This window comes from Hymenobacter artigasi, from assembly GCF_012275535.1.
GTDB lineage: Bacteria > Bacteroidota > Bacteroidia > Cytophagales > Hymenobacteraceae > Hymenobacter > Hymenobacter artigasi.
The window spans coordinates 57672-115342 of record NZ_JAAVTK010000010.1; the positions used below are offsets into that span (position 1 = coordinate 57672).

At 61.8% G+C, this 57671-nt stretch carries 46 protein-coding genes and 3 tRNA genes (2 of these 49 cut by a window edge); 18 read left to right on the forward strand and 31 right to left on the reverse strand.

Features of this window, described 5'->3' with window-relative positions:
- A protein-coding gene (locus HBN54_RS15895; protein ID WP_168674210.1) for a hypothetical protein crosses the window boundary here: on the forward strand, nucleotides 1-701 show its 3' portion. It extends 214 nt beyond the left edge of the window; 701 of the gene's 915 nt are visible here — the last part of the coding sequence; its start codon lies beyond the left edge, outside the window; the stop codon is at nucleotides 699-701.
- Here the strand turns inward: HBN54_RS15895 and HBN54_RS15900 are convergent.
- Nucleotides 691-2001 carry a glycosyltransferase family 4 protein gene (locus tag HBN54_RS15900; protein ID WP_317170235.1) on the reverse strand — a complete coding sequence of 437 codons (1311 nt, stop codon included), beginning with the start codon at nucleotides 1999-2001 and terminating at the stop codon, nucleotides 691-693. The two genes, HBN54_RS15895 and HBN54_RS15900, sit on opposite strands and share 11 nt — an antisense overlap.
- Before the next feature lie 156 nt (nucleotides 2002-2157).
- Here HBN54_RS15900 and ffh point away from each other — a divergent pair, with 156 nt between their 5' ends.
- The 4 genes from ffh (at nucleotide 2158) to HBN54_RS15920 (ending at nucleotide 7651) form a co-directional block, all read left to right on the forward strand.
- Complete coding sequence (gene ffh / locus HBN54_RS15905; protein WP_168674211.1) at nucleotides 2158-3525, forward strand: signal recognition particle protein; 1368 nt, start codon at nucleotides 2158-2160, stop codon at nucleotides 3523-3525.
- A 328-nt stretch (nucleotides 3526-3853) separates the two neighbouring features.
- Nucleotides 3854-5764 carry a CHRD domain-containing protein gene (locus HBN54_RS15910; protein ID WP_168674212.1) on the forward strand — a complete coding sequence of 637 codons (1911 nt, stop codon included), beginning with the start codon at nucleotides 3854-3856 and terminating at the stop codon, nucleotides 5762-5764.
- 312 nt (nucleotides 5765-6076) lie between these two features.
- Nucleotides 6077-6802 (forward strand): cytochrome b/b6 domain-containing protein, encoded by a 726-nt coding sequence (locus HBN54_RS15915; RefSeq protein ID WP_168674213.1) that lies wholly within the window; start codon nucleotides 6077-6079, stop codon nucleotides 6800-6802.
- A gap of 15 nt (nucleotides 6803-6817) precedes the next feature.
- Nucleotides 6818-7651, forward strand: coding sequence for a molybdopterin-dependent oxidoreductase (locus HBN54_RS15920; protein WP_235955557.1), 834 nt, complete (start codon nucleotides 6818-6820; stop codon nucleotides 7649-7651).
- Nucleotides 7652-7724: 73 nt separating this feature from the next.
- On the opposite strand, the gene HBN54_RS15925 is transcribed toward HBN54_RS15920, so the two are convergent.
- Nucleotides 7725-8027 (reverse strand): hypothetical protein, encoded by a 303-nt coding sequence (locus HBN54_RS15925; RefSeq protein WP_168674214.1) that lies wholly within the window; start codon nucleotides 8025-8027, stop codon nucleotides 7725-7727.
- 91 nt (nucleotides 8028-8118) lie between these two features.
- Nucleotides 8119-8295 carry a DUF2256 domain-containing protein gene (locus HBN54_RS15930; RefSeq protein WP_168674215.1) on the reverse strand — a complete coding sequence of 59 codons (177 nt, stop codon included), beginning with the start codon at nucleotides 8293-8295 and terminating at the stop codon, nucleotides 8119-8121.
- Nucleotides 8296-8449: 154 nt separating this feature from the next.
- Here HBN54_RS15930 and HBN54_RS15935 point away from each other — a divergent pair, with 154 nt between their 5' ends.
- Both HBN54_RS15935 and HBN54_RS15940 read left to right on the forward strand, forming a co-directional pair.
- On the forward strand, nucleotides 8450-9187 hold the full coding sequence (locus HBN54_RS15935) for a class I SAM-dependent methyltransferase (RefSeq protein WP_168674216.1): 738 nt from the start codon (nucleotides 8450-8452) through the stop codon (nucleotides 9185-9187).
- A 76-nt stretch (nucleotides 9188-9263) separates the two neighbouring features.
- Complete coding sequence (locus HBN54_RS15940) at nucleotides 9264-9692, forward strand: acyl-CoA thioesterase (protein WP_235955558.1); 429 nt, start codon at nucleotides 9264-9266, stop codon at nucleotides 9690-9692.
- Between the two features lie 65 nt (nucleotides 9693-9757).
- On the opposite strand, the gene HBN54_RS15945 is transcribed toward HBN54_RS15940, so the two are convergent.
- Complete coding sequence (locus HBN54_RS15945; RefSeq protein ID WP_168674217.1) at nucleotides 9758-10330, reverse strand: DinB family protein; 573 nt, start codon at nucleotides 10328-10330, stop codon at nucleotides 9758-9760.
- 157 nt (nucleotides 10331-10487) lie between these two features.
- Between HBN54_RS15945 and HBN54_RS15950 the strand changes: the two genes are divergently transcribed.
- Nucleotides 10488-11891: a hypothetical protein gene (locus HBN54_RS15950; RefSeq protein WP_168674218.1), complete on the forward strand. Its 1404-nt coding sequence runs from the start codon at nucleotides 10488-10490 to the stop codon at nucleotides 11889-11891.
- Nucleotides 11892-11961: 70 nt separating this feature from the next.
- Here the strand turns inward: HBN54_RS15950 and HBN54_RS15955 are convergent, their stop codons facing one another.
- Together HBN54_RS15955 and HBN54_RS15960 are read right to left on the reverse strand one after the other, a co-directional pair.
- Nucleotides 11962-12975, reverse strand: coding sequence for a pyruvate dehydrogenase complex E1 component subunit beta (locus tag HBN54_RS15955; RefSeq protein WP_262888286.1), 1014 nt, complete (start codon nucleotides 12973-12975; stop codon nucleotides 11962-11964).
- A gap of 143 nt (nucleotides 12976-13118) precedes the next feature.
- Complete coding sequence (locus HBN54_RS15960; protein ID WP_168674220.1) at nucleotides 13119-14927, reverse strand: tetratricopeptide repeat protein; 1809 nt, start codon at nucleotides 14925-14927, stop codon at nucleotides 13119-13121.
- Nucleotides 14928-15089: 162 nt separating this feature from the next.
- Here HBN54_RS15960 and HBN54_RS15965 point away from each other — a divergent pair, with 162 nt between their 5' ends.
- A complete protein-coding gene (locus tag HBN54_RS15965; protein ID WP_168674221.1) occupies nucleotides 15090-15308 on the forward strand; it encodes a PspC domain-containing protein in 219 nt (72 codons plus the stop codon).
- A 64-nt stretch (nucleotides 15309-15372) separates the two neighbouring features.
- Here HBN54_RS15965 and HBN54_RS15970 read toward each other — a convergent pair whose 3' ends face one another.
- The 11 genes from HBN54_RS15970 to HBN54_RS16020 form a co-directional block, all read right to left on the reverse strand.
- On the reverse strand, nucleotides 15373-16425 hold the full coding sequence (locus tag HBN54_RS15970) for a glycosyltransferase family 2 protein (RefSeq protein WP_210428083.1): 1053 nt from the start codon (nucleotides 16423-16425) through the stop codon (nucleotides 15373-15375).
- Nucleotides 16415-16753, reverse strand: coding sequence for a YbaB/EbfC family nucleoid-associated protein (locus tag HBN54_RS15975; RefSeq protein WP_168674222.1), 339 nt, complete (start codon nucleotides 16751-16753; stop codon nucleotides 16415-16417). Before HBN54_RS15975 ends, HBN54_RS15970 begins: the two co-directional genes overlap by 11 nt.
- A 120-nt stretch (nucleotides 16754-16873) precedes the next feature.
- Nucleotides 16874-18868, reverse strand: a complete 1995-nt coding sequence (locus HBN54_RS15980) for a T9SS type B sorting domain-containing protein (RefSeq protein WP_168674223.1) — start codon at nucleotides 18866-18868, stop codon at nucleotides 16874-16876.
- Nucleotides 18869-18944: 76 nt separating this feature from the next.
- Nucleotides 18945-20438 (reverse strand): histidine ammonia-lyase, encoded by a 1494-nt coding sequence (gene hutH, locus HBN54_RS15985; RefSeq protein WP_168674224.1) that lies wholly within the window; start codon nucleotides 20436-20438, stop codon nucleotides 18945-18947.
- A 237-nt stretch (nucleotides 20439-20675) separates the two neighbouring features.
- Nucleotides 20676-22094: a histidine--tRNA ligase gene (gene hisS / locus HBN54_RS15990; RefSeq protein ID WP_168674225.1), complete on the reverse strand. Its 1419-nt coding sequence runs from the start codon at nucleotides 22092-22094 to the stop codon at nucleotides 20676-20678.
- Between the two features lie 85 nt (nucleotides 22095-22179).
- On the reverse strand, nucleotides 22180-22644 hold the full coding sequence (locus HBN54_RS15995; RefSeq protein WP_168674226.1) for a transposase: 465 nt from the start codon (nucleotides 22642-22644) through the stop codon (nucleotides 22180-22182).
- Between the two features lie 261 nt (nucleotides 22645-22905).
- On the reverse strand, nucleotides 22906-25443 hold the full coding sequence (locus tag HBN54_RS16000) for a TonB-dependent receptor domain-containing protein (protein ID WP_168674227.1): 2538 nt from the start codon (nucleotides 25441-25443) through the stop codon (nucleotides 22906-22908).
- A 579-nt stretch (nucleotides 25444-26022) separates the two neighbouring features.
- On the reverse strand, nucleotides 26023-27471 hold the full coding sequence (locus tag HBN54_RS16005) for a toxin-antitoxin system YwqK family antitoxin (RefSeq protein ID WP_168674228.1): 1449 nt from the start codon (nucleotides 27469-27471) through the stop codon (nucleotides 26023-26025).
- Between the two features lie 221 nt (nucleotides 27472-27692).
- Nucleotides 27693-28880 carry an acetyl-CoA C-acyltransferase gene (locus tag HBN54_RS16010; protein ID WP_210428084.1) on the reverse strand — a complete coding sequence of 396 codons (1188 nt, stop codon included), beginning with the start codon at nucleotides 28878-28880 and terminating at the stop codon, nucleotides 27693-27695.
- A gap of 154 nt (nucleotides 28881-29034) precedes the next feature.
- The gene (locus HBN54_RS16015; protein ID WP_168674229.1) at nucleotides 29035-30042 is read right to left on the reverse strand and encodes a hypothetical protein; all 1008 of its coding nucleotides are present in this window, start codon (nucleotides 30040-30042) and stop codon (nucleotides 29035-29037) included.
- Nucleotides 30039-31019 carry a VWA domain-containing protein gene (locus HBN54_RS16020; protein WP_168674230.1) on the reverse strand — a complete coding sequence of 327 codons (981 nt, stop codon included), beginning with the start codon at nucleotides 31017-31019 and terminating at the stop codon, nucleotides 30039-30041. Before HBN54_RS16020 ends, HBN54_RS16015 begins: the two co-directional genes overlap by 4 nt.
- Before the next feature lie 230 nt (nucleotides 31020-31249).
- Between HBN54_RS16020 and HBN54_RS16025 the strand changes: the two genes are divergently transcribed.
- The 6 genes from HBN54_RS16025 to ppk1 all read left to right on the forward strand — a co-directional run bounded on the left by HBN54_RS16025 (nucleotide 31250) and on the right by ppk1 (nucleotide 38642).
- Nucleotides 31250-31337, forward strand: a tRNA-Ser gene (locus tag HBN54_RS16025).
- An 80-nt stretch (nucleotides 31338-31417) separates the two neighbouring features.
- Nucleotides 31418-31491: transfer RNA gene (locus HBN54_RS16030), tRNA-Pro, on the forward strand.
- Between the two features lie 19 nt (nucleotides 31492-31510).
- Nucleotides 31511-31584 (forward strand) — tRNA-Arg (locus tag HBN54_RS16035).
- Nucleotides 31585-31877: 293 nt separating this feature from the next.
- Complete coding sequence (locus tag HBN54_RS16040) at nucleotides 31878-33395, forward strand: T9SS type A sorting domain-containing protein (protein WP_168674231.1); 1518 nt, start codon at nucleotides 31878-31880, stop codon at nucleotides 33393-33395.
- Between the two features lie 237 nt (nucleotides 33396-33632).
- The gene (gene gyrB, locus HBN54_RS16045) at nucleotides 33633-35627 is read left to right on the forward strand and encodes a DNA topoisomerase (ATP-hydrolyzing) subunit B (RefSeq protein ID WP_168674232.1); all 1995 of its coding nucleotides are present in this window, start codon (nucleotides 33633-33635) and stop codon (nucleotides 35625-35627) included.
- 645 nt (nucleotides 35628-36272) lie between these two features.
- The gene (ppk1, locus tag HBN54_RS16050) at nucleotides 36273-38642 is read left to right on the forward strand and encodes a polyphosphate kinase 1 (protein ID WP_235955559.1); all 2370 of its coding nucleotides are present in this window, start codon (nucleotides 36273-36275) and stop codon (nucleotides 38640-38642) included.
- 118 nt (nucleotides 38643-38760) lie between these two features.
- On the opposite strand, the gene HBN54_RS16055 is transcribed toward ppk1, so the two are convergent.
- The 3 genes from HBN54_RS16055 to HBN54_RS16065 form a co-directional block, all read right to left on the reverse strand.
- The gene (locus HBN54_RS16055; protein ID WP_168674233.1) at nucleotides 38761-39750 is read right to left on the reverse strand and encodes a Ppx/GppA phosphatase family protein; all 990 of its coding nucleotides are present in this window, start codon (nucleotides 39748-39750) and stop codon (nucleotides 38761-38763) included.
- A gap of 158 nt (nucleotides 39751-39908) precedes the next feature.
- Nucleotides 39909-41135 carry a BamA/TamA family outer membrane protein gene (locus tag HBN54_RS16060; RefSeq protein ID WP_168674234.1) on the reverse strand — a complete coding sequence of 409 codons (1227 nt, stop codon included), beginning with the start codon at nucleotides 41133-41135 and terminating at the stop codon, nucleotides 39909-39911.
- Between the two features lie 170 nt (nucleotides 41136-41305).
- A complete protein-coding gene (locus HBN54_RS16065) occupies nucleotides 41306-45076 on the reverse strand; it encodes a BamA/TamA family outer membrane protein (RefSeq protein WP_168674235.1) in 3771 nt (1256 codons plus the stop codon).
- 112 nt (nucleotides 45077-45188) lie between these two features.
- Here HBN54_RS16065 and HBN54_RS16070 point away from each other — a divergent pair, with 112 nt between their 5' ends.
- Entirely contained in the window at nucleotides 45189-46688 is a 1500-nt protein-coding gene (locus HBN54_RS16070; protein ID WP_168674236.1) for an FAD-dependent monooxygenase, read from the forward strand.
- A gap of 40 nt (nucleotides 46689-46728) precedes the next feature.
- On the opposite strand, the gene HBN54_RS16075 is transcribed toward HBN54_RS16070, so the two are convergent.
- The 7 genes from HBN54_RS16075 to HBN54_RS16105 form a co-directional block, all read right to left on the reverse strand.
- On the reverse strand, nucleotides 46729-47286 hold the full coding sequence (locus HBN54_RS16075) for a metal-dependent hydrolase (protein ID WP_168674237.1): 558 nt from the start codon (nucleotides 47284-47286) through the stop codon (nucleotides 46729-46731).
- A 172-nt stretch (nucleotides 47287-47458) separates the two neighbouring features.
- Complete coding sequence (locus HBN54_RS16080) at nucleotides 47459-47704, reverse strand: hypothetical protein (RefSeq protein ID WP_168674238.1); 246 nt, start codon at nucleotides 47702-47704, stop codon at nucleotides 47459-47461.
- A gap of 70 nt (nucleotides 47705-47774) precedes the next feature.
- The gene (locus tag HBN54_RS16085; protein ID WP_168674239.1) at nucleotides 47775-48458 is read right to left on the reverse strand and encodes an SIR2 family NAD-dependent protein deacylase; all 684 of its coding nucleotides are present in this window, start codon (nucleotides 48456-48458) and stop codon (nucleotides 47775-47777) included.
- A gap of 264 nt (nucleotides 48459-48722) precedes the next feature.
- A complete protein-coding gene (locus HBN54_RS16090) occupies nucleotides 48723-49256 on the reverse strand; it encodes a hypothetical protein (protein ID WP_168674240.1) in 534 nt (177 codons plus the stop codon).
- A gap of 192 nt (nucleotides 49257-49448) precedes the next feature.
- A complete protein-coding gene (locus HBN54_RS16095; protein WP_168674241.1) occupies nucleotides 49449-50159 on the reverse strand; it encodes a pirin family protein in 711 nt (236 codons plus the stop codon).
- The gene (locus HBN54_RS16100; protein WP_168674242.1) at nucleotides 50156-50740 is read right to left on the reverse strand and encodes a nitroreductase family protein; all 585 of its coding nucleotides are present in this window, start codon (nucleotides 50738-50740) and stop codon (nucleotides 50156-50158) included. The genes HBN54_RS16095 and HBN54_RS16100 overlap by 4 nt, the downstream gene beginning before the upstream one ends.
- A gap of 170 nt (nucleotides 50741-50910) precedes the next feature.
- Entirely contained in the window at nucleotides 50911-51627 is a 717-nt protein-coding gene (locus HBN54_RS16105) for a pirin family protein (RefSeq protein ID WP_168674243.1), read from the reverse strand.
- A 165-nt stretch (nucleotides 51628-51792) separates the two neighbouring features.
- On the opposite strand from HBN54_RS16105, the gene HBN54_RS16110 reads away from it, so the two are divergent.
- Nucleotides 51793-52455, forward strand: a complete 663-nt coding sequence (locus HBN54_RS16110) for an HAD family hydrolase (protein WP_168674244.1) — start codon at nucleotides 51793-51795, stop codon at nucleotides 52453-52455.
- A 3-nt stretch (nucleotides 52456-52458) separates the two neighbouring features.
- On the opposite strand, the gene HBN54_RS16115 is transcribed toward HBN54_RS16110, so the two are convergent.
- The 4 genes from HBN54_RS16115 to topA are packed head-to-tail and all read right to left on the reverse strand — an operon-like array spanning nucleotide 52459 to nucleotide 56506.
- A complete protein-coding gene (locus HBN54_RS16115) occupies nucleotides 52459-53313 on the reverse strand; it encodes a DUF4846 domain-containing protein (protein WP_168674245.1) in 855 nt (284 codons plus the stop codon).
- Nucleotides 53314-53335: 22 nt separating this feature from the next.
- Nucleotides 53336-53713, reverse strand: a complete 378-nt coding sequence (locus tag HBN54_RS16120) for a type II toxin-antitoxin system VapC family toxin (RefSeq protein ID WP_168674246.1) — start codon at nucleotides 53711-53713, stop codon at nucleotides 53336-53338.
- On the reverse strand, nucleotides 53710-53982 hold the full coding sequence (locus tag HBN54_RS16125; RefSeq protein ID WP_168674247.1) for a hypothetical protein: 273 nt from the start codon (nucleotides 53980-53982) through the stop codon (nucleotides 53710-53712). The genes HBN54_RS16120 and HBN54_RS16125 overlap by 4 nt, the downstream gene beginning before the upstream one ends.
- Before the next feature lie 13 nt (nucleotides 53983-53995).
- Nucleotides 53996-56506, reverse strand: coding sequence for a type I DNA topoisomerase (topA, locus tag HBN54_RS16130; protein ID WP_168674248.1), 2511 nt, complete (start codon nucleotides 56504-56506; stop codon nucleotides 53996-53998).
- 281 nt (nucleotides 56507-56787) lie between these two features.
- On the opposite strand from topA, the gene HBN54_RS16135 reads away from it, so the two are divergent.
- A protein-coding gene (locus HBN54_RS16135; RefSeq protein ID WP_235955560.1) for a methyl-accepting chemotaxis protein crosses the window boundary here: on the forward strand, nucleotides 56788-57671 show its 5' end (the start). It continues 3511 nt past the right edge of the window; only the first 884 of its 4395 coding nucleotides appear in the window; the start codon lies at nucleotides 56788-56790; its stop codon lies off the right edge, out of view.

Here is a 57671-nt window from a genome sequence, read left to right on the forward strand (position 1 = left end):
TGGGAGGGCAGTTCGATGGTCCGCTGCTGAACTATGCGTTCACGCTCACGCACTCGCCCTACGGTCCGGCTTATTTAGCCAGCATCCGCCGCAAGCTGCGGCCCGAAGTGCGCAACGGCTTGTTTATCATTGCCGTCGACCCGTGGTCGCTGTCGCTCACTGGGGCAGAAGGCACCTTTCCGGAGGACCAGTCCTTCATCGGCCAGCTGCACCAGGTCAGCCAGAATCCCAACCTGCCCTATCTCACCCGCTACCAGACCAAGCCGCTCTACCGCCTGCCCCTCGATTTCGCCACCGCCACCGAACGCCTGCACCCCGACGGCTGGCTTGAAGTAAATATTGGCACCGACAGCGCCCAGGTGCGCGCCCGCACCGCCCGCAAGCTGCTGGACTACCGCCGGCTGGCCGCCAGCCAGCATTTATCCGAAGGCCGCCTGCTGGCCCTGCGCCAAACAATTGCGTTTCTCAAGCCGCACGGCCGCGTGGTGCTGGTGCGCCTGCCCGTGGGGCGGTCATTATTGGAGCTAGAAGATGCTTATCAGCCCGGTTTCGACCAGCAAATGCGCCAGCTTGCTGCGGCCTTTTCCCTGCCTTACCTCGACTATAGCGCCCAGCCCTACGCCACCACCGACGGCAACCACCTGCAACGGGCGGCCAGCGCGGCATTCAGCCAAAAGCTGGCCGCCGACCTTATTCGTTGACCAATTTTGCCAGCTGCCCCGCCAGCGCCCGGCGTGAGTAGCGGGTGTGGCTCACGGCCGGCAGGTCCAGGCTGGGGTTGATGCGCCACCGGGCCACCAGGGCTTCCAGCGTAGCGTGCATCAGGGCGGTGTTTTCGTAGGGCAGGGCCTGGCCCGCGCCGCATTCTTGCAGCAGATTGTCGGCATCGGAGCCCGCCGGGCCTACGCAGAGGATGGGCTTATTGGCCGCGAGGTATTCGAACACCTTGCCCGGCAGGATGCCGAAATTGCGTGGCACGTCGGGAATAGCCATGAGCAGGGCCGAGGCTTCGAGCAGGTATTCGACCGACTTGTCGTGCGGCACAAAGGCGATAAATTCGGTTATCGGCAGCAGGCCGGCCCGCTCTATCTGGCCGCGCAGCTCATTCGAAACCTGGCCCACGAAGCGCAGGCGCAGGGGCACGTCGGGGTGGGCGGCGGCGCAGGCGGCCACGGCGTCCAGCAGGCGGTTGATGTGGTAAAGCTCCGTGATGGTGCCGGTGTGCGTGATGCGCAGGCAGTCGCGGGGAGGCTGCGAGGACTGGCGAAAGTCCGACTCGTCGTAGCCGTTGGGCAATACGTGGAATTTGGCGGCCGGCAGCTCCGGCAGCTTGGCCAGAAACAGCCGCTTGGTTTCGGGCGAAGTCACCAGCACGGCATCGGCCTGGCTTAGCACGCGGCGCTCGTAGCGCGCATCGAGCCAGGCAGCCAGCGGCGTGTGGTGTAGGTCTTTGTAATAATAAATGTCCGTCCAGGGGTCGCGCAGGTCGGCCAGCCAGCGCAGGCCGTGGCGGCGCTGCAGCTCCCGGCCGATGAGCTGCGTGGAATGCGGCGGCGACGACGTGAGCACGGCGTCGAACTGCTCGCCGGCGGCCAGCAGATTTTCCACGGCGGCCAGCGCGTGGCGGTTCCAGCCCCGGCGCGGGTCCGGCACAAACAGGTTGCCGCGCACGAAGCGCAGCGCCTGCTGCACCAGCCCGGGCTTGCCTTCGTTGGCGAAGCCGCCGTAGGGTACGGCGCGGCCCGTCAGCCGCTTATAGCTCTCAAACGGCTCGGTGGTGCCCGTGCGGATAACGCGCACGCCGGGCGGCACTTCGGCCAGCAGGCTTTCGTCGCGCACGGGGTAGCTGGCCTGGGCCGGGTCTACCGTAATTACGGTGGCCTGCACGTTGAAATGCCCCAGGTGCTTCACAAATTTGAGGCAGCGCTGCACGCCGGCCCCACCCGACGGCGGCCAGTAATAGGTGATAACGAGCAGGCGCAGTGGGTGGGGGAGTGACACGGTGACCGGAAACATAAAGCGGGCCGCGAAGGTACGCCCGCTGCCGGTTTTCGGCCTTTTGTGGTTACTTTTGGGGTTCAATAAAGCAGGTTGCGGAATCAGGCTCTGGCTACGAAGTCCGACCAATCCGCTCCTAATCCGACTAATCCGTGATTCATGTTCGATAATCTCTCCAACAAGCTCGACAAGGCCATTAAAACCCTGAAGGGCCAGGGCAGCATCTCCGAAATCAACGTCGCGGCCACCATTAAGGAAATTCGCCGGGCGCTGGTCGATGCCGATGTTAACTACAAGGTTGCCAAGGACGTAACCGACAAGATTAAGGAGGCCGCTATGGGCCGCGACGTACTCACGGCCGTGTCGCCGGGCCAGCTCATGGTCAAAATCGTGTACGACGAGCTCACCGAGCTCATGGGCGGCGAGAAGAAGGACATCACCATCAAGGGCGACCCGGCCGTGATTCTGCTCTCGGGCCTGCAGGGCTCGGGCAAAACCACCTTCGCCGGCAAGCTGGCCAGCTACGTTAAGAAGCAGGGCCGCAACACGTTGCTGGTGGCCTGCGACGTGTACCGGCCGGCCGCTATCGAGCAGCTCAAGGTGCTCGGCGAGCAGATTGGCGTGGAAGTGTACTCGGAAATCGAGAACAAGAACCCCGTTGAAATCTCGCGCAACGCCGTTGAGTACGCCCGCAAAAACGGCAAAAAAGTAGTCATCATCGACACCGCCGGCCGCCTGGCCGTGGACGAGCAGATGATGCGCGAGATTGAGCAGGTGAAGGCCGCCATCAACCCCAGCGAAACGCTGTTTGTGGTGGACTCCATGACCGGCCAGGACGCCGTGAACACCGCCAAAACCTTCAACGACCGCCTGAATTTCGACGGCGTGGTGCTCACAAAGCTCGACGGCGACTCGCGCGGTGGCGCGGCCCTTAGCATCCGGGCCGTGGTGGAGAAACCCATCAAGTTCATCTCGACGGGCGAGAAGATGGACGCGCTGGACTTGTTCTACCCCGACCGCATGGCCCAGCGCATACTGGGCATGGGCGACGTTATTTCGCTCGTAGAGCGGGCCCAGATGCAGTTCGACGAGGACGAGGCCAAGCGCATCAACGCCAAAATCCGGAAGAACCAGTTCAACTTCGACGACTTCCTCTCGCAGCTGGAGCAAATCAAGAAGATGGGCAACATCAAGGACTTGATGGGCATGATTCCGGGCATGAGCAAGGCCATGAAAGATGTGGAAATCGACGACGATGCTTTCAAGCCGGTTGAGGCCATCATCAAGAGCATGACCAAGCAGGAGCGGGCCAACCCCGACCTCATCAACGGCTCGCGCAAGAAGCGGCTGGCCAAAGGCTCCGGAACTGATATTCAGCAGGTAAACGCCTTGATGAAGCAGTTTGAGGACATGCGCAAAATGATGCGCACCATGAACAAGATGAGCCAGACGAAAGGCGGCATGGCCCAAATGGCTAAGATGATGGGTGGCATGGGCAAAGGCGGCCCCGGCGGCATGATGCGCTAAGCCCACGCCCGCGGAAACCCGCCGCATCGATTAACTACCAAAAAGCCCTGGCGATTCGTCAGGGCTTTTTTCGTGCGTTCGCAGGCTGGTAAAACGCATTTGAAAGCGAGCCCGGGAGTTGCGTAGCCCGGTAGTACTACATTGGCCGTTAGTGGATTATTGCCAAAAAAATATTGAAACATTATAGCGAAGTCTGAGCTTACCCCGTAACACGGGAAAAACCACTTACATCAGGTAATGCTGCGGCTATCTGCTCCAATTTTTGGGAATGGCCGGGCAGCCGTCTCCCTTCATCCTTCACCAACCCAATCTCTTTACCATTACGCTCATGTTTACAAAATTACTTCGTTCGCTGGCTGCCGCTGCTTTGCTGGCTGCCCCGTTGGTGGCATCGGCCGACCACTTACGCCCCCACCTGTTGCTTACGGCCCGGCTTAGCGGGGCTCAGGAAGTGCCCGCCGTGGCTACCAGCGCGCAGGGTGTGGCGGCCATTACCGTGAATTCTACGCGGGATACCATTTTTATTCAAGCCGCTTTCAACGGGCTGAGTGGTCCCATCACGGGGGTGCATTTTCATGATGCTCCGGCGGGTGTGAGTGCCCCGGTGAGTGTGAACCTGCTAAGCAAGCTGCGCGGCAACCGGCTTTCGGGCTTTCTGGCTGGGGCCGACGTTACGCCCCTGCGCATTGCGCGGCTCGTGCGCGGGCTGGTGTACCTGAACGTGCATACCACGGCCAACCCCGGCGGGGAGATTCGCGGCCAGGTCACGGTAGAATCGGATGATGCGCTGGCGGGCGTGCTGAGCGGTGCCCAGGAAGTGCCGGCGGTGGCGACCACGGCCTCCGGCCTGGGCGTGTTCACGCTGAGCCAGGACCAGGAGCGCCTGAAGTTTCGGGTGGTGGTGAACGGGCTGAGCGGGGCCATTACCGGCGCGCACTTTCACATTGCCGGCCCTGGGGCCAACGCCCCGGTAGCCTTGAGCCTCTTGCCCTTTCTCACCGGTAATGTACTGGAAGGCGAAATTTCGTCGCAGGGCACCAATCCGCAGCTCACGCCCACGCTGCTGGCCGCGCTGGTGCAGGGCGGGGTATACATCAACTTCCACACGGCTGCTAACCCCGGGGGCGAAATCCGGGCGCAGGTGCTGCCCGAGCGGCGCGTGCTGCCCCTGGATGCCCGCTTCGACGGGGCGCAAATGGTGCCCGCCGTCATAACTTCTGCCTCGGCCGTATCGGTGGGCCGGCTCGTGGGCACGCTCGACACCGTGCGGGTGCAGGTGGCCTACACCGGCCTGAGCGGCCCGCCCTTGGAGCTGCGCTTTTACGCCGCCAATGCGGGCGTTGCCAACACGCCCGCCAACCTGGCGGGCACCGTGCCCGTGATACCCGGGGCCGGGGGCAACCTGGTGGGCAACGTCATCACCTTCGAGATTACGGCCCCGACCCTGACGCCCGCCCTGGCCAACCTGCTGCTGAACACCGGCATAAACACCGTGCTGACCACGGCCGCCAACCCGAACGGTGAAATTCGCGGGCAGGTTATCCGGCTGGCGCGCGAAGGCTACAGCATTGTACTGAACGGTGCCCAGGAACGGCCCAACCCGGTGGTTAGCAACGGATATGGTGTGGGGTTTGTGAGCATCGACCGGGACCAGACCAATGCGCGTTTCGCCGCCGTGTGGGGCGGCCTGAGCGGCCCGGCCACCATGGGCCACTTCCACACCGGCACGGCTTCGCAGTCGGGCGCGGTGATATTCAACCTGGCATCTTACTTCGACAATGCCACTACCCCTACCTCGCTGGCCGGCTACTGGAAAAGCGACAACGCCGCGCCCTTCACTACGGCCCGGTCATTGGACTTCCGCAACGAGAATATCTACATGAATCTGCACACGGCTGCCAACCCCGGGGGCGAAATCCGGGGGCAGGTGTACCGGGGCGCGCGCAACCTGCAGGTAGTGCTGGCCACCCAGCCCGCCGCCGTGCTATCCGAAACGTTTAGCGCCGCGCCCAGCCCCTTCAGTTCCGCGCTCACGCTCTCCTTCGACGCCCGCTTTAGTGCTGCCGGCCAGCTGCGCATAACCGACCTGCTAGGCCGCACCGTTGCTACTCAGGCGGTGGCCGTGCGCGCCGGGGCCAATTCCCTGCCCATTGCCTTGCCCACTGCTGCCCCCGGCATGTACCTGCTCACGCTGGAAGTTGGCGAAACCCGCCTGACTACCAGAATTGCCAAGGAGTAGGGACCGGCAAAATGCCGCTTGCTGGATAATTTTAAGGTTGCATTAGCTATAAAGCATTTGCACTGAAACACTTTAGAAAAAAATAAGAGCTGCGGAATCTTTTGGTGCAATTCTTGTTGGCATCTCTGTGAAAGAATAGTTTTTTAAGGTGTTTTGGTATGGATAGGCTGGCCTCAATGGGGCCAGCCTATTTTTTTGCCTCAGCAGCCATATTTGCTGTAAGGATGTCCCGGCCCGCGCGTCAGGCCGGGTAAGATGCAGGCCCGGAGCCCGGTGTACCTTGCAGCGGTTACCGTTACGAATTGTGGTTTTATGAAGCAGCTTGTTGAAAAGCACCCGTTGGCCATTCGGTGGTTTCATTGGGTCAACTTCCCCGTTCTCAGCCTCATGATTTGGAGCGGGATGTGGATATACTGGGCCAACGACGTGTACCGCCTGGGCTGGGGTAAAACCACGCTGGTCAAGTTCTTTCCGCAGTCTTTCTACGAAGCCTTCCACGTCGACCACAAGCTGGCGCAAGGCATGAGCTGGCACTTTGTGCTGATGTGGGTGTTTTTCCTCAATGGCCTGCTGTATGTGGGCTACACCATTTTTTCGGGCGAGTGGCGCTACCTGCTGCCCACCCGGCACTCCTTCAAAGAAGCCGTGCTGGTGACGTTGCACGACTTCGGCCTATATAAAAAGCCGCTACCGGTGCGCAAATTCAACGGCGCGCAGCAGATTGCCTATACCTCGGTCGTTATCATGGGGCTGGGCTCGGTGCTCACGGGGCTGGCCATTTACAAGCCCACGCAATTTGGCTGGCTGACCACGCTGCTGGGCGGGTATGAGTTTGCGCGCATCATTCACTTTGCGCTTACCATCGGCTACGTGCTGTTTTTCTTGGTACACATTGCCCAGGTGGTGCGGGCCGGCTGGAATAATTTCCGGGCCATGGTGGCTGGGTTTGAGATTGTGGAGATTGAACCCGCCACGCACAAGCTGGAAGCCGGCCCCACGTCGCTGCCCGCCGCCGATGCTTCCCTTTCGCCTCAATAATTGCCGCTTTTCGGTATGACTGACCCTTCCCCCGCGTCCGCGCCGCTCGACGGCCCCGGCGCTTCGCCCCAAACTGAAGCCGCGATGCTGGCCGAGGCCCGCCGCCGCTCGCGCCGTTCCTTTATCGGGCTGGGGCTGGCCGGCCTCGCGGGCATTGGCGGCTGGCGCTGGCTGGTGTCGCAGCCCACCGATGAAGGCATTCCGTACCCGCTGCGCAATGCGCTTGATGCCAACAGCCGCCTCAGCCACGCTTATTTCAAGCAAACGCGCCTGGCCCCCGAGTTTGCCCGCAGCCGCGCCAAAACGCCCCGCGTAAACGGTCGGGTAGGCCTCGCCGGTGACGTGGACCCCGCCACCTGGCGAATGCGTGTGCAGGCCTACGGCTCCGGCAAAACCCAGGAGTTTTCCCTGGCCGATATCCAGGCCCTGCCCAAAGTGGAGATGACCACCGAGCTCAAATGCATCGAAGGCTGGAGCATCGTGGTGCATTGGGCGGGTGCCCGGCTGTCCGATTTTCTGGCCCGCTACCCGCTGGCCACCCGCAGCGGCCAGCCCGCCGACCCGCTGAACCCGCCCGCCGACCTGGCGCCCTACGTGGGCATGCGCACGCCTGATGAGCTATACTATGTGGGCCTCGACATGGCCAGCGCCCTGCACCCGCAAACGCTGCTGTGCTACGAAATGAACGGGGAGCCGCTCACGGCCGCCCACGGCGCGCCGCTTCGCCTCGTTACGCCCCTCAAATACGGCATTAAGCACCTCAAGCGCATCGGCACCATCGCCTTCGCCGATACCCGCCCCAAAGACTACTGGGCCGAGCTGGGCTACGACTGGGACGCCGGGCATTAGGTTTGGGTGTGGGGGTAGGAGGGTATGAGGTAAACAACTTAACCCTCACACCCCCACACCCCCATACCCTCTCCTAATGTACCACGCGCAACTCGTAGCGCTCGGGCTGGCCATTGAGGGCGGGCACATGCCATGCGCCTACGCGGCTGGGGCCGTAGCCCAGGTTCACTTTCACCCATTCATCGCGGGTGGGGAGCAAGGCAATGATTTCCTGCTCCAGGCGGGACAAATCGTTGGGCGAGGGTTGGGACTGCTGGGCACCGCTGGTTTGTTCGTGAGCGACGCGGCGCAGCTCTTTTTCCATTTCCAGGTAGGTATTGACCTTTTCTTCGAGCGGAATAAGATTGGGGTTGAGGTAGTCGAGGTTGGAGGCCATAGAAAAGCGGCTGGAAATCCAGCAGATTGGTAAAGGATAAGGAGCTTCTCAACGCAGCCCCGGCCCCAAAAGATACGGCCGCGCCGGGCGGCTACGCCGGAGTGGAGCTGGTAGTGCCGGCGGCGGGCCGGTTGCGCTGGCACTTTTCGCCGCAGTATTTCACGTCGTCCCAGTTGGCGCGCCACTTTTTGCGGTACTCGAATGGCCGGCCGCAGGTGACGCAGATTTTGGTGGGTAGCTGGCCTTTACGCAGTTTGGCGGGAAGCATAATGAGGGGTTGAGCAGGGGAGTAGCATGCAAACGTCTGGCCCCGGCGCGAAGTTTTGGGTAATTTTGGACATTGGCGGGTTATTGAAGCGTTGTTGCCGCCAACTCCGGCCGTAGCGCCCCTCGATGGTCCAAAATGCGCTTTTAATTTCTCTATGACCACAACCACCGCCCCCGACGTGCTGGGCCAGGCCCTGCTGGACTACCACCACGGCACCGCCGCCGCCACCGTTACCGTGCATTGCAGCGCCGCCGATGATGAGCCGCTGCCGGCCGCCTACTTCTTCCGCACCCTGCTCCAGATGCCGGAGCTGGAGCGCATGGCCCTCGACGAAAGCCGGGGCCGCGTGCTCGACCTCGGGGCCGGGGCCGGCTGCCACAGCCTGGAGCTGCAAAGCCGGGGCTTCCAGCACGTGAGGGCCGTGGACGTATCGGCCGGCTCGGTGCAGGTGATGACTGAGCGCGGCGTGCGTACCGTGGCCCGCCACGACTTATTTGCCCCGCTACCGCCCACCGAGCTGCCCTACGACACCATTCTGCTGCTCATGAACGGCCTCGGCCTGACTGGCACCCTCGACGGCCTCGATAAATTCCTGGCCCACGCCCGCACGCTGCTGGCCCCCGATGGCCAGATTCTGGCCACGTCCTCCGATGTGCGCTACCTCTACGAGGACGAGGACGGGGCACTGCTCATCAACCTCAACGGCCCGTACTACGGCGAAGTCGAATACACGCTCAGCTACAAGAACCGCACCGGCGAGCCCTTCCCCTGGCTGTTCGTGGATGCCGCCCTGCTCAACGACGCCGCCCAAACGGCCGGCTACACCGCCGAATTCCTCAGCGAGGATGAGAACGACCAGTACCTGGTGCGCCTCATGCCTGTTGGTAATTAATAACTATGAATTAAGAATTCATCAGCAACCTTTTCAAGCCTATTTCACTAACCTAATTCTTACTTCTTAATTGATTTTGACCAACGCCATCACCTACCGCACCCGCTGGGCCGATATGGACCCGAACGGCCACATGCGCCATTCCGCCTACGCCGACTATGCCGCCGACCAGCGCCTCGTTTTATTGGCCGAGTGGGGCTACGATATCAAGGAATTTGCGCGCCTGCGCCTGGGTCCCATCCTGTTCCGCGAAGAAACAACTTTCCTCAAGGAAATACACATTGGCGAAGAAATTCGGGTGGATAGCCGCTTGCGCAATGTGAACGACGACGGTACCCGCTGGAGCATCACCCACACCATTTACAAGGCCGATGGCCGCGTGGCTGCCACCGTAGCCGTCGACGGGGCCTGGCTCGACCTCGACCGCCGCAAGCTTACCACCCCGCCCGCCGAACTCGCCACGGCTTTCCGCGAGCTGCCTGCCTATGAGGTGCCGGTGAAGTAGAAAGGTGTAAAGAAGCAGCCCCCGAATTTCTCGATTCGGGGGCTGCTTCTTTTGGGTGGCTGGTGCTAGGCCTGGGCGTCGGCCCGCACCCCGGCAGTGGGTCGCAGGGCCTTGGTGATGCGGTCCAGCTGCTGCTGATGGTGCAACAGGTGGTCGACCAAGTGCTCTATTACCTGATAGATGGTGATGCGGCCCGAGCGCGGATGTGGGAACACGGCCCGGTTCTGCTGCCGGCTCGGAAACTCGTTGAGCAGCCGCTCCATCTGGCGGCGGGAGGCTTCCCAAGACTTGCGCATCTCGGGCAGCGTGGGCAGCTCGCCGGCATCGGTGAGGGTAGCCACGCCGCGCGGCGCTTTGAACTTGAGGCCCGGCAGACGTAGCATCAGGCGCACAAACTGCACTCGCAGCTTTGTAAAAAAGCCAACCTTCGGCAAAAGCTCCTCCGCCTGGAGCTTTTTCTGGACGTATTTGAGGATGTTCTCCTCAACAAAAAGCAGGTGATGCACGACCTGCACCGCCGACCATTTGCCCGGCGCGGGAGCCTTGTTCTGGTCCGGCCCCAGCGCCTCGGCCGACGCCAAAAGTCGCTCAGTAGACCGTTCGAGCTGTTCAAATTTGAGGTGAAGGCGGTGATTCATGCGGGTGGGGAGGATGAAAAATAGCCTTACGGCAGAGCGGGCGCAAAAGGTACGGCAACATTTTGATTGGCTTCGCGGCCCGATTCGGGCCGGGTGACCGAGCATAGCCGTCGGCGCGCCGCATAAGCTGCGGCCGGTGCCTAGTTTTGCGGCACTCATGCCCACTCGTTCCACATTCTTTTCGGCTCCTTGGCCTGCCCACTGGCGGGTGCTCGCCGTGCTGGCCCTCTACGCCGCCTACCTGCCCCTGAGCGGCTACACCGTGAGCCAGTTCCGCTTCGACGCGGCCGAATACTGGGAATTCTCCTTGAAATTCACGCAAAACGGAGGGTTTTCCCTGCTGGCTTTCGATGCGCCGATGCGGGGCTACCTGGGGCCGTTGCTGGTGCTGCCGGCGCGGCTGCTATGCCATTTCACGGGCTGGTCGATGCTCACCGGGGCGCAGGTGCTGGGGGCGGGCTGGGCGGCCGTGCTATTCGGTGTGGCCCTGCCGCAGCTATGGGCCCAAGCTACGGGCCGGGCCCTGAGCGGCGGCCGCTGGCTGGTGCTGCTCAGCCTGTCTTTTATCTTCTGGCGCGACTATTTCAGCTTCACCCTCAGCGATGTGCCGGCGCTGGCGCTGCTGCTGCTGAGCCTGGCGGCGCTGGCGCGGCGCGGCTGGGGCTGGGCCGCAGTAGCCGGGCTGCTGCTGGCGGCGGCCATCAATATCCGGCCCATTTACCTGGCCAGCGTGCCGGGGGTGCTGTGGCTGTTGTGGAAGAATACGCAGCCGGCTTCCGGTTCGTCTATTTGGCGAAGTGGCGCGGCGCTGGCGGTCGGTTTGGCACTGGTGTGGCTGCCGCAGTTTTTAATTAATCTGCGGCATTTCCAGCAGCCCACGCCGCTGGTGCTGGCCGGGCAACCCGGTACCGCGCCGCTCTACCTGAAGCAGCTCACCTGGGGCACGGCGTTCCAGCGCTACGAATCGAGCTTGATTCCGGAAATCCCCCGCTCGCTGGTTTATGCAGATTCCGTTGGGCAGCGTGCCCTGGCCGGCGTGCCCGGCCGTCGGTTCGGTAGCTATGGCCAGTATGCGCAGTTTGCGCTGCATCAGCCCATTAGCACCAGTGGGCTCTACCTGCGCCACCTGTTCAACGGCCTGGATATTCGTTTCCCCACGCCCTATCCCCGGCAGCTGCAGCCCCCGGGCCAAGCTGCGCTGCGGCTGCTGAACTATGCGCTGCTCGGTTTGGGCATTTGGCTGGCCATATCCGCCGGGCTGAGAAACCGGCGTTTGGCCTGGTCACCCATGGCAGTAGGCGCATTGATAGCATTGCTGCTGCCGTGCCTGCTGGTGTTGCCCACGCTCATGGAAAGCCGGTTTTTGCTGCCTCTGCATCTGCTGGTGCTTACGGTGGTAGCGGGAACTTGGCAGCCGGGGGCGTGGTGGCGCGAGCTGGGCCCGCCTGTGCGCCGGGTAGCCTTGGTGACGGTGGCGGCCGGCTGGCTGTGGGGGTGCTGGCATGTATCAGAAGCCACAGCGGGGCAACTGCGCCCGCCGAGCGAGGCTCCGCAGGATTAGCGAAGTAGCTAATAAAAAAAGGCCCCGTCAGCTTTCGCTGACGGGGCCTTTCAATTTCCATATTTCAACCCTACACTTTGGCGTAGGTCACTTCCTTCACTGCTTTCACCACGCGGGCCACGTTGGGCAGCGAGGCTTCGATGAGCGTAGGAGCGTAGGGCAGGGGCACGTCGGCGCAGGTGATGCGGATGACGGGGGCATCGAGGTAATCGAAGGCGCGGCGCTGCACGATGTAGGCCAACTCGCCCGAGATGCTGGCCAGCGGCCAGGCCTCTTCGATAACCACCATGCGGTTGGTTTTCTTCACCGACGCAACCAGGGTGTCGTAGTCAATCGGGCGCACCGAACGCAGGTCAATTACTTCGGCTTCAATGCCTTCCTTGGCCAACTCATCGGCGGCCGTGTAGGCGATTTTCATCATCTTGCCGAAGCTCACCAGCGTGACGTGCTTGCCGGGGCGCACGATGTTGGCTTTGCCGATTTCGAGCAGGTACTCTTCCTCGGGTACTTCGCCCTTGTCGCCGTACATCAACTCCGACTCCATGAAAATCACCGGGTCGGGGTCGCGGATGGCCGATTTCAGCAGGCCTTTGGCGTCGTAGGGGTTCGAAGGAATGACTACTTTCAGGCCGGGCGTATTGGCAAACCAGTTCTCGAAGTTCTGCGAGTGCTGGCTGCTAAGCATGCCGGCGTTGCCCGTCGGGCCCCGGAACACGATGGGGCAGGAGTATTGCCCACCCGACATCGAATAGAGCTTGGCAGCCGAGTTAATTACCTGGTCGATAGCCACCAACGAGAAGTTGAAGGTCATGAACTCGATGATGGGAATCAGCCCGTTGGCCGCCGCGCCCACGCCGATGCCGGCGAAACCCAGCTCAGCAATCGGGGTATCAATCACGCGCTCGGGGCCGAACTCGTCGAGCATGCCCTGGCTTACTTTGTAGGCGCCGTTGTACTCGGCCACTTCTTCGCCCATGAGGAACACCCGCGGGTCGCGGCGCATTTCCTCGGACAGGGCCTCGCGCAAGGCCTCACGGAATTGAATTTGACGCATGGTTTTCTTTAGGGTAAAGCCGGTTTTCAGCCGTTGGGCAAAGCTACGACAAGCACGGGCGTTGGGCAAATTATAGGGTATGAGGGTTTGGGGGTATGAGGGTAGGAGTTATTACATCCTATACATACACACCCTCTAAACCTCCTACCCCCATACCCTCTTACCCTCATACCCTATTTCAGCGCCTCCCGAAACACCTTGCCTTGGGCATAATCCTGAAACTCCAGGTCTTCCACGGCGCGCTGGGCGTAGGTGCGGTCCAGTGCCACGGCCTGCTTGAGGAGGGTGCCCACGGCGGCTTCGTTTTTCTGGCGGGCAGCCACCACAGCCAAGCCGTAAATGGGCGCGGCGGCCGTGGGGCGCAGGGCTTGGGCTGCCTGGTACTGCTCCTGGGCCAGCTCGTAGTGCTCGCGGCCCACTTCGATTAGTGCGCGGTTGAGGGCGTTCTGATAGCTCGGGCCGGCGTATTGCAGGCTGCGCAGGGCCTCATCGGGCTGGCCAACTTCGATTTCCAGGGCGGCGCGGTCGGAGAAAATTTTGCGCAGCAGTGGGCGCGGGCCGCCCAGCTTGATGGCGTAATCGTAGTTCTGGAGGGCTTCGAGGCGGTCGCCGGCGCGGTGGTAGGCGGTGGCGGCGTGGTAGAAGAACTCGGCCGTGGGGTTGCGGTGGGCGGCCAGCGTGAAGTTGACGGCCGCGCGGCGGTAATAGGCCTTCTGGATTTTATCGGTGGGCTCTTTTTCGGCGCGCATCAGCAGCACCACGCCCAGGTTGTGGAAGGCCTCCCAGCTGTTTGTATTGGCGGCTGATACTTCGTAGATGCGCTGCTTCTCAGCTAGTAGCGGCGTGAGCGTGGCCGAATAACGCAGTTCCTCGGGCGTTAGCGCATCAGTTTCAACTTGCTTCTCTACAATCTTTTTCGAGAGCAGGTACACTTCCGAATCGTAGCGCTTGGGGGCGGTGTAGGTCACGGCCACCGTGCCGAAACGCAGCACCGGGTAGATGTACTGCTCGATGTAATCGAAGTAAGTGAGCTGGTGCAGGGCCTTTTCCTTCTGCTCGAACGTGCCTTTGGTGTCGTTGATGATGGTGACGACGGAGTCAATCTGGTCGGCTTTCAGGGCCGAGGTCGTGACTTTTTGCAGGAGGGTGTCCCACTTGCGCACGTAGGCCAGCGTGTCGTATCGAATCTCCTCGTTCTTATTGAGATACGAGAAATTCTTCACCCGCTGCTTGTAGTAGTAGAGCAGCATCCGGACGCGCTTGCTGGCCAGCAGGCGGTTGTGGGCATCAGTAGAATCGGGCGAGTGGCCGGCGATAATGAGCACCTGCCGGGTGTGCTGGTTGGCATCAATGAGGTCTTCGAGGGCGGCCACGTTGGTGCCCAGGTAGCCCCGGATAAACCACTTGTCCTCATCGAAAAAGAAGGGCAGCACGCGGGTGCCGCTCATGGTATTGTTGGCGCGCTCGGGCAGCAGGGCCAGGGTGGTGTCTTCGCGCACCACAAGGCGGGCGGGGTCGGCGATGCCGCGGGCCACCCGCACATCGGCGGGGGCACGGAGGATTTTGCCGTTTTTCTTCAACTCACGCACCTGGGCGTGGGCCAGCAGCTCGCCGGGGTTGCGGCCGGGCGTGTTGGGTAAGGTAAACTTTTGGGTGGCCAGGAGCTGGCCCTTGTGGTCGTCGTCGTACACATAGTTGCCCGAGGTGAAGGTGATGCGGCCGAGGGTGTCTTCGCGCAGGCCGTGCTCGTAGCGGTAGCGCAGCAGCAGCTCGTAGGCCACGCCTTTGTGCAGGTGGTTGGCGGGCACGCGGGCTTCTACAGAGAAGGGCACGGCCTCGCCCGAGGCCGTGAGCACGGCGGGGCGGGCCACCACGGTGCGCCCGGCTTCGGCCTGCTTCAGCACCCGGGGCAGGGTGCAGGCCGAGAAAAATACGGTGGCTGCCAGCAGCCCGTGGGCCACTGGCCGCAAATAATTACGCATTAAAACACCTGAGGTGGGAAAACAAAAACCGCCCTTACAAACGTAGAAGTCCTGAAATTAGTCGGCTTTGGAGGCGCAAAATTACACCCGTCCTGTTGCCCTTGCCCTCCCAATGCCTTATCTTAGCCCAGAGAAACTGTTTTTCGCTAGCCGCTACCGCCCATGAAACGCTTCACCGACTACCTCGAAACGCAGTCTTTCGGCCTTTGCTCGGCCCTGGCCGGGAAATGGGGCTTCAGCACCCGCAGCGTCCGGCTCTCGTTTGTGTATGCCTCGTTTTTCACGTTTGGCTCGCCCATCGTGCTTTATTTCGCCGGGGCGTTCTGGATGAATGTGCGGCGCGCCATGCGCCAGCAGCGCAGCACGGTTTGGGATTTGTAATTACTGGATTGAAATAAAATGATGCTGCCCCAGCTTAACTCGTTTAGGCTGGGGCAGCATCATTTTATTTCAGCCCTAACTCGCTGAACCGCCGTTTGCCCTTGGCAAAATATGCCCACACCAGACTGCCATTGTACACGCCGGCCCTGTCGCGCACCCGCAGGTGCGGCCGGGCCGCCAGTCGCTTCTTTCGCCAGTATCTAAAGCTGCCATAGAAGCTGAAGTGCGCCCGTAGTACGGCCCAGAAATCCCCCACTTGCCCGCTCGCAATAAACCGTAGGCCGGCTACGCCATCCAGCACGAGGCGCTGGAACATGGGGCCATACAGCTCGCCCGGCGCGGCATTTTTGTAGAGCAGCGCCAGGCCGTTGCGGAAGTTTAAATACGTTTTGCGGGGATTGGTTTTGTGCAGCGTGCCGCCCCCAACGTGCTGCACGGCGCTGCCGCCGTGGTACCAGACTTCGTGGCCGGCATTCTGGAGCCGCCAGCAGAAGTCGATTTCCTCCATGTGCGCGAAAAAGGCTGGTTCCAGGCCGCCCAGGGCTTGCCAAGCCGACCGGCGTACCATGAGGCAGGCCCCGGTGGCCCAGGCCACGGGGCGCGGGTCGTCGTACTGGCCCAGGTCCTTTTCGAGGGTATCGAAGAGGCGGCCCCGGCAGAAGGGGTAGGCCAGGCGGTCGAGGTAGCCGCCACCGGCGCCCGCGTACTCAAACAGCGTAGGGTCGGCGTGGGCCAGAATTTTGGGCTGCACGGCGGCGATGCGCGGGTTGGCTTCGAGCAAGCTGCGCAGGGGGCGCAGCCAGCCCAGGGTGACTTCCACATCGGAGTTCAACAGCACCAGAAAGTCGCTGTCGACCTGCGCCAACGCCTGGTTGTAGCCTTCGCAAAAACCCCAGTTGCGGTCGAGCAGCAGCAGCTCCACGGTTGGGAAATCGCGGGCCAGCAGCTCAATAGAGTCATCGGTAGAGGCGTTATCGGCCACTATCACGCGGGCCCCGTCGGCATGGGCGAGCACGCCGGGAAGGAAACGGGCGAGAAAGCCCGCCCCGTTCCAGTTCAGGATGACGATGGCCACGTCGGCGCAGGCGCCGGCCGGGGCCGCAGTATTAGGCCCCAAAACCGCTCAAATCGAGGCCGGGCACGTTGGGCATCAGGCCACTGGTTTTGCGCTGGAGTTCCTGGCGGGCCAGCTCAGCGGCTTCGTCGAGGGCCTTGTTCACGGCGGCCACCACGAGGTCGGCCAGCATGTCGCGGTCCTGCGGGGTAAGGAGCGATTCGTCGATTTCGAGCTTGAGGATTTTGCGGTGGCCGTTGGCAGTGGCGCGCACGAGGCCGCCGCCGGCTTCGCCCGTGGCCGTGATGTGCTGGATTTCCTGTTGGGCCTGCTGCATCTTGTCCTGCAGCTCTTTCACTTTGCCCATCATGCCGGTGATGTCGAATGCCATATTGCTAGTTGTCAGTTATTGTTTGTCCGTTGCTAGTGAACAGCGGTTGGGCCGAAAAGGATGCCTTATCCCATTATTATCGGCTAAAATTACCCGCAAAAGTGGTGGCCGGATGGCGGATTATTTTAGGATGGTGACTGCCCCCGTGGCCGAAAAAGGCTTGCCGTCTTCGTTGTTCTGCTGGAAACGCCACACGTAGGCCCCCAGCACCGGGGCGTGGCCCTTGATGGTGCCATCCCAGGTTTCGCTGCGCCGGGTGCCCCGGAATACTTCCTGGCCGTTGCGGTCTACTACTATGAAGGTATAGTCATTCAGGTACTTGCCCTTCACTTCAAGCACATCGTTCAGGCCGTCGCCGTTGGGCGTGAAGGCGGTGGGAATGGTGAGCGTGAGCTGCCGCGTGATGCTGGCCAGGTTGGAATAGCTGAAGGTGCCGACCGGCAGCCCCGCGCCGCCAATTTGCAGGCGGTAGCGTACCACCTGCCGGTCGGTGGGCGGGGTGAGGTCGGTGTAGCTGGTGCCCGTCACGGCCAGGGTGCTCAGCACGGAGCCATCGGCAGCGAGGCGCTGGAGGGTGTAGGTGGCCGGCAGGATAGGGTCGGGGCCGGTGAAGGCCGTCCAGGTGAGGGCGGCGGTGCTGCCGTCGGGGTCGGCGGCGCTGGCCGAGAGGATGGCCGGGCAGGTGGCCGGGCTGGCGGGCGAGGTATTGCCGCATACATCCACCAAGGCAACGGTGTAGCAGGGCGGGTTGGCTTTGAGCTGGGCCAACTCGGTGGAATCGCGGGGTGCCCGCAGCGAGGGGACAGTACCGAAATCGGTGGGCGCGCCGCTGCCGGCCGTGCGGCTGTAGCGGAGCGACCCCCCGGCGGGCAGGGCCGGCGTGGTCAGCACGGGCGTCAGTACCACCACATTATTGAGGTTGAAGCTGGCCACCAGCCGGGGCTGCGCCGGCGGCAGGGCCGAAACGGTGGTGATGGCAACCGAATTGGAAACTGCTATTCCGCCGCCCGGCTGGGTGGCCGTTACTACGTAGGTGTACCTGCTGCCGCAGAGCACATCGGTATCCTCCAGCCCCCCGCTGATGGGCACCACGGTAGTAATGGCGGTGCCGTTGCGGGTGACGGTGTAGCTGGTGCCCGGGCTGCCGGCGTCGGTTAGCAGCAGCTGGTTGCGGTTGCGGGCCGATGCGCCGGTCAGGCTCAGGGTGCCGATGGCGGGCGAGGTGGCGGGGCTGGTGCCGCAGTAGTCGTTGCGAGCAATGCGGTAGCGGCCTGCCGCCGCGCCGGGCACGCTCAGGCTGGTGCTGCCCGGCGGCACGGGCACGCTCGGCACATTCTGGAAGCCGCTGCCGGTATCGACCTGCAAGGCGTAGAGGTAGCCGACGGGCAAATTGCCCACGGCCAGCGTGGCCGCGCCGCCGGGCAGCGGGCTGCTGAGGGTGAGACTGGTGAGGGCCGGAACCACGGCCGTTGCCAGCGTAAGGGGCTGCACTGAGGGCCGGCTTTCGCACAATCCGTTGGTCGTGTATTTGCCGGTGAGGGTGATGGAAGTGGCCCCGGCCGGCACGGAAATTACGCCCGGTCCACGGATAATCGGGCTTGGCCCAATAGGGCCGGTGGGCGTCTGAAAAGTGTAGCTGTAAGTATCGTAAGCCGCGTCGGTGATGGTGACCAGCGCCTGGCCGGTGGGGCAGGGCGCAACCGTGAAGGCGGGAGGGGGGGTATCGTAGACGCGGTAAACGCGGAAGTAATAAATCGGATTGCCAATTACGTTATTCAGCTCCGATACCGTAACCATGCCCACATCGGCCAGCGTGGGGGTGTAGCTGTAGGGCAGGTAGTTGGGCGGGAAGCAGCGGGGGGTAGAGGTGGTAAACGTGGTGCCCACGCCCGGCAGCACCCCATAGCTCAGCACCCTGGAGTCGGCGGTGGGGTCGGTGTGCACAAACCGCACCGGCTGGCCCACGCAGAAGGCCGTGACCGGGGAGCCATTGATGTCGATAGCGGAAAAAGCGGTGGGGTCGTTGGGTACTGTGGCACACGAGGGCTGGCCCCGGACCGCCTGGGCGGTCAGCAACAAGAAAAGCAGCAGAAAACAGCGGTTCACCAGCTTCATAGGGCAGCACTCGTAAGGTAGGGCGGCAGCACCCTTCTCCCATAAAGAAACGCCGATAGTGGCATTTCCAGTACCCTTACTGCCAGTCAAACTTACGGACGAAGGCGGCGGCTTTATGTAAATCCGGGTACAGGACCCGGTCGCGCACCACAAATTTCACTTCCTGCCCGAAGGCGTCCACCACGCGCTCCAGGGCCTCGGAGCTGCGGCCGGGGCGGCGGAAGGCCAGCGCCTGCACGGCCGTCATCAATTCAATGCCGAGTACCTGCTCCACGTTTTCGATGACGCGGCGGGCCTTGGTGGCGGCGTTGGCCCCCATGCTCACATGGTCTTCCTGGCCGTTGCTGCTCACAATGCTGTCCACCGAAGCGGGGGTGCAGAGTTGCTTATTCTGGCTCACAATACCAGCAGCGGTGTACTGCGGAATCATCAGGCCGGAGTTCAGGCCGGGCTCGGCCACGAGGTATTGCGGCAGGCCGCGCTGGCCCGAAATCAGCTGGTAAGTCCTTCGTTCCGAGATGCTGCCCAGTTCGGCCACGGCCAGGGCCAGGTGGTCGAGGGCCAGGGCCAGCGGCTGGCCGTGAAAGTTGCCGCCGCTGATAATCAGGTCTTCGTCGGGGAAGATGTTGGGGTTGTCGGTCACGGAGTTGCACTCGGTTTCGACCACCTGCGCCACGTAGGCCAGCGCGTCGCGGCTCGCGCCGTGCACCTGCGGCTGGCAGCGGAAGGAGTAGGGGTCCTGCACGGCCCGGCGGGGCTGGGTTTGCAGCTCGGAGCCAGTTAGCAGCTCGCGCAGCCGCCTGGCCACCAGCACCTGCCCCGCGTGGGGCCGGATGCGGTGTAGGTGCTCATTGAACGGGGCGGAACAGCCGCCAAACGCTTCGGTCGAAAGCGCCCCGATAACATCGGCGGCCGCCGCCAGACGCTGGGCGCGCAGCACGCCATCCACGGCGTAGGCCAGCATAAACTGGGTTCCATTGAGCAGGGCCAGGCCTTCCTTGGCTTGCAATTTCAGTGGCTCCCAGCTGAAAAGGCTCATGGCGTCTTCGGCGCTGAGGCGGTAGCCCTGGTAGTTGACTTCGCCCAGGCCCAGCAGGGGCAGGCAAAGGTGGGCCAGCGGGGCCAAATCGCCGGAGGCACCCAGGCTGCCCTGCTCGTACACCACGGGCAGCATCTCGCGGTTGTACATGGCCACGAGGCGCTCGGCGGTGGCCATTTGCACGCCGCTGTGGCCGTAGCTCAGGCTCTGGGCCTTGAGAAAAAGCATGAGGCGCACGAGGTTCTGCGGCACTTCGGCCCCGGTGCCGCAGGCGTGCGACATCATCAGGTTAACCTGCAATTGGGCGCGCTCCTGCGGGGCGATGCTCACGTTATAGAGGGAGCCGAAGCCGGTGTTGATACCGTAAATCGGCTGGTCGTCGTGGGCCAGGCGTTGGTGCAGGTAGTCGTGGCAGGCGGCGATTTGCTGGCGAGCATCGTCGCCGAGGGCTACGGGGCGACCGTCGGCGATGAGCTTGGCCAGCGCGGCCAGGGTGAGGGGCTGCGCGGGCGAAATGGTGTGGGTGGGCATTTAGGGTGGGTGGTGAAGTTGGGGGCCGCAAAGAACGAAAAAAACTCCCCTCCTTTTTTAAGGAGGGGAGTTTTCGCGCAGCGATAACAGGGGTGGTGCCCCTCGTTGAACGATGGCGAAACGATGCGGGCGTTCGTCGCTGGGCCATCGTTCAACGACTTCACCACCCCAATTTTCGCTGACGCGAAAATGTCCCCTCCTTAAAAAAGGGAGTTTATCGTTCAGTGCAAGCTCCGGCTATTCCACCGTCAGGGCCGCTACCACTTCGCCCAAGGGCAGCAGCTTTTCTTCGCCGCTCTGCATGATTTTTACCTTCACCACGCCGGCCGCTATTTCCTCGGGGCCCATGATGATGACCAGCGGAATGCCCTTGGCATCGGCGTATTTGAACTGCACGCCCAGCTTCTTGGCATCGGGGTATAGTTCGCTGGGAATGCCAGTAGCGCGCAATTGCGCCAGCAGGGGCAGCGCGGCCCGGCCACTGGCCACGTCGAAATGCGTGATGAGGCAGCGGGTGGGTGTTTCGGCTGTGGCCGTGAACAGGTCCAGCGCTTCCAGGCAGTCGTAGAGCCGGTCCACACCAAACGAGAAGCCCACGCCCGACACGCCCGGCAGGCCAAAGCTGCCGGTGAGGTTGTCGTAGCGGCCGCCGCCGCTCACGCTGCCCATCTGCACGTTGTTGATTTTGACTTCGAAAATGCAGCCCGTGTAGTAGGAGAGGCCCCGCGCCAGAGTGGGGTCAAATTCGAGCCGGTCGAACTGCTTGAAGCCGGATGCCACCAGCAGGTCGCGTACTTCGGCCAGCTCCGTGAGGCCCCGGTAGTTGGCGGCAATGTCTTCGTCGGCGGCGTTGGGGCGGGCGCCATCGGGCTCCACGCCGGCCGTCACGAAGCCGGCCAGCAGGCGCTGCAGTTTTTCCTCGTAGGTGCCTTCCACCGTGAGCAGGGCAAACAGCGTTTCGATGGTAGGCTCCGAAAAGCCGCGCTCCAGCAATTCTTTAGTCACGCCGTCGCGCCCGATTTTATCGAGCTTATCAATCGCCACGAACAAATCCGTTTCGCGGCCCTCGCCGCCCAGCGCCTGGTAAATATTGCGCAGCACGCCCCGGTGGTTGATTTTGATGGTGAAGTCGTGCAGGCCGAGGCCGCCCAGCACCTGGGCAATCATGAGCACAATTTCGGCTTCGCAGAGCAGCGAATCGGTGCCCACCACGTCGGCGTCGCACTGATAAAACTCGCGGTAGCGGCCCCGCTGGGGGCGGTCGGCGCGCCACACGGGCTGCATCTGGTAGCGCTTGAAGGGGAAGGTGAGGGTGCCCCGGTTCATGGCCACGTAGCGGGCGAAGGGCACGGTGAGGTCGTAGCGCAGGCCCTTTTCGGCCACTTTTGGCAGCAGCGCTTTCGAGCCGGTGGCGAGGTCCTCGGCCGTTACGTCCTTGGCGAAATCGCCGGAGTTCAGGACTTTAAACAGGAGCTGGTCGCCCTCGTCGCCATACTTACCTGTGAGCACGGAGAGGTTCTCCAGCGTTGGCGTTTCCAGCGGCGCGAAGCCAAACGACTCGAACGTGCGGCGGATTACGTTGAAAATGTGGCGGCGGCGCGCCACCTGCGCGGGGCCAAAGTCGCGGGTGCCCTTGGGAATACTCGGTTTTTGCATAACGGGGCAAAGGTAGGGGCTGCGCGAACGTGCGTGGTAATCCCGAACGGTGTAGGGGCGGGGCTTGTCCCCGCCCGTCGTTGAACTACCACCGGCTAGGATTATCGAGGATGTATTTGCGGTAACCTTCCAGTTCTGCCGCATTGCGGATTATGCGGTCGTAGTAGTTTCTTTGCCAGCACGAGGGTGGGGCGGGCTGGTCAATAGCCAGAAGTTGGTGCCGCCACTTGGTATAGCAGCCCGATTTGAAGTCGCTGATTACTTCGCCTAGCACCACCGCGTGGTTGCGGGTCAGCACCAGAATCAAATGCAGGTGATTGGGCATAACAACGCTGGTGTCGACGCGAACGGTAGGAAAGCGAACGGTTATGTTCGTGAGTTCGTCGGCAACAATACGGCCCAATATGGTCGGTTGGAGTGTCTCGCCGGAAACCAGGCTGCCAAACAAGTGGGTTTTGTTTCGGGCGCAAATGGTCAGGGCATAATAGCCGGCCATACTGTAATCATAACCCTCATAACGAATGCTGCGGCGCTCAGAGTCAGGTTTCATTTGGTACGGGCAACTCAAAGTAGGGGCGGGGCCTGTCCCCGCCCGTCATTGAACGGTGAAGTAAGCACGCCAGAGCCGTTTTTATGTAGTTGCAGAAATATTTTGTCGTGGCAACGATTCCGTTCAACGACGGGCAGGGGCAGGCCCCGCCCCTACAGTTCAGAAAACCACAAAACCCCGCCGCCGGACCAAACCGACGACGGGGCATTTCGCAGAAAGAAGAAGGTGAGAAAAGCGGGGTGGCAAACAAAGAAATTAAACTCAGCCGCCGAAGCCGCCACCGCCCTGGGGCGCGGCCTCGATGCGGCCCGGCTTGGCCTTACTGGCACCGATATACCAGGTGAAGCCCAGCCAGCCCACACGACTTTCGTCCTTGCTGTAGCGGTAGCTGCTCAGCGCATCGGTGGCAATTTCGTTGCGGTACTGCTGGGTGTTCAGCAGGTCGGCGATGCGCAGGGTGAGGGCGGCACGGTCGGAAAACAGGCGCTGGCGCAGGGCTATGTCAACCTGCCCCGAGGCTAGCTGCCGGCCCTGGGCCGTGAGCTGGGCCGAGCGCACATTGCCGCTCAGCTGCAAATCGAGGGTGGGGCGAATGGTGAAGTTGTTGGTGAGGCGGGCCGTGGCGATGAACGCCGTGCGGTTGTTGGCAACCCCATTACCGGCTATCTGGGCGCGGTAGAGGCTGGTGCTGGCATTCAGGCGCCACCATTTGGCCAGGGGCTGGTTGAGGCTGAACTCGGCCCCGAGGTTGGTGGTGGTGCCCAGGTTGTCGTAGGTCTCGGCGGTGATGAGGCCCGCGCCGGCTCCGGCCAAACGAGTTGCCAGCGTATCAACAAAGCGCAGGCGCTGAATGGAATTGGTGGTGATGCGGGCAAACGCGGTGCTCGTGATGGTGGCCTGCCCGATGGTGAGCTGGTGGCCCATTTCAATGTTGTTGCTGAACTCGGCCTGCAAGCGCGGGTTGCCGAGGCGGTAGCTGCGCGGGTCCTGGTAAATGGCTAGCGGCAGCTGCTGCATAAAGTTGGGGCGGTTGAGGCGGCGGGCGTAGCTCAGCTGCAAGCGGTTCTGGCCAGCTTCCTTGCCAAATTCCCGGCTGATGAGGGCCGATGGGAAGAAGCTCAAGTAGTTCTGGCTGAGGCTGCCGCGCTGGGCAATGCCCTCGCCGCCTACCACGCTGCCGCTCAGATAGGTGTACTCGGAGCGCAGGCCGGCTTGGGCCTTCCACTTGTCGCCGAAGCTGTGCTGTGCGGTCACGTAGGCGGCGGGCACTATCTGGTTGGAGGTGTAGGTGAGCGAGCGGGCGGGGTCGTTCTGGAAGTCGTCGGGGCGGGCTTCGCTGGTGGCATAGCCGAAGGAATTACTGCCTTTATTGCCCTGGCGCTCTACTTTGGCCCCCATTTCTAGGCGGCCTTTGCCGTCGGCCAGCGGGTGCACGTAGTCCACCTGGCCGTACTGTACATTGGCCAGCAGGGCCAGCAGCTGCCGGGTGCCGGGCTGCGGCACGCCCACCGAGCCGGCCTCGGCGTATTGCCGCTGCACCACCGGCACGTTGGCATCAACTATCACGCTGCCGAAGTTGGCCGTGAGTTCGCGGCCCTTGTGGGCGTCCCAGGTGCGGCGGTAGTTGCCGTCGGTTTCCAGTACTTTCACTTTCACATCAAGGTCCTGGCGGCCAATGGTTTTCTGCACCGGGCCGTTGTTGGTTTGCTGGGTCAGGTCCTGGCTTTCGCCTTCCAGGTTGCGCTCCAGGTTGGGGCTCACATTCAGGCTCAGTGATTGATTTTTGGGCAGTTCCAGCTCCACGCCCACGCGCATTTCGTGGTTGCGGTGGGTTTCGCTGCCCACGCCCTGCTGCGTGGTGCGGATGGTTTCGCCGGGGCCGAGCAGGGCGGTTTGCTCGCTGTGGCCGTGGCTGCGGTAGGTCACGTCGCGGCCGTCGTAGCTGGCCGTCCAGGTGGCTTTGCCCACTTTGCGGCTCAGGCTCAGGTTGCCGCTGTACTTGTCGGCGGTGCCCAGGTTAAAGGCGGCCGTGCCGTTGGTGCCGTTGCGGGTTTCTTTCTTGGTAATGAGGTTGATAACCCCACCACCACCGGCCGCGTCGTACTTAGCTGAGGGGTTGGTAATCACCTCAATCTGGGCAATGCGCGAGGCCGGAATCTGGTCGAGGCGGGGGCCGCCGGTGCCGCCGTTGCTCACGCCGGCCGGCTTGCCATCAATGAGAATGGTCACGTTCGAGGTGCCACGCATGCTCACCGTGCCGTTCACGTCCACGCTCACCGAGGGCACGTTCTGGAGCACGTTGGCCGCCGTGCCGCCCACGCTGCCCAGGTCCTTTTCTACGTTGATAACGCGCTTGCCCAGCTCCTCTACCACGGCAGCTTTCTCGCCTGTCACCACTACTTCGCTCAACTTGGTAGCAGTGGCCGCGCTCATTTTCAGGCCGGTAAGTTCCAGCGTCGGCGCGGCGGCCGTGAGCGTGAAGCGGCGGCGCAACACGCCGTAGTTCAAGTCCTGCACCCGCAGCAGGTAGGTGCCCAGCGGCAGCGAAGCGGCTTTAAAAGTGCCCTGCTCCGTGGTCTGGGCCACGGCTACGAAGGTGGAATCAGCCGAGCGCAGCAGCAGCACATCGGAGAAGGGCACGGCCTGGCCGGTGCCGGCTTCTACCAGGCTACCGCTCACGCGGCCGGGGCCGGCGGTTTGGGCCAGCGCGGCCCCCAGGGGCAGCAGTAATAACGTGGCCGTGCCCAGCAGCAGGCGGCTAAAAGCGAACGAAGCGAGTGGAGTGAAAAGGGTTTTCATGGTGCAGCGAAAAGTTGGGGTCGGGCGAGGGGCGGCTCAGGTCCGGCAGCGGCCGCGGTTCCGCTGGGGGTTGAGGGGTCCGGGGCCCGAATCCCCGGTGAGTGAGAATCACCGCCAGGTAGCAGGTCGTCTTTGGTACACGCTGACGGCAGCTACTGGGCGTTGTATGGAACAAATGTAAAGCAGGTACTTTGTAACGCAAGGTACTGGTGAAATAAATTTCTGTTAAGCAAAGCTTTTGAAATTGTTACCAACTGAAATTCAAACTGTAAGCGTCAGAAAAATAATTCTGGTGTACGGGCCACCGCAGCCGTGGCGGAGGAATAGGGTTCGGATTGGTAGATGCCGGTTCGCTTCCAGCGGTTGCCCGGGTTGCTTGAAAGCAACTCAAAATCTGGATACAGGAATCAAATTGAGCCCCAACGGGGCGACATGCCGGTAGCAAATCTGAAAAGTGGAAAACAACAAAGCCCCAGCGGGGCGGTACTCGTTGCAACGAGTACCGCCCCGCTGGGGCTTTAAAAAATATAGGCGTATTTACTACCGATACGCCGCCTCGTTGGGGCTAAACATCTTGCGCTACTTCCGCTTCAGCGGCGGGCGGGGCTTGGCTTTGGGCTGCCGGATGGGGTCGGTCACCAGCTGGCCGTTGCGGTAGGTCACGGTGCGGTCCACGGAGGTGCCGTCTTCCTTGAAATACGTCCACACGCCGCTTTGGCGGCTGTTGCGGTACAGCCCACTCACGGCCAGGGTGCCATCTTCCCGGTATTCTTTAAACGGGCCCTGAATCTGGCTGCGTACGTAGGTGGTTTCCTTGCGCAGCTTGCCCGAAGGGAAGTATTCCTGCCCCACGCCGCCCAGGAAGCCGTTTAGATACGGCTGGCGGGTCTGCACCTGGCCATTCTCGAAGTAGGTAATCCGGTCGCCTACCAGGCGGCCGCTGGGGCCGTAGGTTTCGGCTTTGCGCACGGCCTTGCCATCAGGGTAATAGTCGCGCCAAGTACCGGCGGGGCGGTTGTTCTTGTACTGTTCCTCGGCCTGCACCACCTTACCGGCCGCATCCTGATAGCGCACTACTTTACGGTCCCGGCCAGCGTTGCTGTAGTCGGTTTCCTCGTGCGGGTTGCCGCTCACGAAGTACTCCACGCCTTTGCCCGTGGGGGTGCCGTTGCGATAGGTGAGCTTGCTTTTCACCTGGCCGCTCTCGAAGTAGCTGGTAGCGGGGCCGTCGAGGGCGGTGGTGCCGGTGGGGGGCATCACGCGCTTGGTCAGGTCGTCGCCGAGCTGGTTTTTGACCGGGCGCTGGGCCAGTGGGGCGGGAGCGTAGGTGCTCTCCGTCTGCAGCTTGCCGCTCTGGTAATAGCTGCGGTAGCGGCCCCGGCCGTTTTTGTCGGCCAGCACCTCCACCTCAATCTGATTGTTTGGGTAGCGCGTGATGTAGGGCCCCGATAGCAGCCCGCGCGTAAACACGCCCTCGCTCTGCACCACGCCGTTGGGGTAATAGAATTTCACCGCGCCGTTGGGCTGGCCGCTGTCGTAGTTCACTTCGGCTTGCACCTTGCCGTCGGGGTACACGGCCCGCAGCGCCCCATTGGGCTGGCCCTTCACTAGCGTGGTTTTCAGCCGGATGGAGCCATCGGGGTGAAAGTAGGTCAGCTCGCCGTTGGGCTCGTCGTCCACAAAGAAACCTGTCTGGGCCGGCTTGCCATCGTCATAATACGTGGTAAATGGCCCCTGTCGAACGCCGTCGCGGTACGTTGCCTCCAGCCGCCGCGTGCCGCTGGGATGGAATTCCACGTAGGCCGAGTCGCGTTTGCCCTGCCGGAAACTGGTCTGCTGCTCCAGCTTCCCGGTGCGGTAAAAGCGCTTGTACGAGCCCTGCGGCACGGTATCGGCCGCCACCAGGGCCGTGTACACCTCGCGCTTGTACACTTTCGTCGAGTCAAAGTAGGTAATAAGCCGGCGCAGCCGCTGGCCGTGGGAGGGAAATGCTACGAGCAGCAGAAAAAAAGGCAACAGGTATTTCATAAATCACTGATTTTCGCTGATTAACCGTGATTTCACTGATTAACCGCAGGGTGTTAACGGCGAAGCGCGGGCATTTCGTTTGCTCTTTTATCGCGCGGTGCCGTTTTGTCCTAACAAAGAAAGAGCCACTCCAATCTGGAGTGGCTCTTTCTGGAATCAATTGACCGTTTCCCCGCGCCTGTCACCAATCAAAAAAAACAGCGCAATCACGGTTAATCAGTCTAAACCAGTGATTCGACCACAATGGCGCTGGCACCGCCGCCGCCGTTACAGATGCCCGTCACGCCGATTTTGCCGCCCTCGTTCTTGAGCACGTTCATCAGCGTGGTCACAATGCGCGCGCCCGAGGCCCCCAGCGGGTGGCCCAGGCTTACGGCCCCGCCGTACTTGTTCACCTTGCCACCGTCCAGCTTCAGCAGCTGGTTGTTAGCCAGGCTTACTACGGAGAAAGCCTCGTTGATTTCGTAGAAATCCACATCGGCAGCCGTTTTACCGGCGTTTTTCAGCGCCTTCGGGATGGCCAGCGAGGGCGAAGTCGTGAACCACTCCGGCGCCTGCTCGGCATCGGCGAAGCCCAGAATCCGGCCAATAGGCGTGAGGCCCAGCTCGTCGGCTTTCTCGCGGCTCATCAGCAGCACGGCGGCCGCGCCGTCGTTCAGCGTCGAAGCGTTGGCAGCCGTCACGGTGCCGCCTTCTTTGATAAAGGCGGGCTTCAGGCCGGGGACTTTCGCAAAATCAACTTTCAGGTACTCCTCGTCGTCCTCAATCACCGTGGTTTTACCGCGGCTCTCGATGGTAACGGGCACAATTTCATCCTTCTTTTTGCCAGCCTTGGCGGCGGCGGCGCTGCGGGTGTAGCTCTCAATGGCGAAAGCGTCCTGCTGCTCGCGGGTGATGCCCATTTCCTTGGCCGTGTTTTCGGCCGCGTTGCCCATGGCGTAGTCGTTGTACGGGTCCCACAGGCCGTCGCGCACGAGGCCGTCAATCATCTGGCCGTGGCCATATTTCGCGCCGAAACGGGCCTTGTCGAGGTAGTAGGGCACGTTGCTCATGCTCTCCATGCCACCGGCCAGCACCACGTCCGACTGCCCTAGCATGATGCTCTGGGCGGCCATCATAATGGCCTTCGAGCCCGAAGCGCATACCTTGTTCACGGTCGTGCACTCCACGGTATCGGGCAGGCCGGCTTTCTTGGCGGCCTGGCGGGCCGGAGCCTGGCCCAGGTTGGCCGAAATCACGTTGCCCATAATCACCTGGTTCACTTCCGAGCCGGCCACACCGGCCTTGTCGAGCGCGCCCTTCAGGGCAATAGCCCCCAGCTCCGTGGCCGACAGCGACGACAAAACGCCGCCAAACGAGCCAATCGGCGTGCGAACCGCCGAGATGATGACAACTTCTTTAATCTGCATAATCAGGAAAATGAAAGGGTTGGGGGTGGGATGTTGAATCTGGCCGCAAAAGTACGTATTTCAAACGCCCCGACCAGTGGCTTGCCTAACAGCTGTTAGCCGCCGCGAGTTGCGAGAGCAATTGACTTCCCTGATAATGGATGCTTTAAAAGGCTCACCACGTCGGCTTACTGGGGTCTGGCTTCTGCGCGGCCGGGCGCGTGAGCTGCTGCAAATACTGCTGCTCCTGCGCCCGCAGCGTTTCCAGCAGCTGGCGGGCCTGCGCCGGGCTCAGGCTCATGGCCTGCAACCGTTCGCGCTGGGTTTGCAGGCTGAGGTTGGCAGCCGTGGCAGCGTCAGCACCGGGGCGGTTGCTGCGGCTCCCGGCTGCTGGCCCGGTCGTGGCGCTGGTGCGGTCCAGCCCCCGCTGGGGGCCAGGCCTTGCGCCGCTGGCCACGGGCTGCGCCGGGCCGGCACCGGGGGCGCGGCCGCCGTTGGCCGCGTTGCCGGGGCTTTCGGCGGGGCGTTGGTTGTCCGGCTGGCCGGCTGCGTTGGGCCGGCTGGCCTGAGGCGCAGTCGGGGAGGGCGGGGCCGGCTTATTGTCATCAACTTCGCCTTTACGGTCGGTGCCGGCTTTCTCAGCCGGCTTGTTTTTCTCCGTCGAATCTTTTTCGGGCGAGTCCTTGGGCTTGGCAGGAGCCGGTGCTTTGGGCGGGGCCGAAATCTGCGGACTATTGGGCCGGTGCGTCAGGTAGTCGCTCACCGTTTCGTAATCGAACCGTGCCCCGGCATTGGCAGGGTCCAGCAGCAGCGCCTGCCGCAACAGGCTCAGGGCCTGCGCCAGCTCGCCCCGTTGGGCCGCCAGCACGGCCAGCTGCTGCCGCGCAATGCTGCCCAGGCGGGCCGGCGTGCCCACCAGTAAACGCCCATAGGTAGCCTGCGCGGCCCCCGGCTGGCTGGCCAGCACTTGGGCGTGCGCTAAGTTGAGCACCAGGCGCGGGTCCGGGCTTTTCTGGCGTTGGGCCGCCATGGCCGCCGCAAACTTCTGCGCCGCACGCGCCGCATTGCCATGGGTGTAGGCGGCCGTGGCGTCGGCCACGGCCACGTTCCGGTCGCGCACGCCCGTCAGCAGGTGCCACGCCGGGCCGCCCAGCACGAGTAATAGTAGCACCGCGTATTTCATGGCCGGATAATGGTGACGGTGAGCAGCACGTCCAGCGCCAGCAGCAACAGCGCCGCTGCCAGCGGATACCGGTAGCGGTTATCGGCCACGGCCACCGTGCGCACCTGTTCGGCCGTGCCCTGCATGGCCTGCAACGAACGCAGCAGCGGCCCAAATCCGTTCTGCTGGTTGGTCAGTTCGGCATATTGCCCGCCGGTTTGGGCCGCCAGCTGCAGCAGCGGGCCTTCGCGCAGGCGGGTTTGCACGGCCCGCCCCCGGCCATCTACCACGAAGCTGCCATTGCCTTTCGGGATTTTGCCCCCCGCCGCCGTGCCCACGCCTACCGTGTATACCCGGGCCCCGGTACGTCCCAAGGCCCGCAGCGTCGGCTCCAGGTTCTCGCCAAAGTCTTCGCCGTCGCTCACCACTACCAGGGCCGTGGCGCGGGGTGGGGCAGGGCTGCCGGCGCTGGGGGCCACCGTCAGGCGGCTCAACAGCAGCTCCAGCGGTGCTTGTAGCGTGGTGGGGCCGGCGGGCAGCAGGCTAGTGCGCAGCGTCGCAATAAAGGTTTGCACAGCCGCCTGGTCATACGTGAGGGGGCACTGCACCACCGCCTCCGCCCCAAACACCACCAGCCCCAGCCGGTCAGCCGGGAACTGCGCCACCAAGTCCTGCAGCTCGGCCTGGGCGCGCAGCAGGCGGGTAGGGGCCACATCGGTGGCATCCATCGAGCGCGACACATCCACCAGCAGCCACACGTCTTTGCCGGCGGTGCGCACCGGGCGCTGGCTCACGCCCAGCGACGGCCCCAGGCCGGCCGCCAGCAGCAGCCCACCCGCTGCCAGGCGCAGCACGGCCTTCCAGCCGCGCTGGCGCGGCCGGCTGCCCAGCAGGTGCGCCAGCCGGCCACCCCGCCGCCAGTGCCAGCCCAGCAGGCCCAGCACCAGGGCCAGGACCAGCATTGCCGCTACAAAATCAGGATAAGCCCAGGTTAGCACGTTTGGTCAAAATGAGCATCAATATTACTACGCCCGGCCGGGCCGCTCATTTTTCTGCAATCAGCAGCTAGTCCAAATCAGGAGTCCAACGGCCTGATTTAGTTGGGGAAGGGGCCCGCGCCGCGCCCAGCACTTTTCGCTGCGCACAGATTTTTTTTAATAAAAGCATGGCTCTTTCAGTTCTGCCCGTATATTTGCACCCGCTTCAGACGGAAGCGAAAACAACAGCCGGAGAAGTGGGTGAGTGGCTGAAACCAGTAGTTTGCTAAACTGCCGTAGCTCTAAAGGTTACCGGGGGTTCGAATCCCCCCTTCTCCACTATAATGTTGGGTTGCGAAAGCAGCTCGTTGGGGCTCCACCCAATAAGTCGTTTTTTTAACTCAACATTATTTTTTTTTCGGGGTGTAGCGTAGCCCGGTATCGCGCCTGGTTTGGGACCAGGAGGTCGTAGGTTCGAATCCTGCCACCCCGACATTTTTTTGCCCCGTTTCGACCCCGTAGCTCAGCTGGATAGAGCAACTACCTTCTAAGTAGTCGGTCTTTGGTTCGAATCCAAACGGGGCCACTGTACAAGGCCTTCCCCATCCCGGGGAGGGCCTTTTGCATTTCCGGTCCATCGCCTCAGTCCGAAAGCTGACCAGGGCAACGACGCCCCGCAAGTGAATCCGGAAGGACCCTGCCAACGCCAGTTTTCCCTAAGCTCATCCGTTATTTATGCGGTGAAATCGGCAACGTTTCTTATCTTGGACCCCGAAAACAAACACTTCATTTGATGTGTGACTGCCTACGCGTAGTTACTTGTTTGCCTCAACCACCCGTTTTTACACTCTTTACCCCCTCAATTTTCACCCCGTTTCCATGAAAAAATCATTACTCTTTTTGGGCCTGCTCGGATTTGCCGGTCATGCCAATGCGCAAGCCCCCTGGACGCTTGTCAATGCTCCCACCAGCAACATCCTGACGCAGTCCAATATCGTTGACCTCAGCACGCTCTCGGCAACCGTGGTGTGGGGCGTAACCTCTGATAGAGTGGCCACCGGTGCTCCGGCTTCCATTCCAAGAAATTTTATCCGCAGCAACAATACCGCGGGTGACCAGTTCGACTGGGGCGATATTTCGGTGACCAGTGGCCCGACTAAAAGTGCCACCGTCGGTAATGTTTCCGGGATTAGTGCCACTACTGCAGTTGCCTGCGCCTATCCGGGCTCCACTTTTGATGGTGCTACCACTTACGGTGGCGAGATTGTGAAGACCACCAATGGTGGACAGACCTGGGTTAAGAAAACCACGGCCTCGCAGTTTACGGGAGCCAACACCTTCTGCAACTGGGTGCACATGTTCAACGCTACCACGGGCGTGTCGCTGGGTGACCCGGCGGCTGCCACCGGCAATACGTTTGAAATTCTGCGCACCACCGACGGCGGTGAAAACTGGGTTCGGGTGACGGCAAACGTACCGGCCCCGCTGGCGAACGAATACGGCAACGCAGGCGCCTTCTTCGCTTCAAATTCAGCTCCTGGCACCCTGTGGACCGGGCTGGCCTCGTCGAACCAAGCCGCGCAGGTACGCATTTTCAAAACCACTGACTTCGGCCAAACCTGGACGGCTTCGGGGCTGATTCCGAATATTGTAGGAGCGGTGTCGCAACTGGCGTTCAAGAGCAACAACCTCGATGGTATTGCTTATGGCTTCACTGTTGTTGGCTCGGGAGCGGCAGCCACTATCACAGCTCTCAACGTGGCCCGTACTTCTGACGGCGGCGCTACCTGGACGGCCATTACGCCGGCCAACAATGCCACTGGCAGCTTCTTCCGCAACGCCATTGATGCCGTGGGTAATACCTACTACAGCACTGGTGCGCGTTTCCCCCTGCCTACCACTAATCAGGTTCCGGAAGACTTTGGTACTTCCATCAGCACCGATGGCGTGAACTGGACGAACCTCAACGTTTCGGGTACTACGCTGGCGGCTCCTGGCTATTTCTTCAGCATGGACCTGATTCCCGGCGCTACTGCTAACAACGTAGTAGGCTACGGCGGCCTCTACACTGACCCCAACGGCGCAGGCGGCGTGTACAAATACTCGCGCACCGTGACGGCTACCCGCAATGCGGCCCTGCAGAGCGCGCTGAACGTGTACCCCAACCCCAGCACTTCCGGCGTGTTTAACGTGGACCTGGGTTCGGAGCTGAAAACGGGCGCACAGCTCACCGTTTCCGATGCCCTGGGCCGCCTGGTGAAGTCGCAGACCCTAAACGCGGCCGCCATCGGCGCGCGCAAAATCAGCCTCGACCTGAGCGGCGAGAAAACCGGCGTGTACACCCTGCAAATCCGCACGGACGCTGGCCTGGCTACCCAGAAGGTTGTGATTGACTAACTGACAGATTGCTTTCGAAAAAGGGCCTTTCTCCGCGGAGAAAGGCCCTTTTTTTGTGCCCGCACAGCGGCTGTGTCGGAGCCGGCCACAAACCCGTTTTTTGCGGTTGGAAAAATGAAAAAATCCGAGGATAAATGGCGCAAAAAATACTCAAAATGGGATTAAATATGTACTTTTGAGTGTTCAGTACCTAGCCGCCCGTGGGGCGGTTTTATGACCTGATTTAATCCCGCCCTCATGAGCGAAACAACAGCAAAGATTCCCCAGTCGGATTATTCGGCCGACAGCATTCAAGTACTCGAAGGATTGGAGGCCGTGCGTAAGCGGCCCAGCATGTACATCGGCGACACCGGGCTGAAAGGCCTGCACCACCTGGTGTGGGAAGTGGTCGATAACTCGATTGACGAAGCCCTCGCCGGGCATTGCGACCTGATTAACGTGACCATCAACGAGGACAACTCGGTGACCGTGCGCGACAACGGCCGCGGCATTCCCGTGGACTGGCATGCCAAGGAAGGCAAGTCGGCCCTGGAAGTGGTGCTCACCGTGCTGCACGCCGGCGGCAAGTTCGACAAAGGCTCCTACAAGGTGTCGGGCGGTTTGCACGGCGTGGGTGTGAGCTGCGTGAACGCGCTCAGCACCGACCTGAAGGTGACCGTGCGCCGCAACGGCCACATGTACGAGCAGGAGTACAAAATTGGCTTCCCGCAGTACCCCGTGAAGGAAATCGGCGATACCGACGAGCACGGCACGGAAGTGCAGTTCCTGCCGGACGCCAGCATCTTCACCGAAACCGAATACCGCTACGACACGGTGGCTTCGCGCCTGCGCGACCTCTCGTACCTCAACAAAGGCATCCGCATCACGCTCACCGACCGCCGCGAGAAGCTGGAGGGCGGCGAGTTTCGCGGCGAAGAGTTTTACTCGACCGGCGGCCTGCGCGACTTCGTGCAGTACCTCGACGGCGAGCAGCGCCCTTCGCTGCTTTCGGAGCCCATTTACGTGGAGAGCGAGAAGGGCGGCACGCCCGTGGAAGTGGCCCTGCAGTACAATACCTCGTACCAGGAAAACGTCTATTCCTACGTCAACAACATCAACACCATCGAAGGCGGCACGCACGTAGCGGGCTTCCGCTCGGCGGTTACGCGGGTGCTGAAATCGTATGGCGACAAGAACAAGCTGTTTGAAAAAGCCAAGGTGGACATCACCGGCGACGACTTCCGCGAAGGCCTCACGGCCGTTATCTCGGTGAAGGTGATGGAGCCCCAGTTCGAGGGCCAGACCAAAACCAAGCTCGGCAATTCCGAAGTAAGCGGCGCGGTAAACTCCGTGGTGGGCGAAATCCTGATGCAGTATCTGGAGGAAAACCCCAACCAGGCCAACCGCATTATGGAGAAGGTGATTCTGGCCGCCAAGGCCCGTATCGCCGCCCGCAAGGCCAAGGACATGGTGCAGCGCAAGGGCGTGCTGTCGTCGAACAGCCTGCCGGGCAAGCTGGCCGACTGCTCGGAGTCGGACCCCGAAATCTGTGAGCTGTACCTCGTCGAAGGCGACTCGGCCGGCGGCACGGCCAAGCAGGGCCGCAACCGGGCGTTTCAGGCCATTCTGCCGCTGCGCGGTAAAATCCTGAACGTGGAGAAGGCCCAGGAGCACCGCATTCTGGAGAACGAGGAAATCAAGAACATGATTACGGCGTTGGGCGTGAGCTTCAACGAGCGCAAGTCGCTGGCGTTCACGACCGATGATGACGGTACCGAATCGGGGCCGCTGAATTTTAGCAAGCTGCGCTACCACAAGGTCATCATCATGACCGACGCTGATATCGACGGCTCGCACATTCGCACGCTGATTCTGACCTTCTTTTTCCGCTACATGCGCGAGCTGGTGGACCGGGGCTACATCTACATCGCCCAGCCGCCGCTCTACCTCGTGAAGCGCGGCAAGGAGGAACGCTACTGCTGGAACGAAGAGGAGCGCATCGCCGCCCAGGCCGACCTCGGCCGTGGCAAGCCTGAAACGGTGAACGTGCAGCGCTACAAAGGTCTCGGCGAAATGAACGCCGAGCAGCTCTGGACCACCACCATGCAGCCCATGACCCGCACCCTGAAGCAGGTAACGGTAGAGTCGGCCGCCGACGCTGACCACCTTTTCTCCATGCTGATGGGCGACGAAGTGGCCCCGCGCCGCGATTTCATCGAGCGCAACGCCAAGTACGCCAAGCTGGACGTCTAAGACCACGGATTGGCGCGGATTGTAACGGATTTCACGGATTTTGTGAATGTGAGGAAGGGCAGCCATTGGGGCTGCCCTTCTTTTTTCGCCGTGTTCTTCTTTCTTGAGGCAGTGGTAGGCTCTTGCTGGCTTGGTTCAGATGCTTACTGCTGTTGAGCACTAAGTTGAAGCTGGCGCGCGTCTGCGACGCGCTGCCAACTGGCGGCGAGCCTGTGGCTCGGGGGGGGGGGGGAGGCGCTTTTGCTCGTTCTCCCGCGCATTGCTCAACCCCGAGCCACAGGCTCGGCACCAATCGGCAGCGCGTCGCAGACGCGCGCCAGCATCCTGCTGCGTAACAGCAGATACTTACATCCACAGCTAGCGTATGCTGGAAACGGGAGGCGTGGCACTTAATGCCGTGGGTACACCGTTTGAGAACGTGGCAGATGCGCGCAGGTTCGTGACCTGCGTCCTGCTATGGGAGCCGTGGACCAGGCAAATGGCGAAGTTATTGCGGCTAGTTGGTCTGCATTGTTCGTGCTGGAAGCTAAGGCCCTGATTGACCCGCGATTGTTGGTTGAGATTAAGTCCACCGCTATTATTTCCGCGTAAAGTGTTATTCGTGGGGCATATTTCACGTATTTTGTCCTGCCATCTTTATCTATTATGAAGCTCTTCAAGTCCTCCGACCTTATCCGCAAAAGCAAGTACATCAGCCGCGACCTGAGCTGGCTGCGGTTCAACTACCGGGTGCTCGACCAGGTGCAGGACGCCAGTCGGGGCCTGTTCGACAAGCTTAAGTTTCTGGCCATCACCAGTTCCAACCTCGACGAGTTTTTCATGATTCGGGTGGGCTCGCTGTATAACTACCTCGACTACGGCAAGGAGCGCATCGACTACTCGGGCCTGCGTGAGCTGCCGTTCCGGCGCAAGCTGCTCGATTTCGCGCACCGCTTCGTGAATGACCAGAGCCTGACCTACCTGAATGAATTGCGGCCGAACTTCGAGAAGAACGGCTTCAACATTCTGAAGATGAGCGACCTGACAGAGCTGGAAGTGAAAAAGGCCGACGGCTACTTCAAGAATACGGTGTTTCCGCTGCTCACGCCGATGGTGTACGACTCGTACCACGGCTTCCCGCTGATGATGAACCAGATGCTCATCTTCGGGGTCGTTACGCGCATCGGCAACGGCCTGGCCCTGGGGCTTGATGGCGAAGCGGAAAAAGGGCAGGAGCGCCTCACCTTCGTACAGATTCCGCAGAACCTGACCCGGTTTTTTGAGCTCACGCGCAAGGACAAGGTGATTTTTGTGCCGATTGAGGAAGTGGTGCGCGAGTTCCTCCCGCGCCTGTTCCGCAACGTGGACATCGTGTCGGCCGACCTGTTCCGCATTACCCGCAACGGTGATTTCACGCTGGAAGAGTCGGATGATATTGACAACGACTTTATTAAGGAAATTCAGGTGGGCCTGAAAACCCGCAAGCGCGGCCGTGTGGTGCGTGTGGAAGTGGAGCCCAACGCCTCGGGCACGCTGATGAACGTGCTGCGCGAACGGTGGAATATTGACAATGGCAACGTATTCGTAATCAACTCGCTGATTGACCTAAAGGGCCTGTGGCAGATTGTACGCCACCCCAATTTCCGGGGCCGGGCCGCCAAAATGCAGGCCTCGGTGCCACCGCTGAGCCTGCCCGAGGGGGCCGACGAAAACCTGTTCGAATACCTCAAGCACCACGACGTGCTGCTGCACCACCCCTACAACAGCATTGAGCCCATGGTGCGGCTGCTGGAGCAGGCGGCAGTGGACCCGCACGTACTGGGCATCAAGCAAACCATCTATCGCCTGGCCGACGATTCCCGCGTATCGGCTGCGCTGCTGAAGGCGGCCGAGAATGGCAAGCACGTTTCGGTGCTGTTCGAAGTGAAAGCCCGGTTTGATGAGGAGAAGAACATTCGGGAAGGGGCACGGCTGGAAAAGGCCGGCTGCTTCGTGATTTATGGAGTGAGCAAGTATAAGACGCACACCAAGCTGCTCATGATTATCCGCAAGGAGGGTGAGAAGGTGACGCGCTACGTGCACATTGGCTCGGGCAACTACAACGAGCAGACCTCGCGCCTCTATACCGATGTTAGCCTGCTGACGACCAATGATGTGTACGGGCACGACGTGTCGGAATTCTTTAACGTAATCACCGGCCACTCGCAGCCCGATGATTACGAGTACCTCATCACGGCACCCAAGGACATGCGTCAGCAGCTCATCCACCTCATTCGTGAGGAGGTGAAGCACGCCAAGAAGGGGCACGAGAGTGGCATCGTTATGAAGATGAACTCCTTGGAAGACAAGGAAATTATCGACGAGTTCTATAAGGCGGCGAAGGCGGGCGTGCCCATCCGCTTCATTGTGCGCGGTATTTGCTGCCTGCGGCCAGGGCGGCCGGGCCTGAGCGAGAACATTGAGGTACGCAGCATTGTGGGCGAGTACCTGGAGCACACGCGCCTGTTCTATTTCCACAACGGCGGCGATGCCAAAGTATACGCCGGCTCGGCCGATATCATGGTCCGCTCATTCGACCGGCGCATTGAGGCACTGTTTCTGATTGTGAATCCGCAGCTGAAGCGGGAGGCCATTAATATTCTGATGATGAATATGATGGATAATCAGAATAGCTACGTGATGCGGGAAGACGGCGCGTACATCCGCCAGCGTCCAGCGCCCGGCGAGCCGGTGGTGAACGTGCACAAGGATTTTTTCAAGCGCGACGAAGCTCAGTTGGCCACCGCATCGCCGGAAGGGCTGCTGGCCCTGCTGGGGGTGCAGGCCCAGCGCCGCGCCGATGTGGCGGCCGCCTTGCAGGCTTCAGAAGAGGCGGCGGCGCTGACGGTGCTGGAGTCGATTGAAGAGGTCAACACGCGGGACGACTCCTTTGGCGAGGGCGGCGAGAACGACTGCGAGCAGGACGAAGCGTGCGAGGACGATGCAACGCCCGTAGGGCATATCGACGAGGCCGCTGTGGACGCGGTGAAAGCGTAGCGAAAGGGGTTTTTAGGGTAGGTGGGTAGGAGGGTGTGGGGGTAGGAGTTAAAATTCTTATCCCCACACCCCCACATCCTCTCACCCTCTTACCCCCACACCCTCCTGCCCCCAAAAATCACTCCATTTCGGCGGGCTGGTTGCGCACGTCGGGGATGGGGAGTACGGCGGGGTGACCGCCTTCGGGGTTCATCTCGTCGAAAAATTCTTCGAACAGGGCTTGCAGCATGCCGTCTTTCAGGCCGATGTCGGGCACGACCATGGTGGTGACGTTGGCCCAATGCATGGCGGATAGGTAGATGTGGCCGGCGGGAATGATAACGTCGGCGCGGTCAGGGTTGAGCATGGCCACGTTCACGCGCTCGGTCATGGTCAGGCCCGAGAGGCGGGTGAGGGTGGCCTCAATGCTGCGGCGGGTGATGTGCTTATCGGGAGCCGAGGAGGTGAGGCTGTAGATTTTATTGATGTTGCCGCCCGTGCCGATAGCGCGGGTAACGTGGTACTGGCGGGCATTGTGGCGCACCCAGGCTTCCATGCGGGCCCAGAGCTCGGCCTGGGCTTCGGTGCCGGCCTCGCCGCTTTCTTCCTGCTGCATGCGGCGGATGGAGCCGATTTCGAACGACTGCGCGGCCACCTTGCGGCGGTCGTGGTAGATGTTGAACTCGGTGCTGCCGCCGCCTACGTCGATGTGCAGGTAGTGGCGCTTGTCTTCCAGCACATGCTCGATGACGCGGTTGATGTAAAAGGCTTCGTCCTGGCCGTCGATTACTTTGATTTCCATGCCCAGCTCCCGGTGCACGCGGGCGGCGATGGCCGCGCCGTTGGTGGCCGAGCGCATGGCCGAGGTGGCGCACACGAGGTAGTGGGCCACGTCGTGCACTTCCATCAGGAGGCGAAGCGAGTGCAGGAACTTGACGAATTTTTCCTCCTTGGCTGGCGAAATCTCGCCGGTGGCGAATACGTCTTCGCCCAGGCGCATTGGAAAGCGCACGTACTCAACCCGCTTAAGGCGGTAGCGCCCTTCGTAAAACAGCACGGCCGATATTTGACAACGAACAGCGTTGGACCCAATATCAATGGCGGCGAGCTTGCGAAGGGGGAAATTCATGCAGGAGCGGGGAAAGATGTAAAACCCAAAGGTAAGCCGATGGGCGGGGCTTTGGGAATCGATTTTAGTGGCATGCGGCAGATGCGGGCTGCCTGCTTTTTAGCTGGCTGTCCGCTCGTCGTCGGGGCGTCATCATGCTGAGGCGTGAGGTATACTACTCAGAATACCTCACCGAGGTTCAGGCTAAGGCCGTGCGAGCCATCGGCCCCGAACGCGTAGTCGATGGCCAGGTTGGTGTTGGACACCTTGTTGAGGCGGAGGCGCAGGCCGGCCCCGGCGGCGGGTACTATTTTTTCGAAGTGCCGGCTTTGCTGCTCGGTCACGGTCTGGGCATTGGCGAAAACGACGCCGCCCAGCAGGCGGTTGTGGGTGATGCCGTAGCGGTATTCGACCTCGCCGTAGAGCAGGTCATCGCCCCGAAAACGGCCCTGAATGAAGCCCCGGCCGGTGTTGCTGTAGGTGTCCCAGCCGGTGCTGGGCAGGTCGAGGAAGGGCGGGTTGCCGGCAATGGTGACGGCGTTGTAGGACCACAGCGCCAGAATATTGGCCGAGTGCGGCGAGGGGTGCAGGTAGGTGCGGGCGTCAATCAGCAGCATCTGCGAGACGCTGGTGCTGCCGAGGGCTTTCAGGTTGGTGCGCAATACGGTGCTCAGGTAGCGGCCGCCTTGCGGGTTGATGGCGTTGGCGCGGGTGTCGTGCAGCAGAGCCAGCACCGGCCCCGAGGATACCGACGTGCCCTCAACCCCGAACGGGTAGCGCGAAATCCGGCTCACCTCGCGAAAAGCGTTGCGGCTCACAATATTCCAGTGGTAATCGAGCTGGTAGCCCAGGCCCGCGTACCAGGCCGGGGCTATGCGCCGCAACGCGCTTTCGTAAATGCGCAGGTAGTCGTAGTTCATGCTCACCACGCGGTCGGTGGTGCTGGTGTACATGCCGAGGCCGTAGGTGCTTTGCGGATAGCGCATTAGCCGCCAGTCGCCCACAAAATACCAGTGGTTGTCAGCGGTCCAGAGGGAAGAGGTGGCCGTGATGATAAGCTGGTCGTTGACGGTGTAGGCGGCCCCGGCGAGTACCGTCGACACGTTGGCCCCCGGCCGGGCAAAAGCCAAGCTGAATGCCAGCTGCGCAATGCCGCCGGTTTGCTGCGTGTAGCCGATTACGGGCACTATCAGCAGGGCTTTCTGCCCTTGCTGCATCGAAAGCGAATCGTGGGCGGGCAGGCGCGGAAAAGCCAGCCGGGTCACGTCCACCACGTCGGCCGAGGCCGGCAGGGGTGGCGTATGCTGCGCCTGCGCCGCCTGGGCGATGATGCTCAGGGCTGCTATCAGCCCACCGACTCCGGCCCGTTTACGCCGTATAAATAAGGCGAAAAGCCAGGAGAACATATTGGGTGAACCGGAAGGAGCTGAGCAGGTTTTGACTGGCTAACCAGCCATTGAACCCGAAGGTAGCCCACGGTTTTATCGGAAATCTGGGCACTCGCCCAATAGACGGTATTAGTCGACGTGGTGACCGTTGGCCTGTTCGAGCGCCGGCCAGCCGCCACGCAGCTTCGCTACTTATCCAGGCGGAAACCCAGACCGAACTGGATGAGCGAGCTTTCCACCGACTTCTGGTAAGACACGGCGAAGGTCAGCGTTTCGACCACCGGGGCGATGTAGAAGCCACCGCCGTAGCCGGTGTGCCAGCCGCCGGGCGAGGCGCCCTGGTAGTACACCCGGCCCTGGTCGTAGAAGCCGAACACGCCGTAGTAGAAGGGCAGGAAGTTGTTTTTGACCTGGCCAAGTGCGAGGCGCAATTCCGTGTTGTAGTACAGAGCGGCGTCGCCGCTGAAGCGGTTGCGGTAGTAGCCACGCAGGCCCTCGTTCTGACCGATGCTGGCGAATTTGTAAAACGGAATGGAAGCATCGGGGCCATAGTTTTTGGCCCCACCACCTTTGAGGACGAGCGTAACGGGCAGGCCGATTTTAGCTGTGCCATAATATTCGGCAAAGCCCTGGGTGAGGCCAAAAGTGGCCTTGCCGTTATTGAGCGAGCCGTTGGGGCTCAGAATAGTAGCGTTGTTAGTGAGCTGCGTGTAGGTGTCGTGCTGTACCCGAATGCGTACCCCACGCTGGGCAAAGCTGGCGCGGTTGCGCAGGTCCAGGTCGAATACCCCATTCAGGCCCAGCAAGTGCTGGGAACTCACGTTGATGGAGGGGTCGACTACCGGGCCATCGGGCCGGTACTGGTAGGTACCCAGGAAGGTATTGCCGCCGAAGTCACTGGTATAGTTCTCGTAGGTGGGGCCAACGCGAATGACGCTGCGCTGCAAAAAGGTGCGCTCCAGAAAGGCATTCACGGTGTAGCCGCGGTAGCGGGCGTTGTAGAACTTGTTGTCGTAGAGCGTCTGGTCGAAGCCCGTGTTATTGCCCAGGCCGAAGAAGCGGTAGAATGGAAAGTAGCTGCCGTAGCTGGCCGACGCGCCCACATCGACCTTGCCAATGGCGTAGCGGTGCCGGGTGCTGGCTGTGAGCTGAAACAGTCCGTTAAGGCTGCCCTGCACATCAAACGAATAAATATTCTTATACCCCGGCTTGCGGAAACCCTGCCGCAGGAAGGTGATGCCCGCGCTGGCCCCAAAGCCGTCGTTGGCATTATAAAACAGCCCAATGCTGGGCCGGTACGAGTTGAATTCAAACTGCTCGCGGTCGTACTCGTTCACACCCGGGCGGGTGCTGGTGCGGTTGTCTGACTCCGGACCGAGCTGCATTTCGGTGTCGGGTAGGTCGTAGATTTTGGTGCGGGCGCGCAGGCCGGTGGCCGTGGAGTTGTCGGTGATTTTGTCTTTGCCATCGCCGCCAATCACGCGCACCAGCACGCTGTGCCTGCCACCCTCGCCGGTGACGGTGAATACATCCTTGCCACCGAGGCCGTAGAGGCACACTTCTTCGGTTTCACCGGGCTTGAAAGTGCGGTCGAACAGGGCAGGGCCCTTAGCGGCATCGGTATCGCCGGCGCGGTCAAACATCTGCACGCGCACCTGGCCATCGGGCATCCGGTTCACCTGGAAAACCTCGCCTTTGTTTGAGCCCACCACATCGACGCGGTTAGCCAGCAGCAGGTAATATTCATCAATGGCCTTCGGCAGCTCCTGAATGCGGGCCTTCAGCTTGCGGTTGATGTCCTTGCCGGATTTGTCCTGAATTTCGGACGGCAGCTGGGCCGTGGCCCCATCGATAACGGCAGGGGTGATTTTGGCCTGCAGGTACTTGGCTGCGGTCTGCCAGTCTTCGCGGCTCAGGTTTTGCAGCAGAAAACGGTCGAGGTGGCGGGCGGGCCAGTTCAGGCTTTTCATGTCCTCAAACTGGTCGTTGAATCCCTCGATGCTGGGCACGGCCCACTCGCGGTTGGCCAGGTAGCTGAGAAAACCGTTCCAGAGCGTGAAGCTCTGGTCGCGGTCGCGTGGGATAGGACGGTAGAGCAGGCCGCCGTTGGGCTGCTTGTAGCCGGCCCATTTCCAGTTATCCTCGTGCTTGCCGAAGTCGGCCACCAGCATATCGAAGGCACGGGCGCGGGCCAGGGCCGGCGCATCCACGCGGTTGTCGTGGTCCTTGTACAACTTGCGAAACAGGCTGAAGCTGCGGCTCACCTCATCGGAGCCGCCGAAGCCGGGCAGGTTGGGCTTGGGGTCTTTGGGCGAGTCTTCGAGGGTGCCGAGCAGGCCGGCGTACTGCTCGCGATAGCTCCCGAGCTGCTGGTTATCGGGTAGGCGGAACAGGCGCGGGCGGGCGTGCAGAATGTCCGTCTGGTCCAGCATGTAGCTGATGGGCAGGTTGCTATACGGGTTGGCCGTGGCCGTCACGTCGCGCAGCACATCCGAGGCAATGGAATTGCGCAGCTCGGGCGGCAGAATCTTGGTCACGTCCTTGTCCACGGAGCGGAAAACGTACTCCGAGCTGTCGGCCGCGATGAGCTTGAGGGAAGTCGTCTGGCGTCCGCCGCCCTTGCCGGTGGGGCGCAGGCCGCCTTTTTCGGTGTTCAAATCCAAGGTTCTCACCGTCACCAGCTGTAGCCAGGCAGCGCGGTAGATTTTGCCAATGAAGAAGTTGCGGCTGCCGGTGGGCTTATACTCCGGGCCAGGCACCACGATGGTAGTGGCCTGAAAAGGCACGTCGGGTTTGGCCTCAGCCACGGTTTGGACAGCGCCGGGGCAGGTGGTGATAAAGGGGTTGGCGGGGGCCTTCTGGTCGCCGCCATTAGCGCAGGCCGAGCGGAAAAGCGTGGCAGTATAGGCGTCCTTAGCGGCCTGGCCTTTATCGGCAAAGGTGAACACATGCGTCTTCACGGTGCCATCCGCGAAGTATTCGAGGGTAGTGTAGCCTTCCTCGCTTTTGCTATAGAGTGACTGGCCCTTGGCCCCCACATGCTCGCTCTCGGCAAAGCTGCCGCTTACAAGGTGGTAGTTGCCCTGGAAAGGGGTGATTTGCAGGCTGAAATCGTGGGCAGCGGCGTAAATCACGCCGGGGTTGCTCTGCAGCGTGTTCAGCAGCTCCTTGCGTAGTTCCTGGTAGCGGGGGTTGGCCAAGTCGCGCGGGGTGCCCACGTTCTGGCGGTAGGCCGCGTAAATGGTACCGAATACGGGTGGGCTGAGATGGCGCGAAAGCGGCTCGTGGCCGCCGTACACGCCGTTGGTCACCACGGGGTGATGGCCCAGCAACAGCACGTTCTTGTTCTTGGTTTCGTCAATCAGGTCCTGCAGCTGCTCGCGGAACTCCTCCTTAGTCAGGGTTTTGCAGTCGGTATCGGGTGCTTCGGGCCGGTCGAAGGGGTGGGTGAACCACGGCGTGTTGATGGCTACGAGGCGTACCAGCGGGGCCACGTCCACCACTTCGGGGCCGGGGCAGCCATTGGTCGGAATAAAGGCATTCTGGCCGGGCAGCTGCTTCTCGATGTATTTTTCGAGGCGGCGCACGGCTTTGAGGCCGGCGGGGCCGGAATTGGCCCAGTCCTTATCGCCGGGCAGGAAGTAGATTTTGCCCTGCGGCAGGCCCTTAACCAAGGCAATCAGGGCATCGGCGCGGTCCCGGGCCTGTTGGCTGACGGCAGTATCCTTTTTAGTGGCCAAACCCTCATTTGCCACAATATCACCGAGATGCACCACCGTGAACGGCCCGGATTGCTGCTCCAGGGTGGCGCGCAGCAGCTTGAGGCGGGAGGCAGGTAATTCGGCTTGGGCAGTGTTGCCGAGCAGGAAAACGGTATGGGCAGGGGCCTGGGCGAAAGCGGAGGCTGAAGCCACCAGGAATAGCCCGGCAAAAAATGCGCGAACGTAGCGAAAAGACATAAGCAGAGAAGATATGGCCCTCTTCTACGGCAGAGGAGCAGTACGTGGCCATATTTACCGCGTTAAAAGGCCCAGGTGGGTACATTTACCTGCTAATTTCCCCACTTTGCCGATGAGCCCCACCGCTGCTGATGTGCTGATTGCCGGAGCCGGTCCCTCGGGTTTGCTGCTGGCGCTGGAGCTGTGCCGCCACGGCCTCCGGCTCCGCCTCGTGGATGCCCGCTCCGGCCCTTCGCCCCTCAGCCGGGCGCTGGTGGTTCACGCCCGCACGCTGGAGCTGCTGGACCGGCACGGACTGGCCGAAGCTTTCGTGGCCCGGGGCGAGCTGGTGCGCGGCGGGGCCATGCGCCGCCATGGCCGGGTGGTGGCCACCGTTCCGCTGGGGCGCATCGGTGCAGGCCTCAGCCCTTATCCTTTCCTGCTTATGCTGTCGCAGGACCAGACCGAAAGCCTGCTGCGCGATGCCCTGGCTGGCTACGGCGTGGCCGTGGAGTGGAACACGGCCCTGCTCGACCTGACCCAGGATGCCAACGGCGTTACGGCTACGCTGCAGGCCCCCGGCGGCGCGCCGGCCACCGCCCGGGCCGCCTACCTGGCCGGCTGCGACGGGGCCAGCTCGGCCGTGCGCAAAGCCCTGGGCATTGGCTTCCCCGGCGGCACCTATGAGCAGACGTTCTTTGTGGCCGATACCGTGACCGAGGGCCTGCCGCCCGACCCGCAGGCAGGCCGCCAGCTGCAGATTTCGCTGGCCCCGCGTACGTTCAATGCCTTCTTCCCCATGCCCGGCGGGCGTACGCGCATCATTGGCCTGCTGCCTGCCGGCACCAGCCCCGACGCGGCCACTTTCGCCGATGTGCAGCCCGCCCTCGAAGCCGCCGAGCATATCCGGGTGCAGTCGGTGAGCTGGTTCTCGACGTACCGGGTGCATCACCGGGTGGCCGACCACTTTCGGCAGGGCCGCGCTTTTTTGGTGGGCGATGCCGGCCACATCCACAGCCCCGCCGGGGGCCAGGGCATGAATACGGGCATGGGCGATGCCGTGAACCTGGGCTGGAAGCTGGCCGCCGCCCTGCGCCCCGCTGCCCCGGCCGAGGCCCTGCTGGCCACCTACGAAGCCGAGCGCCTGCCCTTCGCCCGCCAGCTGGTGGCCACCACCGACCGCGCCTTTACCGGGGCCACGCGGGCTTCGGCCTGGGCCAGCTTCGTGCGGTCGCAGCTGGCCCCGCGGCTGTTGCCGCTGGCCCTGCGCCTGCCGGTATTCCGGCGGCGGCTGTTCCGCATCATCTCCCAGGTTGCCATTGCCTACCCCGACTCGCCTTTGAGCAAGGGCCGCACCCCTGCCGCCAGCGGCGGCGACCGCCTGCCCTGGACCGCCGACCGGTACCCGGCCATTCGGCCCGCTGGCTGGCACTTGCTGCACGTAGGGCCAGCCCCCGCCGCCGCAGCCTGGGCGCACGCGCGGCAGCTCCCAGCCACCCAGGTGACGCCCGCCCCCGGCGAAACCCCGGGCACCGTTTACCTGGTGCGGCCCGATGGCTACCTCGGGCTGGTAGCTGCCGCATTTAGCGAACCGGAATTTGCCGCCTATGCCCGGCAGTGGCTGGGGCTATAGGAACGTTTTTATTCAACGCTGGAATTTGCTGTCTGGAGCATCATCCTCGGGCAGGGCGTGCCTTGGCAAGCGGAGCCCACAATGCCTGCCAGCCCAGCAGTAGCAGGCACGGTATTCCCACCCAAATAGCTTCGCTGGCCAGTACCCGCAAGCCCTTGGCTCCGAAGAAACCCCGGATGCTCAGCGGCGATACCCTGATGGGCCGGAATGGAAAGAAATAGCGCTCCAGGTGCCAGGGGCTGAAGAATGCCACACCCAGGCCGCCAGTTGTCAGGGCATCGAGCAGGCCGTGCGAGGCGGTGGCCAGAAACAGTAGCAGCGCCAGCCGCCCGGTAGCGGGCCGCTGGCCGGGGCGCGCCAGCTGGGCCAGGAGGGTGCCTATTGCAGCCACCACGACGGCCGCCAGCAGCGAGTGCGTGAGCCCCCGGTGCCCCCAAAGGCTGTCGTAGGGCACCCCCAGGCGGGAGCCCACCGAATCCACATCGGGCAAAGCGGCGCAGATGCCCGCCGCTACCCAGTAAGGCCAGTGCCGGCGGTCGGGGAGCAGGAGTTTGCCCAGGGTGGCCCCCAGCGCGGCGTGGCCAAATGCAGAAGCCATGAGCAGGAATAAAAAGCGACTGGTCCGCCCGCCAAAGGCAGACGGACCAGCGCAAAGAGAATGCGTTTACCAACGACGGATAAAGCCGTAGTGTTCAAGCAGCCACAGGGCCGCGATGACGGCAACGAGGATGAGGGCCTTGGGCCAGAACTCCCCCCAGAAGCCGCGCTTACTAGATGGCCGGCTCATCTTCGGGGCGCCAGGTGAGCACCATGTGGTGCACGGGCAGTACCACAAATTCGGGGTGGTGGCGCAGCTCTTCCTGGTTGCTCAGAGCCCAGTCGAAAGCCGCCTGCTCGGTGTCGAAGGCTTCAGGGACCTGTGGAATCGGCCTGAGGACCATGTGGTTGTGGTCGTGGGCACTGTCATGCTCGTTGCGTAGGCCGAGCAGCTTGTATTTGGTGACGAGTCTGTACATGCCGCGAAGGTAGAAGGCAGACGGGTTTTCGGCCTAATAAAAGGATGAAATTTCGGGCCGCTTTTGCGCCCTAGCGGGCCAGCTCTTGCAGCACCTTGGGCACGCCCGTGCTGGCGGCTTCCACCACGTAGCGCACGCCGCGCCGGCCGGCTTCGGGCTGGTGCGGGTCGATGACAAATACGGGGCAGGTGGCGGGAGCATAGTGCAGCAGGCCCGCCGCCGGGTACACTTGCAGCGAAGTGCCTACGATGAGCAGGGCATCGGCGGTGGCCACGGTTTCGGCGGCTTCCTCGATGGCGGGCACCATCTCGCCGAACCACACGATGTGGGGGCGCAGCTGGTGGCCATCAGGAGCCAGGTCACCGAGGTGAATGTCGCCGTGGCAGTTGTAGGCGGTGGTTTCGTCCTGCACGGAGCGCATCTGGTTCAGCATGCCGTGCAGGTGCAGCACATCGGTGGAGCCGGCGCGCTCGTGCAGGTCGTCCACGTTTTGGGTGATGATGCTGACGCGCCAGCCGGGCTGCTCCTCGAAGCCGGCCAGGGCCAGGTGGGCGGCGTTGGGCTGCACGGTGCGGGCCTGGGCGCGGCGCTGGTTGTAAAAATCGAGCACCAAAGCCGGGTTGCGGGCAAAGCCCTCGGGGGAGGCCACGTCCTCCACGCGGTGGTCTTCCCACAGCCCGTTCGTGTCGCGGAACGTGCGGATGCCGGACTCAGCCGAGACGCCGGCCCCGGTAAGGACAACAAGGTGTTTCATATTTTATGGGGTAGGAGGATATGGGGGAGGGTAGGCGTTGACGAAAGTCGAAATAAAAAAGGGTTATGCAAGCAGTAGGGGTACTAATGGCAACGCCACCTCCACGTAAGGAGGGAAACAGGGCTTCCGCACCAATAGGATTAGCAGTTCTGGCCCGGCGCTTCAGCCCCGGTGCGATTGTCCAAGCTACCCGCTACAAAAAAATACGGCCCACGATGGAAATTCGCGGGCCGGTCAGGTATCAAAGGAGCCGTGCGTGGCTTGCTACAGCACCGTCTGCTTGGTCGTCTCGTTGCCGGGGTGGTCGGTGGCCGTCACTGTAATCTTATCGCCCACCAGCGAGTCGTTTTTTGCCGTGGCCACGTAGCGAAACGTGGTGCCATCGGCTTCGGCCATCACGTCACCCTCTTCCACGATGCTGCCATCGGGGTTCTGAATGAGGATGTGGACGTGATGTAAAGCAAAGTCGTCGGTGGCCTTAACCACAATCACGTCGCCCACCTGACCCCGGTAGCTGGTAAAATCGACGTTCGTAATGTTGGGCGCGTTCAGGTAGTCGGCCACCGCCACGGCGTAAGGCGAACGCAGAATCTCGTCGGTATGCTTGCCGTAGGCGGCTTTGCGCTCGGGGTCGTTGCGCACATCGTGGGCGTAGAAGGCGGCCTGCTGCACGCGCTGGCGGGGCGTTAGGCCCAGCTCGCCGGCCGCCCGGGGTGGGTTAGTGGTGTTCTGGCGGAAAACCAGGCCACAGTCTTTGGCTGGCTGGTCAGGAGTGGGCGCTTGAAGGGCGTCGGACATGGTGGGTGGGATTGGGGTAAGAAAAAGCGAAGAAACAACTGATTCTTAATCTACGCACCAACGTGCCGGTGGGGCTGTAATTTGCTTCGCTATGGGGCAGTTTTTTTCGCATTCATGATTGAGGTCGTCGGAAGGCATTGGCCCGCAACAATGCGGCAGGCGCGGGGGCTCGGACTCGCATAGTCCAAGCTACTAGTGGTTTATCGGGCACTCTATCAGCAGGAACCGCGTGCCGGCCGCAGCTTCGATGCTTACGTGGTCCGTTTCCCAGATGCCGAGGCTGTCGTGGGGTCCCACTTCCTGCCCGGCCACCGTCACCGAGCCACTGATTACGAACAGAAACAGCAGCTTATTCAGCGGCTTAAAGGCGTAGTTCACCGTTTGGGCTTCGGTATAGTAGCCGAGGGAGAGCTTGGCGTTTTGGTTTATCCAGCAATGGGCCTGGCCTTCCTCATTGCTCACGATGGTCGTGAGCTGGTTTTCGCGCTTGGCTTCCGGGAACTGGCGGCGCTGGTAGCGCGGGCCAATGTTCTGGAGCTTGGGCTCAATCCAGATTTGCAGGAAGTTCACGTCGGTGTCGCCCACGTTGTGCTCCTCGTGGCGCAGGCCGCTGCCGGCGCTCATAATCTGTACCCAGTCCTGGTGAACCACTTCGGTGTAGCCGAGGGTGTCCTTGTGGTTCATGCTGCCGGCCAGCATCACCGAAATGATTTCCATGTTGGCGTGGCCGTGGATGCCGAAGCCCCCGCCGGGCTGCACCACATCGTCGTTGAAGACGCGGAGCAGGCCGAAGCCGCTGCGCTCCGGGTCGGGGTAGGGGCCAAAGCTGAGCGAGAGGTGGCTTTTTAGCCAGCCAATGTCTTTGAGGCCGCGCTCGGCGGCGCGGGTGAGGCGGGTTTTCATACGGTAGTGGGGAGTTCGTTGTGGAATACAAACTCGGCGAGGGGCTTGCGGTTTCGGGCGGCTTTCTCGCGGCTCAGGAAAGGCTCCTCCAATTGTTCCGCTTCGCCGAGGTAGCCCAGGGCCAGCACCGCCACCGGGGCTACGTTATCGGGCAGGTTGAAATCCCGGCGCAGCTTCTCGCGGTCGAAGCCGCCCATTACATGGCCGTGCAGGCCCAGGGCGGTGGCTTCGAGAAACAGCGTGGCGTTGGCCGCGCCCAGGTCGTGCAGGGCCGCGCCGTTGGGCTGGCCGTTGTCAAACTGCGTTTTGGCCAGGGCAATGATGAGTACCGGGGCATTTTTGGCCCAGGGCTGGTTGCCGGGCATCAGCGTATCCAGGATTTTCTGGAACGCCGGCGGGTCGGCCTTATGAGCGTAAATGTACTGCCAGGGCTGCGCGTTCATGGCGCTAAAGGCCCAGGAAGCCGCTTCAAAAACCTGGTTCAGAACATCCTGCGCAATGGGCTGGGCCGAGTAGGAGCGCGGGCTCCAACGGCTGCGGATAAGGTCGTGAACGGGGTAGGTGGTGGGGGCGTGGTTCATATTCTGGCGTTCGCCTCACCCCCCGGCCCCCTCTCCGAAAAGGAGAGGGGGAGTTAAGTAGGCGCTAACGAACATTGAATGATTTCAAAAAAACATTGCAAGGATGTCGTCTGGCACCCCCTCTCCTTTTCGGAGAGGGGGCCGGGGGGTGAGGCGAACGTAAGACCTACTTAAAACTCCATCGGTACTTCCACCAGCAGCAATTCCGCCTTGCTATCGGCGCTGATTTCCAGCTTATCGGTTTCCCAGATTCCGAAGCCGTCGCGGCGGTGCAGGGCCTGACCGTTGATGGTCACATTGCCCTCCAGCACGAAGGCGTAGACGCCGTTACCGGCTTTTTTAACAGCGTAGTCGGTGGTAAAGCCCTGGTCAAGGTTGCCGAGGTGGAACCAGGCATCTTGCTGAATGTGCACGCTGGTGCCATCCGCGGTGGGCGATACCACTTCCAAAAGCTGGTTGTGGCGGGCCTCCGGGGTGAAGGTTTGCTGGCCGTAGTTTGGCTTGATGCCGCGCTGGTTGGGGAACACCCAGATTTGCAGAAACTTCACTTCCTGCTTGCTGTTGTGGTTTTTTTCGGAGTGGGCCACGCCGGTGCCGGCACTCATCACCTGCACGTCGTTTTCACGAATCACGGTTTTGTTGCCCATCGAATCCTGGTGCTCCAGGTCGCCGGAGAGCGGGATGGAGATAATCTCCATGTTGTCGTGCGGATGTTTGCTGAAGCCCATGCCGCCGGCCACGGTGTCATCGTTCAGCACGCGCAATGCGCCGAAGTGCACGCGCTCGGGGTTATTATAGCCGGCGAAGCTGAAGGTATGGAAGGAGTTGAGCCAGCCATGGTTGGCGTGGCCGCGGGTGTTGGCAAGATGCAGAACGGTGCGGGCCATGATAAGGGCGTTAGTTAGATACGTTAATATGACAAATGTACATACATTTAATGTCTATACATTGTTCCAGTAAAAAAAGTTTTCCCGCTTCCCTGAATAGGAGGGAAGCGGTACCGAATTGCCAGCCGGTACCTTTACCCGCCATCATCCTTTTGCCTCCCCCGCATGATTCGTACGGTCATATTCGACATGGACGGCGTCATTATCGACACCGAGCCCCTGCACCACCAAGCCTTTATAGCCGAGTTTGCCGAGTTGGGCATCCCCGTTTCAGCCGCCGAATACGCCACGTTTCTGGGCAAATCCACGCGCAATGTGTTCCAGCTACTCAAGCAGAAATACCACCTTCCGCAGGACGTAGAAGCCATGGTGATGCGCAAGCGCGAGCTGTTCAACCAGGCATTCGACGAAGACACCACGCTCGACCTGCTGCCCGGCGTGCGCGCCCTCATCGAAGACCTGCGCCGCCACAACCTGCAATTAGTCGTAGCGTCCTCCGCCTCCAAAGCCACCATTTCCCGGGTGTTCGACCGCTTCGAGTTGGATGCCTACTTCACGCACCGCCTCAGCGGCGAGGATTTTGCCGAATCCAAGCCCCACCCGGCCATTTTCCTGCGCGCCGCCGAACTGGCCGAAACGCCCGTCGCGGAGTGCATCGTTATCGAAGACGCCGCCAACGGCGTAACGGCCGCCAAAGCCGCCGGCATCTACTGCATTGCCTACGCCAGCCCGCATTCCGTCGGCCAGGACCTGCATCAGGCCGACCGCATCATCCGGCAGTTTGACGAGCTTAGCGCCGCCGACATCGAGGCCATCGAGCCGGGCTAAGCGTTACTCAAACCGCTTCAGCTCTTGGCGGGCAAACGTCCATTCGGGCGTATTAAATTCGGCCTCATTCGGCCCCGGCACCGCGAACCACGCCCCGAGGGCCGGCACATCCACGTTGCGCAGCAGGTGAATGCTCTGGGCCGGCATGTAGCTCTGGGCCAACAGCACGTACTTCTGATGCGAGGCCGGATTTTCGGCTACTTCCACCACCAGCACGGCATGGCCGGGCGCGCCGCCATGAATGAGCACATCCCCGGGCTGCACCTGCGCCAGCAGTACCGGACGCAGTTCCCGGCTCAGCGACAGCGTACCCGCGTAGCCGAACGTGGGCACCAGGTAGCGCGCCAGCGCCGCGTGGGTGGGCGCTTCGGCTGGCCGGGTGGCGGGCAGTACCTCCTCGTTCATCACCCGAAACGTGTGCCCGGTCACGAAATCCGAAAACCAGAAATCGTAGCCCGTGGTGAGGTGGAAATGCACCTTATTGGGGTCGTGGCTGAACACATACTCAGCCCGTAGGCGAATCACGGCATCGGCGCACTGCTGCAAATCCTGGGGCGGCACGTCGATATCGACCACGGCGGCCACCACATCCTGCCGGTCTTTCAACTGGCCGTTGTAGAGGCGGGCTTTGGTGCCGGCCGGCTTCAGCGGCAGCCAGCGCAGCCACTCGCCCCAGCTGCCGGCCGCCACGGGCACGCGCCGGCAGTTGGGTGGGGCGGGGAAGCGGGCAGCCAGCGTTTGGGCGCTGGGAGAAGTCGCCCAAGGGTATTGTCGGCCCACCAGGCCTTTAGGAGTCGGCGCGGAAAGGGCACTCAGCGCCAGCAGCGCGGCCGCCAGGGAAGCAACAGAAACAGCCATACCGGAAAAGCAAACGAGCCCGCTAAGCGGGCTCGTGAAGTTGAAGACCAGCGATGTAACGGAAGTCCTTTTTGTTTAGTGTGTAAAGGGGGATTTGGTGGTGCAGGGAGGTAGCGGCAATGAGGGCATCAGGAAATTGCAACCGGTGGCTAAGGGCGTATTGACGCAGTAAGTCAAGTATTTGCTCCCCGATTTCCGGCAGCAGCGGTAAATGCCTGAACCGGGCCACACCTTTCTCGATTAGCTTTAGCTCGGCGGTATTCAATGCCCCCTGGTAAAGCTCCGCTGCTACCACAACGCTAACCGCCAGATTAGACAACTCCAGTCGGTGTAGCTCCGCGACCACAGTGGAATTCTGCTTGAAAAACTCGATGATAATATTGGTGTCAAGCAATATCATCGGTCATAGTTTTTGGTCCGGCGGTCAAAGCTTTCCTGGCGTATTTTTTTCAGGTCAATATCCCGGTCCTTCCAGATACCTGCTAAGGCCCAGAAATCCGCTTCAGCTTCAGCAGACACTTCCTTCGGCGCTTTCGGCATTGCTTTCACCCGCTCGGCCCGCACCAAATCGAAATGACTCAGCAGCTCCATCACCAAATCGAGCTTGCTCTGGTCGGCTACCGTCAGCAGGATTTGTTCCTCAACGGGAAGGTTTTGCGAGGGGTTCATAGGAGTACTTCGATTATGTTTTGGCGGCTTTTGCTTTTGTAGCCGACGCTTTCGCGGCCGGCTTCTTAGCTGCGGCTGGCTTCTTGGCCACCGTTTTCTTGGCGGCCGGTTTTTTGGCAGCAGTAGCTTTAGCAGCTTTTTTAGCTGGCGCGTCGGTGTCCTTTTCTTCCTTGGCGGGCGCAGCTTTCTTGCCGAAGCGGCCACCCTTGGCGGGTTTGTCAGGAGTGGCGTCGGCCAGCTCCACGCAGCGCTCCAGGGTCAGCTCCGTGGGCTCCTCGCCCTTGGGAATCTTCACGTTCTTCTTGCCCGCCACGATGTAGGGACCGAAACGGCCGTTCAGCACCTGAATGTCGGGGTTTTCGGGGAAGGACTTTATGAGGCGCTCGGCGTCGGTTTTGCGCTTCAGCTCAATCAGGGTCACGGCTTCTTCGGCCGTAATGGTGTGCGGGTCCTGCTCCTTGGTGAGGGAGAAAAACTTGCTGTCGTGCCGGATGTAGGGGCCGAAGCGACCCAGTGCGGCCGTCATGGCCTTCTCCTCAAACTCGCCCACCACGCGCGGCAGCTTGAACAGCTCCAGCGCATCTTCCAGCGTAATGCTCTCGATGAACTGGCCTTTGCGCAGGTTAGCGTAAGCAGGCTTTGTTTCGCCTTCGCTGTCGCCCAAGGCCACGTAGGGGCCGTATTTGCCCAGGCGGGCCGAGATGCGCTCGCCGGTTTCAGGGTGCACGCCTAGCTCGCGGGTGGCACCCACGGTGCTGCGGTCAATGTCCTGCCCAGCCTCAATGGTCGCGTGGAACTTGCCGTAAAAGCCGGTCAGCATCTTCGTCCAGTCCTCGTGGCCGTTGGCAATCTGGTCGAACTCGTCCTCCACCTTGGCCGTGAACTGAAAGTCGACAATCGTGGGGAAGTGAGCTACCAGAAAGTCGTTCACCACCATGGCCGTATCCGTCGGAAACAGCTTGGCTTTTTCCGCGCCGTAGTTCTCGGTTTTTACCTCGGTCTGTACGGCGTTGCCATCCAACGTCAGCACATGAAACTTGCGCTCCTTGCCTTCGCGGGTGTCTTTTTCCACGTAGCCGCGCTTCTGCACCGTACTGATGGTAGGGGCGTAGGTGGAAGGCCGGCCGATGCCCATCTCCTCCAGCTTCTTCACCAAAGAAGCTTCGGTGTAGCGCGCCGGCGGCGACGAAAACCGTTCCGTGGCGCTGAAACGCTGCAGGGGCAAATCCTGCCCCACGCTCAGCGGCGGCAGGCCGCGCGAGAAGCTCGATTCGCCGTCCTTGGCATCGTCCTCATCCTCGTCGTCCTTGCTCTCAGCATACACTTTCAGGAAGCCTTCAAACGTAATCACCTCGCCCGTCGCCGTGAGCGTCACGCCCGGCTGGGTGCTGATGCCAATCACGGCCGTGGTGCGCTCAATCACCGCCTCCGACATTTGCGAAGCCATGGCCCGTTTGCGAATCAGGTCGTACAGGCGCTGCTCCGACGAGTCGGAACCCGCCTTCACCAGCGCGAAATCGGTGGGCCGGATGGCTTCGTGCGCCTCCTGGGCCGAAGCCGACTTGGTTTTGAACGTCCGGGTGTGGTGGTACTCGGCTCCGTAAGCGGCCGTGATGGCCGTCTGCGCGCCTGCCATGGCCTCGCCCGACAGGTTCACCGAGTCCGTCCGCATGTAGCTGATTTTGCCCGCTTCGTACAGCTTCTGCGCCACGCTCATCGTCTGGGCCACCGAAAAGCCCAGCTTGCGCGAGGCCTCCTGCTGCAAGGTCGAGGTAGTAAACGGCGCGGCCGGGCTGCGCTTGCCGGGCTTCTTATCAAGGCTCTCAATCTGATACGACGCACCCACGCAACGCTCCAGAAACGCCTCGGCTTCGGCCCGTACCTTATAACGGGTCGGCAATTCAGCCTCCAGCACCGCACCGCGGCCGGCATCAAAGCGGGCCACTACGCGGTAGGCGCTGGCGCTCAGGTGGCTGGCCACTTCGCGCTCGCGCTCTACTACCAGCCGCACGGCCACGCTCTGCACGCGGCCGGCGCTCAGGCCGGGCTTCACCTTTTTCCAGAGCACGGGGCTCAGCTCGAAGCCTACCAGGCGGTCGAGCACGCGGCGGGCCTGCTGGGCGTTCACCAAATCCTGGTTCACGGTGCGCGGGTCGGCGATGGCGGCCAGAATGGCGTTTTTGGTGATTTCGCGGAATACGATGCGGCGCGTTTTGGCTTCGGGCAGGTTCAGCGTTTCGGCCAGGTGCCACGAGATGGCTTCGCCCTCGCGGTCATCGTCACTCGCCAGCCAGACGGTTTCGGCTTCCTTCGAAAGTTTTTTCAGCTGCGCGATGAGCTCCCGTTTGTCGGGCGAAACAACATAAGTAGGTTTGAAACCATTGGCAATATCGATGGCATTGTTGTCCTTCGGCAAGTCGCGGACGTGGCCGTAGCTGGAACGCACCACGAAATCCTGGCCGAGGTAGCCTTCAATGGTTTTCGCCTTGGCCGGCGACTCGACGATAACTAAATTCTTGACCATGTGGGCGGGTAAGGGGTGCGGCAGTAGGAATGGGGAAACTGTAATGATGAAACGACCAGCTGCGCCGAAAAGTTAAAATTGGCCGCAAAGATGCCGCTTAATTCTTAGCAGTAGCATCCGGGAGCAATAATCCGGCCGGAGACACGCCGGGGGAACGAGTCGGCGGGCCGGCGGGTTCAGCGCCGTAGCCGGGGGCGTTACCTTTGCTTATTCGCGGCTAACCCCCGTACTTCGCCCTCCCGATTAGCTTTCCCCTTCCCGACTCGATACTCGTACTATATATGGCTTCCCCCCAGAATCCGCGACCCAAGTCCAGTCGTGCCGCTGCGCTTACTACGGATGCCTCTAACGGCGCTACGCCGGACGCCGGCGCGGTTTCGTCGCTCGATGTGGTGCGTACCAACAATGACCTGACCCGCAAAAGGGGCGGCTCGCGCGGCTCCGTCGATACCCAGGACCCGGGCTACGTCAACGACCAGCTCAACCGGGTGCTCTACGCCCTCGATGCCTTTAAGAAGGGCGACGTTTCGGTGCGGCTCACCAAGCAGAACGACGACATTTTCGCCGAAATCGCGGAAGCCTATAATTCGATGGTGGACATGATTGCCGGGGTAGGCGGCGAGGTGTCGCGCATCTCGAAAGTGGCCGGGGTAGAGGGCAACCTCAAGGCGCGGGCTTCGGCCGACGGGGCCGCCGGCTTCTGGCGCGACATGATTAACAACATCAACGGCCTGGTGGACAGCATCGCCGTGCCGGTGTTGGAAGTGGGCAAGGTACTGAAGAATATCAGCCGCGGCAATCTGGACGAAAGCTTCCAGATTCCGGTATCGGGCGACTTCAAGCTGATGGCCGAAACCATCAACAAAACGATTGACAACCTGAACATCTTCGCCGGCGAGGTAACCCGCGTGGCGCAGGAAGTAGGCACCGAGGGCAAGCTGGGCGGCCAGGCCTCGGTACCAAACGTGGGCGGCATCTGGAAAGACCTGACCGACAACGTGAACAACATGGCTTCGAACCTCACCGTGCAGGTGCGGGACATTGCCAACGTGGCCACGGCCGTAGCCAAGGGCGACCTGAGCCAGAAAATCACCGTTGATGTAAAGGGCGAATTCCTGCAGCTGAAGCAGAACCTGAACCAGATGGTGGACTCGCTGAACCTGTT

Coding starts and splice junctions, on each gene's coding strand:
- ffh (WP_168674211.1), top strand. CDS start 2,158: ATGTTCGATAATCTCTCCAACAAGCTCGACAAGGCCATTAAAACCCTG.
- HBN54_RS15910 (WP_168674212.1), top strand. CDS start 3,854: ATGTTTACAAAATTACTTCGTTCGCTGGCTGCCGCTGCTTTGCTGGCT.
- HBN54_RS15915 (WP_168674213.1), top strand. CDS start 6,077: ATGAAGCAGCTTGTTGAAAAGCACCCGTTGGCCATTCGGTGGTTTCAT.
- HBN54_RS15920 (WP_235955557.1), top strand. CDS start 6,818: ATGACTGACCCTTCCCCCGCGTCCGCGCCGCTCGACGGCCCCGGCGCT.
- HBN54_RS15925 (WP_168674214.1), bottom strand. CDS start 8,027: ATGGCCTCCAACCTCGACTACCTCAACCCCAATCTTATTCCGCTCGAA.
- HBN54_RS15930 (WP_168674215.1), bottom strand. CDS start 8,295: ATGCTTCCCGCCAAACTGCGTAAAGGCCAGCTACCCACCAAAATCTGC.
- HBN54_RS15935 (WP_168674216.1), top strand. CDS start 8,450: ATGACCACAACCACCGCCCCCGACGTGCTGGGCCAGGCCCTGCTGGAC.
- HBN54_RS15945 (WP_168674217.1), bottom strand. CDS start 10,330: ATGAATCACCGCCTTCACCTCAAATTTGAACAGCTCGAACGGTCTACT.
- HBN54_RS15950 (WP_168674218.1), top strand. CDS start 10,488: ATGCCCACTCGTTCCACATTCTTTTCGGCTCCTTGGCCTGCCCACTGG.
- HBN54_RS15960 (WP_168674220.1), bottom strand. CDS start 14,927: ATGCGTAATTATTTGCGGCCAGTGGCCCACGGGCTGCTGGCAGCCACC.
- HBN54_RS15965 (WP_168674221.1), top strand. CDS start 15,090: ATGAAACGCTTCACCGACTACCTCGAAACGCAGTCTTTCGGCCTTTGC.
- HBN54_RS15975 (WP_168674222.1), bottom strand. CDS start 16,753: ATGGCATTCGACATCACCGGCATGATGGGCAAAGTGAAAGAGCTGCAG.
- HBN54_RS15980 (WP_168674223.1), bottom strand. CDS start 18,868: ATGAAGCTGGTGAACCGCTGTTTTCTGCTGCTTTTCTTGTTGCTGACC.
- hutH (WP_168674224.1), bottom strand. CDS start 20,438: ATGCCCACCCACACCATTTCGCCCGCGCAGCCCCTCACCCTGGCCGCG.
- hisS (WP_168674225.1), bottom strand. CDS start 22,094: ATGCAAAAACCGAGTATTCCCAAGGGCACCCGCGACTTTGGCCCCGCG.
- HBN54_RS15995 (WP_168674226.1), bottom strand. CDS start 22,644: ATGAAACCTGACTCTGAGCGCCGCAGCATTCGTTATGAGGGTTATGAT.
- HBN54_RS16000 (WP_168674227.1), bottom strand. CDS start 25,443: ATGAAAACCCTTTTCACTCCACTCGCTTCGTTCGCTTTTAGCCGCCTG.
- HBN54_RS16005 (WP_168674228.1), bottom strand. CDS start 27,471: ATGAAATACCTGTTGCCTTTTTTTCTGCTGCTCGTAGCATTTCCCTCC.
- HBN54_RS16010 (WP_210428084.1), bottom strand. CDS start 28,880: ATGCAGATTAAAGAAGTTGTCATCATCTCGGCGGTTCGCACGCCGATT.
- HBN54_RS16015 (WP_168674229.1), bottom strand. CDS start 30,042: ATGAAATACGCGGTGCTACTATTACTCGTGCTGGGCGGCCCGGCGTGG.
- HBN54_RS16040 (WP_168674231.1), top strand. CDS start 31,878: ATGAAAAAATCATTACTCTTTTTGGGCCTGCTCGGATTTGCCGGTCAT.
- gyrB (WP_168674232.1), top strand. CDS start 33,633: ATGAGCGAAACAACAGCAAAGATTCCCCAGTCGGATTATTCGGCCGAC.
- ppk1 (WP_235955559.1), top strand. CDS start 36,273: ATGAAGCTCTTCAAGTCCTCCGACCTTATCCGCAAAAGCAAGTACATC.
- HBN54_RS16055 (WP_168674233.1), bottom strand. CDS start 39,750: ATGAATTTCCCCCTTCGCAAGCTCGCCGCCATTGATATTGGGTCCAAC.
- HBN54_RS16060 (WP_168674234.1), bottom strand. CDS start 41,135: ATGTTCTCCTGGCTTTTCGCCTTATTTATACGGCGTAAACGGGCCGGA.
- HBN54_RS16065 (WP_168674235.1), bottom strand. CDS start 45,076: ATGTCTTTTCGCTACGTTCGCGCATTTTTTGCCGGGCTATTCCTGGTG.
- HBN54_RS16070 (WP_168674236.1), top strand. CDS start 45,189: ATGAGCCCCACCGCTGCTGATGTGCTGATTGCCGGAGCCGGTCCCTCG.
- HBN54_RS16075 (WP_168674237.1), bottom strand. CDS start 47,286: ATGGCTTCTGCATTTGGCCACGCCGCGCTGGGGGCCACCCTGGGCAAA.
- HBN54_RS16080 (WP_168674238.1), bottom strand. CDS start 47,704: ATGTACAGACTCGTCACCAAATACAAGCTGCTCGGCCTACGCAACGAG.
- HBN54_RS16085 (WP_168674239.1), bottom strand. CDS start 48,458: ATGAAACACCTTGTTGTCCTTACCGGGGCCGGCGTCTCGGCTGAGTCC.
- HBN54_RS16090 (WP_168674240.1), bottom strand. CDS start 49,256: ATGTCCGACGCCCTTCAAGCGCCCACTCCTGACCAGCCAGCCAAAGAC.
- HBN54_RS16095 (WP_168674241.1), bottom strand. CDS start 50,159: ATGAAAACCCGCCTCACCCGCGCCGCCGAGCGCGGCCTCAAAGACATT.
- HBN54_RS16100 (WP_168674242.1), bottom strand. CDS start 50,740: ATGAACCACGCCCCCACCACCTACCCCGTTCACGACCTTATCCGCAGC.
- HBN54_RS16105 (WP_168674243.1), bottom strand. CDS start 51,627: ATGGCCCGCACCGTTCTGCATCTTGCCAACACCCGCGGCCACGCCAAC.
- HBN54_RS16110 (WP_168674244.1), top strand. CDS start 51,793: ATGATTCGTACGGTCATATTCGACATGGACGGCGTCATTATCGACACC.
- HBN54_RS16115 (WP_168674245.1), bottom strand. CDS start 53,313: ATGGCTGTTTCTGTTGCTTCCCTGGCGGCCGCGCTGCTGGCGCTGAGT.
- HBN54_RS16120 (WP_168674246.1), bottom strand. CDS start 53,713: ATGATATTGCTTGACACCAATATTATCATCGAGTTTTTCAAGCAGAAT.
- HBN54_RS16125 (WP_168674247.1), bottom strand. CDS start 53,982: ATGAACCCCTCGCAAAACCTTCCCGTTGAGGAACAAATCCTGCTGACG.
- topA (WP_168674248.1), bottom strand. CDS start 56,506: ATGGTCAAGAATTTAGTTATCGTCGAGTCGCCGGCCAAGGCGAAAACC.